The organism is Bacteroides sp. OF03-11BH (genome assembly GCF_003604005.1).
Taxonomy (GTDB): domain Bacteria; phylum Bacteroidota; class Bacteroidia; order Bacteroidales; family Bacteroidaceae; genus Bacteroides; species Bacteroides ovatus.
Map to the genome: position 1 here is coordinate 1,145 of NZ_QTMW01000021.1, position 57,671 is coordinate 58,815.

The window sequence follows — 57,671 nt, forward strand, 5'->3', positions numbered from 1 at the left end:
GAACTGCGGACGCACTATGACAATATCAAGCGGATGGTCAAGGAAAAGACCGGACGTGCCATGCAGGAAAAGGAAAGGGAACGCAAGGGAAAGAATGGAAAGATTATCAAGGTGGCGGGATGTTCACCCATCCGTGAAGGAGTATTGCTTATCAGACCGGACACCACACTGGCTGATGTACGCAAATTCGGTGAAGAGTGTCAAAGACGCTGGGGCATCACTCCGCTACAGATTTTCCTGCACAAAGACGAAGGGCATTGGCTGAACGGTCAGCCGGAAGCGGAAGACAAAGAGTGCTTCCAAGTCGGTAACAGATGGTTCAAGCCGAACTATCATGCCCATATCGTTTTCGACTGGATGAACCACGAAACCGGGAAGAGCCGAAAGCTCAATGACGAGGATATGGCAACTATGCAGACCCTTGCTTCCGATATTCTCCTGATGGAACGTGGGCAGGCAAAAGCTGTTACAGGTAAAGAGCATTTGGAACGGAACGATTTTATCATTGAGAAACAGAAAGCCGAACTGCAACGTATAGAGGAAACCAAGCGACACAAGGAGCAACAGGTAAGCCTCGCCGAGCAGGAACTCAAACAGGTAAAAGCAGAGATACGTACGGACAAACTCAAAAGTGCAGCTACCGATGTAGCCACAGCCATAACCAGCAGTGTAGGTTCTCTTTTCGGAAGCGGTAAATTAAAAGATTTGGAACAATCTAACGAGAATTTACGTCATGAAATTGCCAAACGTGACAAGAGCATTGATGAATTAAAAGCCAAGATGCAGCAAATGCAGGAACAGCACGGCAAACAGATTCGTAATATACAGGGAATACATAATCAAGAGCTTGAAGCTAAAGACAAGGAAATATCACGATTGAATACCATTCTCGAAAAAGCATTATGCTGGTTCCCATTGCTCAAAGAAATGCTGAGAATGGAAAAATTATGCTATGTCACTGGTTTTACCAAGGGGATGGTTGATTCTCTTTTATACAAAAAGGAAGCTCTCAGATGTAGTGGAAAAATCTATTCCGAAGAATATAGACAGAGATTTGAAACAAAAAATGTAATTTTCAAAATTGAACGAAGCCCGATCAATAAGAATAAATTGATGCTGACTATAAACCAACAGCCAATCAGCGAATGGTTCAAGGAACAATGGGAGAAGTTACAGCAGCATCTGCGTAACTCAGTGCAGAAAGAACAAAAATCCAAAGGATTCAGAATGTAATCTGATAGTATTTGATTGGATTTCAATAAAATTGACTATCTTTGCAAGCGGATGGAGGTAACTCTGTCCAGACATATTAGAATTTTGAAGAAGCGTTATGCTTATCTTGTAAGTTAGAAACCTGAGAAACTTCGAACGTAGTACAAGGATAGCATAGTGGTTCTCACGCTATAGCGTGGGCTGCTATCACCATATCTGTACTACAAGGTTTTCTCAGGACCTCTAACTTAGGACGTGGGCATTTGCAGTTCCACGCTTCGTGGTTTAAACTAAAGGGTACTCAAGGAAGCTGCAAGACCCAATTCTCTTTTATTATGGAAATTATTTTTATTGGAATTGCCGTTATCTTAGGAATTTGGCTTCTATTTCATGCGGCTATATATTTATGGGTTTTATTCGAGGAATATGTTCTTCCTATACTCATATTTTGTGGAGTTGGCTCATTTTTCTTTTGGTTGATATTTTGGATATTTGGCATAAAAGAAATCTTTGGCATTTCTACCATGATTATAGGTGCTGTTATCGGTTTTATTCTATGGATATGGATAACTTTTTTTGGCGACAATGGGGGACATAGCGATTATGAACATGAAGATATGGATCATGACATGCCGATTCATGTAAAAATAGACAATTAATAACCCAATAAAAAAGAGTAAATATGAAAAAGTTTTGCTATTCGATTATCGGCTTATTTGTAATAGTTTTAGTAAGCAGTTGTAGTAATGGAAGTAAAGTGTTACAATCGCCTGAAGATGCCGTACGCGAAAGGTATGGGCTGCCGTGGCAAACAGAAGAAGAATATGAAGCCGCTTGCAAGTCTAACAGAAAGTTCCAAGGGCTTACACCCTTTACAGAGCTTCAAGAATGGTCGAAATATTATTATGAAGAAGATGCCGTATTCGAAGAAAAAGTCAAACAGTACGACATGATAAACAATACGCTTCAAAAACTGGCATTCGGGGTGATGTATAACAAGGGCAATGATGAAAACGCAATGAAAAAACTACTCATAGAATCAGGCTATGGCGATAATGAAGAACAATGCAAAGCCCTTATCGAAGGATTGAAAAAAGACGGATTCCTAATGAAAGAGCTGAATGAAATGCGCTTAGCGCACAGAAAGCGTATCATGGCAGAGATAACCCCTCTGTGCGAGTCTCTAAATGATGAAGGGATTGCGTTTCAGGCAGAAAACAGAGAAGGGATAGAAAACAATGTCATCAAAGAAGCGTATGTTACTGCGAAACCAAAGGACTATGAAATACAACCGGGACAATGTCCCTTTAATTTCTATATCAAGGCATCAATGCTGAAAGACGTCTATGTGAGTAGTTGTTCGATATATAATAAGACATTTCTAATGCATGAAGACGGAGAAGATTTTATATCGGGCATAATAGGCTTTGAAGACTTGAGATTGTTTCCATTTATCACAGGAAAGTTAGTTACATTTAGGTATTTCTAATATTAAAACCAAGAAACAATGAATATTAAGACATTTACTATTATCGCTATAGCATCATTTGCCGTTTTGTCAGTTACCGCATGCGGTGGGAAACAAAAAGCATCAATCGAAACCGAACAAACAGAAGAAACTTCAAAGACAGAAGTTATAGTGAGTGACAATAAACTTTTTATTAACTCTGATTTGTATAACATGTCGGAAGAAAAAGTGATATTCAATGCGCACGGCAGACTAGATCCTGACAACCCATCCTTTGGTACAGACCACATAGACCATTATCGCACTTTATTCGTTAAAGAAAATGGCGGATTGACCGTTGGCTATGTAGTTAAGACAACGAGAGGAATCACCCTGCAAACCGGGAAGACTTTCTATTTTTACAATGACTTATGTTTGAAGGAAAGAACAAGGGATCTTTACAATATTGTTGGGATGGTGAAAAACAATGGAGTCTTGATACCAATGAAAATCACAATTGACGGAGAGGACAACCGCATCATGCTGGAATGTAAAGGAGATGAGACGCTTACATTCGTTCCGCTTCGTGGTGATGATTCCGAAATTGAATATACGGTTCAAGCACTAAAAGATTATTGCTACAAGAACAAACTTACTATCCATGCTGTACCTTATCTGGAATTTACAAATTAAACAACCCTAATATAGCGAAATTCACTCTTTTAGTGAAATTGGGTAGTATAATTCCACAATGGTAAAAACAAAAGAGTCGTATCATTACTCATAAACGAGCTTGATACGACTCTTCTATTTAATTAGGTAACTACAATTCAAGAAGGTTGTTCTATTGGTTTATCAAAAATAACTAATTCGTCAAATAGAAGACATAATCATAAATAGCCCAATCTTTATATTTATAAATACCTTCTATCGGGAACTGTAATTTGCATTTCTTTTGGGCAGTTGAAAGTATAAGAGAAACATCGTCATCCGTAACTGTTAAGCCTTCAGGAAAAGCTAATGTAATATCAGTTATACAGCCATTTAAATCCGAATACAAAAAAATATTCATCCAACCTTTTACACCTTGAGACTTATATTTATTACAAATTTCATCTAAAAAAACTGATCCTTGCAAAATTACCGGAGGTGCATATAAACTTTCTTCTGCAAATGAGAAATTTCGGATAGACTCAGCTTTTTTCTCACTTGTATTTGTAGATACATACACATTGTTACCGATACTTTTTCTTTCAAATATTGACTGCGCAACAGTATATTGAAATGCAAGAAAAGCAAATAAAAAAAACAATATCTTTTTCATAACAGTAAATTTAATAAAGTTTGAGTAATGAATTAATGCATGATGTACCATAGTCGTAATTGCCAAACTTATATCCTTTTCCACTATATCCTCTACTATATTCTCCAAAAATATTGCTCCACTTTACGAATTCATTAATATCTATAGATGTAGGCTTCCCATTTGCACATATAGAAGCAACATACGTTTGAAATTCTCTTTCATATTGAGGTATTAAAGAAGGGTCAGTCAAGCCCGAAGTCCATAACGATTGATATGAAGGGTCACCATCTTCACCTTTAAAAGTCCAAGAATACCCAGCATGAATATATCTAATAATACCTTGATAAAAGGCTAATTCAAATTCCATCATACCTGTATCTCTTTTTTCCTTATCAGTATCTACTTTTTTACCCTGAACATCTCTTTGATACATGTGAATAAACTCATGTTCCATGCTGCTGGCTAAGATACCATAAGGAGGAAAAGCTAAACTTCCTTTTCTAAAATATGCCGACGCATATGTGTCATCCAAAAAGATAGTTCCAGCATAAGAAGTCTTATTGCGTACTGCTTCATCTATATTTCTATAGCAATTTATACTGGTCATTTTTGCATAAGCATCATTAACTTCTTTAATTTCAGCAGAAGTTAATGTCGGAGCTCCTCCTGTAAATAACGATGCCAAATTAGCGTTTAAGGCAGTTGAAACTGAACGGGTGCTTGGTTCAACATTACCTATAAATTCATCAACCTCATTAGTACAAGAAGACCAACATAGCCCAACGCATGTAAGTAAATACAAAATTTTCTTTTCCATAAGAGATCTGATTTTTAAGGTTATTACAAAACAGGAAGACTGTCACTATTTATAAGCAACTAATCATCCATGTTAATATATTTTTAAATAACAATTTTAGAAAAACAACTTAAATCGCTTACAGAAAGGATTAGATTATTTAATACTTTAAAATTTCAAAGGGGATGGAATGGAGTAACAAAATCGGGGTATTCACAAAAACTCAAGGTACAAAACAACAAGCAATACAGAAAACACCATTAGTTTTCATGATATACTTACCGCTCATCAAAAGTGGACCTGGGGAGAATCGAACTCCCGTCCAAACGAGGAAACCATATGCTTTCTACATGCTTATCTTTGCCTTCGGTTTTCGAGCATAAGCAAGACCAAAGCCACCAACCTATGCCTTATCTCCTAATATTTCGTAAGAGCTATGGAGAAGAACTCAAACTATCCCCGATTTTGCTGTGCCGCTTTATCAAACGCTTCGGAGCAAGAGCTTTTGAGCGACATCTCGTTTCCACCACTTTGGCAGAAATAAAGCTAATCTACTATACTTCGATTAAGCAGCGAGAGCATAATTTTCGTTGCCAGATAAAATTTTGATAACTGAGATTTAAGTGGCAATTACCGACCCACTGCATGCTTACATACCATTCCAACTCGCTGTCAATTCCAGTCAAGCCCAAAATGATATTTCAAAGTTACGTATTTATTTGATAAGAACAAACAAAACAGCAAAAAATATAATAGAATACCACAAGGCATCATAATAGTTAAATTATTTAAGACTTGTAGGTAGTGCTTGATATAAAGAATGATAATCAGACTATCACTTTTTATTTTAGGGTGTATTTCGGGGTGTAAATCCTGTAACAATCTGATTATCAATCTTATTTGTGGAGCTGGAGGGAATCGAACCCTCGTCCAAACGAGGAAATCATAAGCTTTCTACATGCTTATCTTTGCCTAAATTTTCGTGCAGGAACAGAACCAAAGCCATCAATTTCTGCCTTATCCTCTAAAGTTTCATCAAAAGTGCGAGGCCGCCTTTGACTATCCCCGATGTAACTGCACCACTGAACCGGAATGCTTCGGAGCAACAGCTTCCGAGTGATGTCTCGTCCTGGCACCTAGTGCCTGGATTAAGCTAATCTACTGTGATTCGATTAAGCAGCAAGAGCGTAATTAGTTTCGCCAGATAAAATTTTGATAACTGATATTTAAGTGGAAATTACCGACCCACTGCATGCTTACCTACCATTTCTGCCCGCTGTCAAATCCAGTCAACCCCAAATTTTTATTCGTACAGAATAGCGATTGTTTAGAACGCTTTCCAAGGGTACAAAGATAGGAAATGTTTTCTAATTTACGAGAAGACGTTAGCAAATATTATATCAAAGCACTATCTTTACGGAGCTATTTTATATTTAAGGTGAAAAAGCATCATGAAAAATCAACCAATAATAAGCTACTTATGATTAAGACATATCTATCTAAAACATCTATATTCAAAGCATTTGCCGCTGTTTGCATATTCGGAATCAGTATCAGTGGCTGTACTTCTAAAAAAAAGACTCCTATGGAAACAACCGATACAACGAAAAACGAACTAACCATGTTGGTGGGTACTTACACATCAGGAACCAGTAAAGGGATATATAGCTACCGCTTCAACGAAGAAGACGGGACTGCTACTCCGTTAAGTGAAACGGAAATTGAAAATCCTTCTTATTTTGTTCCGTCTGCCGACGGAAAATTCGTCTATGCAGTCAGTGAATTCAATAATGAACAAGCTGCTGCCAATGCATTTGCTTTCAATAAAGAAAAAGGTACTTTGGAATTATTAAATTCACAGCAAACGGGAGGTGAAGATCCTTGCTATATCATTGCCAGTGAAAATAATGTGATAACTGCCAACTACAGTGGTGGCAGCATTTCTGTATTCCCTATCGCAAAAGATGGTTCACTCCTACCCACTTCCGATATTATACAATTCAAAGGCGCGGGAGTAGACAAGGAAAGACAAGAGAAACCGCATCTGCATTGTGTCCGTATCACTCCAGATGGTAAATACTTGTTTGCCGATGACTTGGGTACAGACCAAATACATAAGTTTATCATTAACCCCACTGCAAATACAGAGAATAAAGAAGCATTTCTGAAAGAAGGATCGCCTGCTGCCTTTAAAGTGAAAGCCGGTTCGGGTCCCCGTCATCTGACTTTCTCGCCAAACGGCCATTATGCTTATCTGATTAATGAGTTATCGGGCACAGTAATCGCCTTTGAATACAAAGACGGAGATTTAAAAGAGATGCAAACAATCGCTGCCGACACGGTAAACGCACAAGGAAGTGCTGACATTCATATCAGCCCGGATGGAAAATTCCTGTATGCCAGCAATCGTTTGAAAGCAGACGGTATTGCTATATTCAATATCCACCCGGATAGCGGAATGTTGTCAAAAGCAGGCTACCAACTGACAGGAATTCATCCACGCAATTTCATCATTACACCTAATGGCAAATACTTATTGGTTGCTTGCAGAGACAGCAATGTGATACAAGTCTATGAAAGAGATGCAGATACAGGACTATTAACAGACGTACAGCAGGATATTAAAGTAGACAAGCCGGTCTGTATACGGTTTGTGCGATAAGTTATTTCTTACTCTGGGCAATCCGGCTATCAGGAGTATGCGTCTTCACAACGATTTTACTCCCGTTCTTGGTACACTTGATACGTTCTTTCCGCAATGTCCTCTCTTTTAAATCAAAAATGAGATTCGGATTAAAATGTTGCCCGTTAATACGGGTTTCGAAGTGTACATGTTCGGTAGTGGCACGACCGGTACGTCCTGTCAGCCCGATAGCTTGTCCGGCTTTTACGACATCACCAGCTTTAACCAAATTCTTGAAATTGTGGCTATAAAGCGTTTCCAATCCGTTAGCATGGCGGATTACAACAATATTTCCATAAGCATAATAGGGTTTCGACATACGCACCACTCCATCAAAAGCAGCACGAATCGTATCTTTTGCACAGGTCTTAATGTCTGTTCCCGAATGTCCTCCGCGAGTTCCATAGGCAGAGATTACTTTTCCTCCGGGTAATGGGAAAGCATATTCGTGGTCTTTCAGAGAATCCAAATGCAGATAGATATGATTGCTTTTAGCAAATAATCCGGGAGTAGCCACCCGCACATCAGCCATTTCGCGGGCAGAGAAGGAAGGTTTATCCTGCCCGTCGGCAGTCAGTGGCAATAATAAAACTGTCAGTAAGATAAGTATGTTTTTCATGTCTTTTTTCTTAGAGCACTCATTCTAATTATTCGAAGAATATGATTTCGCCTCCATCCGATTCTGTATAGTTTCTTAATAAGGTTTGTATCATTTCAACAGCTTCTTGCAAACCATCTTTCCCATTATAACCGTTGACTATCGCCAGGATATGAGTAGTTCCGAGATCCATCTTCGTACGTTCGTGATCGCTTGTCGGTGTTCCGATTCCTCCGAATGAATCGCGATATACGGGTAATCCTTCAATATTCAACACACCGCGACCGATACCTTCAAACGGTTCTCCAGCTTTGCCGATACCGAGTTCAAGGTGTGTACCTTGTATTTTATCCGCATCGAAACCACCAATAGAATGTCCCGTACGAAGAGACACGAGGTTAATCAGGTCTACCAGTGTATCAATCTGATATAAAGGGATTCCGCGCATCAGGCGGCGACGCAAAGCTTCGGCTGACGGACGATAACGTCCGGGGTCTTTGCCACAACGTTTATAAGCCTCACGGGTAGCAAAGATAACGGGTTGATGTTTGATGTCTTCCATCCGTGTTGTGGAAGTCAGTTGTCCGGTAAAAGCGTTGATTTCCTGCCAAAGACCTTCGCTGTAAGCAGTATTCTTCACTGCAGCATACACGGCGGCTCCGGCGAAAACCGGGCATGCGTCTTTTATTTCTTTAGATACTTTTATTTCAAACATAACTTATCATAAACCAATCATCAGCGTCCTGCAATTACGGACACCAATTATTACTTTCTAATCATTATTCCCGACAAGATACGACCGGAATCTATTCCCAGTCTACGTGCGGAGAAGAATTCATCATGATGAATATAGGTACAGATGCCAGCTACTTCTATCTGTTCTGCAGGCACTCCGGCATTCAGTAATTCAATCCGGTTGGCTTCCCACAAATCAATATGATATTTGCCCGTCTCCTTCTTCTTCATAGAAATAAGAGACATATCGAAACCGCTTTCTTTAAAAGCATCATACACCTCATCACCTACTTCAAATGATTCGAGCGAAATGCTCGGCCCGATGCAAGCTACCACATCTTCGCCTTGCGTCCCGAATTTCTGATTCAAGTGATCCATCACATGACTGACAATATGCTTCACAGTTCCTTTCCATCCGGCATGAACGGCAGCCACAACGTGTTGTTTTTTGTCGTACAGCAATACAGGAACACAATCCGCCGTCGTGACGCAAACGCAATACCCCGGCACATTAGTTATCAAGGCATCCATTCCTCGCAAAAGTAGCCGTCTCATTTCTAATGACTCTTTAAAAAATGATTCATTGATAATCAGACTGGCACAACCATGGCTCTGTTCAGGAATAAACAACTCCTTTATCTGATGATTCATGCACTGAAACAACCAGCTCTGATTGCGATTGACGTTCATGCATGAGTCGTTGGTATAAGGCGAACAGTTGAAAGAGCCGTAAGCTCCGGTGCTTATACCTTCGTGACGCGTTGTTACGAAATGAGCTACCTCGGGATATACATCCAGTGACTTATATCCCTTCAACTCATTATTTTTTGTAAGTGAAATCATTTTTCTTCCCAATCTTCTTCCTCGTATTCATAGTCGATATCATCGTCATCATCATCAACATTGTCATCATATTCATAAACGATGTCTTCATCTTCGCCCATGTCTTTGAGCTCCTGTTGCAGACGGGTTACGTCCTTCGGACGGTGAACGATGTCCTCTATCTTATTGCTTTCCTTATTCAGTTCTTCCCAAAGAATGTCTTTCAACACCGAGATACCCAAACCGGAAACAGAAGATATGAATACGTGGGGAATGCCTTCCGGCAATGTAGGTTCTATTTCGTCCATCAATTCCTGATCGAGCATATCGCTCTTGGTGACAGCCAACACACGTTGCTTGTCCAACATTTCAGGATTGAAAGTACGCAGTTCGTTCAGCAAGACTTCGTATTCCTTACGAATGTCGTCACTGTCTGCCGGAACCATAAACAGCAGTAATGAATTGCGCTCGATATGACGCAGGAAACGCAGTCCCAAGCCTTTACCCTGACTGGCTCCCTCGATAATACCCGGTATGTCCGCCATCACGAAAGACTTTCCACCGTGATAGGAAACGATACCCAAATTGGGTTCGAGCGTGGTAAACGGATAATCAGCAATTTTCGGTTTGGCAGCCGAAATAGAAGAAAGCAAAGTTGACTTACCCGCATTCGGGAAACCTACCAGACCAACATCGGCAAGCAGTTTCAGCTCCATGATAACGGTCATTTCCTGCATCGGTTCTCCCGGCTGTGCAAAACGCGGAGCCTGACGGGTTGCCGTCTTGAAATGCCAGTTACCCTGACCACCGCGACCGCCTTTGAGCAAGATCACTTCCTGTCCGTCTTCTGTTACGTCACAAAGATATTCCCCTGTCTCGGCATTATAAACGACCGTTCCGCAGGGCACTTCTATTACTTTATCCGCACCGTCTTTTCCGAAACTACGTCCTTTACTCCCCGATTCACCATGACCGGCCATTGCGTGACGGTCATACTTCAAGTGCAACAATGTCCAGTAATTACGGTTACCGCGCAAGATGATATGACCTCCTCTTCCACCATCGCCCCCATCGGGACCTCCGTTAGGACAATATTTCTCGCGCCTCATGTGCGTAGAGCCTCTTCCGCCCTTACCCGAGCGACAGTATATCTTTACGTAATCAACAAAATTCGATTCAGCCATATTCTTTTTAAGTAGTTAAAGTAGTCAGTAGTTAGAGTAGTTAAGTAAAATACTCCGGCTACTGACTGACTTATTCATTTATAATAGTGTATTGATAATTAGTAAGATTACTAAATTACAATTTATCTACTGCTTCGCAGATTTCAGCAAAGATACCTTCCATAGTACCCAAGCCGTTGATGTGTTGGTATTTCTTTTCGTTCTTGTACCAGTCGATCAGTGGGGCAGTCTGTGAATGATATACGTGCAGACGTTTTTTGATTGTCTCTTCGTTATCATCAGCACGACCGGAATCCTTACCACGTTTAATCAGACGTACCATCAGTTCTTCTTCCGGAACATCCAGGTCAACCATTACAGAAACATCCTGTCCTCTTTCTGCCAACATTTTCTTTAATGCTTCAGCTTGTGCAATCGTTCTTGGGAAACCGTCGAAAATTACACCTTTGCTATCTTTGAAGCTGTCGAATACGCTTGCCAGAATATCAATCATTAATTCATCAGGAATCAATTGACCTTGGTCGATGTAACCTTTAGCAGTTTTACCCAATTCTGTGCCATTCTTGATTTCAGCACGCAATACATCTCCTGTTGAGATGTGATTGATTCCATACTTTTCTACAATACGTTCGCTCTGTGTTCCTTTTCCTGAACCCGGAGCACCGAAAATTACGATGTTCAACATTTTGTTATTTACAATTTAACGATTTACTATTTACCATTTAAACTGGTACCTATTTAATATTAACTGTTTAATCTACTACTGTATAAATATCGGGATAGTTGCGTCCGAAACCATCATAATCCAGTCCGTAACCTACGATAAAGTCGTTCGGGATTTCCATTGCTACGTATTCGATGTTCAGATTGACCTTGAGTTTTTCAGGCTTCACTAGCAGAGAAGCAATATGGATTGCTTCAGGGTTGCGTGTACCCAATGTATCCAACAGGCGTTGCATGGTTAGCCCGGTATCCACAATATCTTCTACAATAACTACTGTACGTCCGGCAATGTCTTCATTCAGTCCGATCACTTCCTTAATCACTCCGGTGGAAGTCACTCCCTGATAAGAAGCCAGTTTCACAAACGAAATCTCGCAAGGGATGGTGATGTGCTTCAACAAGTCGGCAGTAAACATAAATGAACCGTTCAACACACTAAGGAAGAGCGGATTCTTACCTGCCAAGTCGTGGTTGATTTCGTTCGCTACGCGAATCACTTCTTTCTGAATATCCTGTTCCTTAATAGAAACAGTGAACTGTTTGTCTTTTATCTGAATGGTATCCATAACCGGTAATTTTAAAAATAACCTTGCAAAAATACGATTTTTTATTCTACCCCGTGCATCATCTTCTGTAATTTCTTCGAGAGAAGGAACAGAATCAATGAAGCAACACCGGACATGACAACGAATACCATAAAGAAATCGTACATGGTAGCAATCTGATAACCAAAGATTGATTTCACTTTTCCGGCTTCCGGATAAAGTCCACTCAACATGCCTGCAAATTTATTGGCTGTGGCAGTAGACAGATACCAGATTCCCATCATCAAAGAGGCGAAACGTAGCGGACTCAACTTATTTACCATTGAAAGTCCGATAGGTGACAAGGCTATTTCACCCATTGTATGAATAAAATAAAGTCCTGTCAGCCAAATCATACTTACCTTCACTCCGGGGATAGCATCTTTCACTCCGAAACAGATGAAAAGATAACCTAAAGAAAGAAGTAACAAGCCAATCGCTTGTTTGGTAGGAGAAGCAGGTTCCATCTTTCGTTTGTTGAGGAAGCTCCACACACCCGGCATTATATATGCCAGGACAACAACAAACAGAGGATTGAAGGATTGAAACCACGAAGCCGGCATTTCCCAACCTAAAATATCACGATTGGTTTGTTCGGAGGCAAAGAGAGTTAAAGAGGCTCCTGCCTGTTCGTAAGCCGCCCAGAAGAAAATGACAAAGAAAGCTACTATATAGATAACGAAAATACGACTACGTTCGATCTTGGTTAATGAACCATCCAATAGGATGAGAACAGGGAAAACAATGCAGGCGGTAAAAATACCGATGCTCACCCAGTCACCCTCAAAAGCGTAATTAAAGAAGGCTATTAAAGCAACTGTAAGAATAGTGATTACAAGGGTATTACGCAACTTGGTACGCTTATCCATCTTCGGGTGTGAGATATGCTCGGCTTTATCCTCTTTCTTTTCACGTTTGGCATCGGGGATAATACCGATTGGCTCTCCGGAAGGAGAGAAAAGATATTTATTCTTTTGAGTTTCAAAAAGTACAACAGTGAACAGTGTCATGATTCCGGCTGCAAGAAATCCCCATTTAAAATCGTGCGGGTCACCGGTATCACCCAGATAACCACAAATCAAAGGGGCGGCAAAAGAACCTACATTCACTCCCATATAGAAGATGGTATATGCAGCATCCAGCCGTCTGTCTCCCGGTTCGTAGAGTTGACCTACGAGAGAAGAAACGGTAGGTTTGAAACAACCATTTCCCAAGATCAGGAATCCGAGTCCGCCATACATCATCCAGTGAGCAAGTTCCGTATTATCTAAAGTAGAGGCACTCATAAACATCAGGAATTGTCCGACTGCCATCATCATTGCTCCCCAAAACACAGAGCGACGGATTCCCCAATATTTATCGGCAATGTATCCGCCAATCAAAGGAGTTAAATAGACTAACCCGGTATAACTACCGTAAATGGATGCTGCCGCTTCTTTGTCAAACAATAATGCCTGCGTCAGGAAAAGAATAAAGATCGCACGCATACCGTAGTAACTGAAACGTTCTGCCGTGCTTGTCGCGAAAATCAGATAAAGGCCTTTCGGATGCCCTTTCAATGCACTCATGAATTTATGTGTTTAGTAGTTTATGGGGTGCAAAGGTACGAAAAATAGATTAAATGCTTCAAAAAAAGAAAGTTCTTATCAAACGGGAATATAGGGGGAATAATAAAAATGGGCATAAAAAATCCTACTGATCCACTTCATTATTTTTTTAGCTGTGTAAATAACAAAGTGGAGATCCATCTTAAATATAGGTTAGCTACCACCTTAGCCAAAAGTAAATTCGACATTTTCGATACTGGCAAAAAGCATTCCTTCTCTTTTCCTCAAAAAGATTTTGTCTTCTCGGGCCAGCCAACCAATAGCAAGAGCTACGTCTTCAAACGTCAAACTTAATTCACGGCACAAATCGAACATTGAAAGTTCACCTTTTTCATTTAAGATGCGCCATACTTTCCCGGCATTCAAGCCAATTTTTGTCTTTTCCATCATGCAAACTTTAGAAGATTAAACAATCCGTTATTTAGATTCTAATTCATTGTGAGCACAGGAAATTAATGTGATGCACATTATCTATCTCCAAAGATAACATTTTTATCGGAAACGGCAAATAATCAAAGGCTTAATCAGGGGAACCGCATTAAAAATTTGTTTAAGAAGGTATGGAGATAAACTAAACACAATTTCCATCCGCCCCTCTACAGAAAAAGATTTCTTTTTCAGGGAGAAATAAAAGTAAGTTCATAATGGTGCAGCATTGAATTATTTTTTGGCGGAGTTATTCTAACACTTAATAGTTCAAAAGCAGATATTTCTTTGACCAAAAGATAGAACTAATGATGAATTAAAAGTTGCAATTATGGTTTTCTTCCCACAACAAACGGGAAAAGTCAGAAGAATCATGTACATTTGTAATCCGAAAACTAAAAGAACATCGCAATGAAAATATTTCCAAGCAGCAGTATCAAGAAATTGGACGCTTATACCATTGAGAACGAACCTATTGCATCAATCGATCTGATGGAACGTGCAGCAACCGTATTAACAAAAGCCATCACAGACAGATGGAATACGGAAACGCCGGTCACTATCTTTGCCGGACCGGGGAATAATGGCGGAGACGCTCTCGCCGTAGCCCGCATGATGGCTGAAAAAGGATATAAAATCAAGGTATTTCTCTTCAACACGAAAGGAGAACTTTCACCCGACTGCCAGACCAATAAAGAACTGGTAGAAATGATGGAAGAAGTAAAATTCCACGAAATCAGTACCCAATTCGTACCTCCCGTCCTGACGCCCGATCATCTGGTAATCGACGGATTATTCGGTTCAGGCCTGAACAAACCGTTGAGCGGTGGATTCGCTGCCGTAGTGAAATACATCAATTCCTCCCCTGCCATGGTAGTAGCCATCGACATTCCTTCCGGACTGATGGGAGAAGAAAATACATTCAACGTAAAAGCTAATATTATCCGTGCCGACGTAACTTTCAGTCTGCAACTGCCGAAGCTCGCCTTTCTTTTCGCAGAGAACACTGAATTTGTCGGAGAATGGGAAGTGCTGGATATCCAATTAAGCGAAGACGGTATTGAAGAGATGGAGACTAACTACGAAATGTTGGAAATAGAAGAAATCCGTTCACTCATCAAGCCACGTAAACAGTTTGCCCACAAGGGGAACTTCGGCCATGCACTATTGATTGCCGGTTCAAAAGGAATGGCAGGAGCCTCTGTTCTCGCTGCCCGCGCCTGCCTCCGTTCGGGAGTAGGGTTGCTGACTGTTCATGCACCAATGTGCAACAACGACATCTTGCAGACCTCCATACCCGAAGCAATCGTAGAAACCGACATCAACGAAACCTGTTTTGCCGTACCTACCGATACGGACGACTACCAAGCAGTCGGCATCGGCCCGGGACTGGGACGAAACGAGGAAACGGAAGCTGCCTTGTTGGAGCAACTGGAACACTGCCAGACTCCTGTTGTAGTGGATGCCGACGCTCTTAATATCCTCGCCAACCACCGCCATACCCTTACCCACCTGCCGAAGGGTTCCATCCTCACCCCGCATCCGAAAGAACTGGAACGTCTGACCGGCAAATGCCAGGACTCTTACGAACGTCTGATGAAGGCTTGCGAACTGGCCCGTGCCGCCCATGTCCACATTATTTTAAAAGGAGCCTACTCCGCCATCATCACCCCCGAAGGTAAATGTTTCTTCAACCCAACCGGAAATCCGGGAATGGCAACCGGAGGTAGCGGTGACGTACTGACCGGAGTAATCCTGGCGCTGCTTGCCCAAGGTTATCCCACCGAAGAAGCCGCTAAAATCGGCACTTACATTCACGGATTGGCGGGCGATGTCGCTCAAAAGAAGCAAGGAATGATCGGAATGATCGCAAGCGATATTATCACCTGTCTGCCGACAGCATGGCGACTTGTAAGCGAATAAAAGTTAAGAACTTACAGTTTTTTCAATAACTTCATTAACTTTGTTTTCAAAACCAGTTAAAAAGAACCGAATATGAAAAAGTTGATTATAGCAGCAGGACTACTTATGACAACGTCCGCCTATGCACAAACCGAAGTACTGACAGGGGTTACCCGAGGAAAAGACTATGGAGTGGTTTACAGTCTTCCCAAAACCCAAATAGAACTTGAAATAAAAGCCAACAAAGTCAACTATACTCCGGGAGAATTCAGCAAATATGCTGATCGTTACCTGCGACTGACCAATGTCTCCGCCGACCCTGAAGAGTACTGGGAACTGACTAGCGTAAAAGTGAAATCCGTAGGTGTGCCCAACAGCGAAACGACGTATTTCGTAAAATTGAAGGATAAGACAGTAGCACCGCTCATGGAACTGACAGAGGATGGCATTGTGAAAACGATCAATGTTCCTTACAGCAACAGCAGTGTAGGCAAAAAAGCCGCTCCCGCTCCCACAGTCCTCCAAAAGAAAGCAAATCCTCGTGAATTCCTGACCGAAGAGATTCTGATGGCTAGCTCTACCGCCAAGATGGCCGAACTGGTGGCTAAAGAAATCTATAACATCCGCGAAAGCAAAAATGCCTTATTGCGCGGACAGGCTGACAATATGCCTTCAGACGGAGCACAGCTTAAGATTATGCTCGACAATCTGAATGCACAGGAAGAAGCCATGACGCAAATGTTCTCCGGCACCTGCAACAAGGAAGAGAGAACATTCACTGTCCGCCTTACCCCTGACAAGGAATTTAACAATGAAGTTGCTTTCCGCTTCTCGAAGAAGTTAGGTGTAGTTGCCAACAATGATTTGGCAGGAACTCCGTTTTATATCAGTCTGAAAGACCTGAAATCGGTCAAGATACCACAGGAAGATGGTAAGAAGAAGAAAGATTTGGATGGAATCGCCTACAACGTACCCGGACAAGCTATGGTTACATTGACCGACGGCAAAAAGAAACTTTACGAAGGTGAACTTCCTATTACTCAATTTGGTGTGATAGAATATCTGGCTCCGGTTTTGTTCAACAAGAATTCTACCATCAAAGTTTATTTTGATCCGAATACGGGAGGATTGCTCAAAGTGGACAGAGAAGAAGGGAAATAGAAAAACGAGAAAGTGAACTTCTAAAAAACAAAGAATATGGTTGGTGAAGGACATGCATTCGACATGATACGCCGAATAAAAGAGGGACGGGAAGCTTCCCGCCTACGTCGTGAACGTGCTAACGACAAGTTGAAGCATTTAAACCGTGCAAACGAACCTTATCCACTACCCAATACCACTCCCGAAGAAATGGAACGTATCATCCACGACTCGGAGAAAAAGAAAGAGAAAGACAGCAATTATTTTGTTTGGGGAACGCTTATTATCATGGGAGTCCTGATAGCAATTGCCGTCATACTTTGGGCTGTATTTATCAAATAAATAATAATAAATTCACCACAGAGGACACGGAGGACACAGAGGTTTAATCTTTTTTATTCACTATAGAGTAACACAGAGTCTCACGTATTGAGAATCGTATTTATCGCTCTGTTTTACTTGCGGAAAGAGAGAGAAGAACTCTGTGTCCTCCGTGTCCTCTGTGGTGAAATATAAATTCCTATTTATGCGACTGGTATCACCAGTTTTATAAATCCATCTTTCTGCATTTGAGAAAGATAAGCCGATACACGCGACTCGTAGCCCTCTTCATTTTGAAAATGGTCTGCGAGTTTTTCTATAATCTCACGAACATTGCGTTTTCCATCTATCAGTTCCCATACAGCCGTACCGTGTTCTTCCAATTTCACATGAAGTTCTTTCGACATTCCTTTCGGCACAAGGAAGCGTTGCATCCACGGATATTTAAAACGGGGAAAGGAGAGCACAATTGTCTCCCCTTCCCTTTCTGCTGTAATATGTTCACTGCGACAGGGAATGACCTCTAACAGGTTGATTTTCTCTTTGGCAGCCATACTTCTTATTTTTTATTTCAGAGTATTCATACTGATACCCTTTTGTTTACACCTTGATACAAAATTCCTTTGTTACTTTAGGTATTGAATTTCCCAGTTACTTTTGGATATTCGCCTCTTCCAGACCGTATCCCTTCTTCTTGTTCTCTGCCTTCAACATCAAAGCCACAATCAGAGCAAGTACACCAAAGAGAGCAAAAATAGTCATCGGCAACGTGTAGTCATAAGTCTGTGCACCGTCTACTACCGGACCTTTGCAATAAGTATTCAACACCCATCCGATCAACAAAGGAACACCCATCAATCCCCAGTTCTGTACCCAGAAAATCAATGCGTATGCGGTACCCAACTGTTTTTCCGGAATAATCTTCGGAACAGACGGCCACATAGCTGAAGGCACCAACGAGAAGGCAAATCCCAATATAATCATGATAATAGTAGCAAACCACCATATATTCAGTATAGGCAGAGCAAACATCGTATGCACAAAAATAAGCATCACTGATCCGATTATCATCAATGTGGCTCCCTTACCAATACGGTCATAAAGCGAGCCGAACAACGGAGTCAGAATAATCGCACCAATCGGCAACAATCCGGGAATCGTTCCCGCCAACTTCGGATCTACGTTATATTTCTGCACCATCAAGTCGGCAGCATACTTGATAAAGGGGAATACAGCCGAGTAGAACAATACACATAGTAATGCAATCAGCCAGAATCCTTTATTGGTAATGATATACACAATATCTTTCATACGGAACGGCTCTTCCGGTTCCAATCCCTCTGCATCCAAAGAAGCATCCAACTTCTTATCATAGAAAGTATAAAGGAAGAAAGCAATCGTACCCACGCACAACATAATCAGACAAAACAGAATCGGAGCAGGAATATTGGTATGGAATGTGCCACTCTCATCCGTAGATCCGAAAAAGTCGGCCAAAGGAACCGTAAGCACCATTGCCAGAGTTGTTCCAATACGTGCCGTAGCCATTTCAAGTCCCATAGCCAATGCCATTTCCTTACCTTTGAACCATTTCACGATAATTTTGGAAACTGTGATACCGGCAATTTCCACACCTACACCGAAGATAGCATACCCCAATGCAGCCAGGGTTACCTGTGTTTTGAATCCGAAGAGCATGGCACCTTCCGGAAAAGTAGTAGAAATCGCATAGTATTTCAATCCACAACCAAACACCATCAATAAGCAAGCTCCCATTCCGGTGAAACGAACTCCCATTTTGTCCAAAATGATACCACCGAAGATCAGCATCAACAAGAATACGTTAAACCAACCGTAAGCGCTTGTGAAGAATCCATAATCAAGACTATCCCATAATAGTTCTTTCTCAAGCATGGGTTTTAGAGGAGACATTACGTCGGTGAGGAAATAGCCGCATAGCATAGTAAATGCGACCAATGCTAGAACACTCCATCGGAGTACGGCGGAGTCATTCAATTTCTGTTTCAAATGTTCTGTCATTGTTATATTTAAAAAAGTAGTTAATAATCTTATACAGCCAACAAAGGTAGTTAAATCTCGTTTGTTTCTATCACAAAGAGATTGTTTTTACAAGAAAAAGTTAAGTGCGGATTACACTGACCACTCGGAACATTGAAAATCCGTGTAATCTGCGTAATCCGCACTTAAATATCAAAGAAATGCAGCATCCGTCTGCACCTTCCCATTAATGGTTTTACCCCAAAGTCTTACCTGACGACGGAGTGAATTACTCTGCTGCAGGAGCAGGAGTTTCAGTAGCCGGTGCCGGAGTTTCTGTAGCAGGTGCATTGGTAGCAGGAGCTTCAGTTTGCGGCGCAGCCGTACCTGCGGGTAAGTTATACGGGTTAGTCTGTTGTTCTTTCTGTGCCTGTTCCAACACTGCGTCTTTAGCAACAGCAGAGCGAGGAACTACATAAGCAGTAGCAATACTCATTACAACCATAAAGATGGCCAGGCCCCATGTTGCTTTTTCCAGAAAGTCTGTAGTCTTGCGCACGCCCATGATGGCGTTAGATGAAGAGAAACCAGAAGCAAGTCCGCCTCCTTTTGAGTTCTGAATCAGCACGATGAAACACATCAACAAGGCTGCAATAACCATTAAGATAACGAATAATAAGTACATTTTTAGTTATTTTGAATTAGCGTTAATAATCAATTTCTCCAAAAATCTGATTTGGTCTGCAAAGTAAGCATTTTTTTTTGGATATTTCAAGCTTAATTTTTTAATTATTTCAAGAGCTTTTGAATATCGTTGCTGTTTAACATAGATTTTTGCCAAAGTTTCCGTAAAACAGCTGTCATCTTCCTCTTCTTCCTTCATCGTTTCTTCTTCGGTAAGTTCGTCCGAAGAGGTTGGCGAAGATGGCATTTCTTCTCTTAAAGGTTTCATGCAGAGGGGAGAGTCGCTCTCGCTCTTTTCTATAAAGTCGTCAATCAGTTCGAAGCCTTTGAGTTTGGGCGTTTCTTCAGCCGGCTGTTCCGTGGCCGGAGTCTCCTCCAAAAGGAAAGAGGTGTAATCCATCGAATAGTCGAAACTGGTCCGGGCAGTCACCTCTTCGGGTACTGTGGACAAGAAAGCGTCGATCAATGCTAATGTGCGGTCTACGGACGGTTCGTCTTTCAGCACCTCCGTGAGAGGTACTCCCTTTTTCCGTGCCTGCACATCATAGCGGTCACCTTCAATCAACCGGAACAACTGCCGTCTGTCTGCAATGTAAAGAACTGCTTTCCGCAGTTCTCCACCGAAACTAATATCATGGAGAATATACAGATTCTTCAGATACAGCAGACGAAGTGACTGAAAATACGGATACCTCGCAAGAAGATTGCGCAGTTCGTACAAAGTATCCCTATTCAGCGTCTCGGGATGCTGAATCCATTGTTGAAAGTTAACAGAAGTCATTTATATTACCAGTTTGCTACAGTTGCATTAAAAATTTGGTCGGTGATCTCTTTAGACATTTCAGCAATCAATCCGTCCTGTACGGCAGTCAACAACTGGGTAGAGTCGTAAGTACGGAACGCAGAAAACTGTTGTTCAAAGTCTTCGGCATGATTGGTGTTGTTGACAAAACGCACATTGACGGTGATAGTCAACTTCGTCTCCGAAGAATAACCGTCGGCAGATACTGCCTGGTTGTACTGATTGTACCCTGTGATTTCTCCGTCAATCTGCAAGTCGGCATTTTGACTCGGCTTGAGCAGTTGCAGACGGGTCTGCCGGATGAAGATATCTTTCAGGTCCTCATTGAATTTGGTTGCCAACGGAGCATATACATACTCCGACTTGATCGGGAAGTCGGCTATCGAAATGGTCTTTACCTTATCATAATTGATAGACGATCCGTTAAACTTATAGGAAACAGTGCACGCAATGACTACCAACGGCAAGCCGAACAGTAGCAAAGGGCGTATTATTTTCTTAATCCAATTCATATTCTTTTATTTTTCTATAAAGTGTACGCTCGGAAATATTCAAGTCCTTGGCCGCACTCTTCCGCTTTCCGTGATGCCTTTCAAGTGCTTTGCGTATCATTTCTTTTTCCACTTCGTCCAGTGACAAAGGAGGTTCTTCTACATATTCTTCCGTGTCTTGTATGTCATCGTCATCCTTGCAAACCGCAGGCTGCATGGTATGAATGATCGCAGGTACCGAAGGCTGGTGTGTCGTCACTACCGGAGTAGTAACCACCGTTCCCACTTGTCCTACCTGCCCCACCTGTCCGGCACGTTCCGCCATCAGGTTGTGCACCATCTTCTTCAGCTCCGCCACTTCCTGGCGCATATCGAACAGAACAGAATAAAGAATCTCCCGTTCGCTCTCAAAGCCTTTACTCTCACGCGTTCCCATCAGCGCGGGAAGACGTTGCGTATTTTGTGCAGGAAGATAATTCTGCAAGATAGCAGCAGAGATCTCCCTGTTGGTTTCAATGATAGATATTTGCTCGGTGATGTTCTTCAACTGACGAACGTTGCCGGGCCACGGGTAAGCCAATAACTCTTTCTTCGCATCCTCCGTCAACTGGATAGCAGGCATCCGGTATTTCTCTGCAAAGTCTGCGGAAAACTTACGGAACAACAAAAGTACATCGTCACCACGTTCACGCAAAGGCGGTATTTGGATAGGCACCGTATTCAACCGGTAATATAAATCTTCACGGAAACGTCCTTCTGCAATCGCTTGTGTCAGATTGACATTGGTAGCTGCCACAATACGAACATCCGTCTTTTGCACTTTGGACGAACCTACTTTTATAAACTCGCCACTCTCCAACACACGGAGCAAACGCGCCTGGGTAGGCATCGGCAACTCCCCTACTTCATCAAGGAAAATAGTACCACCGTCGGCTTCGCCAAAGTACCCTTTCCGTTCGCCAATCGCACCGGTAAACGCACCCTTCTCATGCCCGAACAGTTCGGAATCAATCGTGCCCTCCGGAATAGCACCACAGTTGACAGCAATATACTGTCCGTGCTTCCTCCGGCTATATTGATGAATAATCTGCGGAAAACTTTCTTTTCCGACTCCACTTTCTCCGGTAATCAGCACAGACAAATCGGTAGGAGCTACCTGAATGGCAACATCTATGGCGCGCGACAATGCTTCAGTATTTCCAATAATACCGAAACGCTGTTTCACTTGTTGTATCTCTGCTCTCGTCATCACTCGTTTTTAATCTTCGTCTACTGTATCCAGCTTCAGTTTATCACTATCGTCACGTTTCTCGTAATACTGTTTACGCAACGGATTGGCACGAGCCACTTTTTCCCGCTGACGATTACGGAACACATCGATGGCAACATAGATTGCCTGACGGAAAGAATCTTCACAAGCCAATCCCTTGCCTGCAATATCGTATGCCGTTCCATGAGCCGGAGAAGTACGTACTACCGGCAGGCCTGCCGTATAGTTCACCCCGTCTTCCATAGCCAAGGCCTTGAACGGAGCCAGCCCCTGATCGTGATACATCGCCAGGATACCGTCAAAATGAGTATAATTGCCCGAACCCATAAAGCCGTCGGCCGCATAAGGACCGTAGCAAAGGATTCCTTTCTCTTCCATTTCTTTCATGGCAGGGATAATCACTTCCTGCTCTTCCATTCCCAACAAACCACCGTCTCCGGCATGAGGATTGAGAGAAAGCACCGCAATACGCGGAGCGCCGATACCAAAATCCTGTTTCAGACAACGATGGAATATCATCAGTTTCTCCTGAATCAATTCTTTGGTAATCGTAGTCGCGATCTCTCTGACAGGGATATGTGTCGTAACCAAAGCCACCCGGAAGTCATTCTTCATCAAAATCATCAATGACTTATCACCATTACCCAGACGTTCTTCGATATATTCCGTATGTCCGGGGAAGGAGAACTCTTCCGACTGAATCGTATGTTTGTTGATCGGAGCTGTTACGATAACGTCTATCAACCCTTCGCGATATTCTTCGATGGCACGTTCCAAAGCCCCCAGCGCAGCTTTACCGGCTTCGGGGTCGGGTCTGGAAAATTCCACTTTCACCTCATCATCCGTACAGTTCACCACGCTCAAACGGTTGTACCCCGCTTCGGTAGCAGAGTTGACAATGCTGAAATTGGCCTGTATATCCAGCGCTTTGCGATGATAAGCCGCTACTTTCGGTGAGCCATAAATGATCGGAGTACATAGTTCCAACATCGTAGGGTCGGAAAATGTCTTAAGAATCACCTCATAGCCCACCCCGTTAATATCTCCTTGGGTGATACCTATCCTTATCTTGTTATCTTCCATGTTTTTATTTATTAGTTTGTTCCGCTTCCTTAGATGCCTCTCCCAATGGAATCTGATTCTGCTGAACTTCATTCGGAAGTTTCAGTGTATACAGAGATGCTTCCATCTGGCGTACCAGGTTGCGTTTCATTTTATCAGGTGAATAAACAAATATTTCTGCAGTAATAATTCGTTGGTTTTTCTCGTCCAGACGAGTATGAGATACATACGGACCACCCATAAAGTCGCCCTTCATACGCCACAGGCCACGTGCTTCCATTGTGTAGCTGTTTTGTACATTGATCGGACGGACATCGGTCAGCAAACTATCGGTCGACATATAAACGCCCTCCTTGAATCCGGGAATATTGGCTTTCATCACGGAGTCACGTTTGTGCACAAAATATTCTTTGGTAAACGTATCCTTGTCAGTGTACGGATAAGAGTACATCACAAAGTTACGGTCAGCACTACCTGTGTTGGTAGAAGCCCAGAAGAAATCATCCCCGGTCTTTGAATTAGCCAGTTCGGCATCCACCCAGATGTCGCATCCGAACAAACTGTCCACTTTCTGCGAAATGAAATTACTGTGTTTCCCTTCCAGGAACGTAATCTGACGGTTCATTTCCGCACGGGTAAAGAAGTCGACAATCGTCTTTTTGTTCTCTTCCACAAACTTCTCGAACTCTTCTTCGTTCGGAGCCTGGATAGTCAATATCATCTGCGGATTGGCATACACGTCCTTCGCATATTTGAACGAGGCTTTCGTATATATATCCTGTATATCTACAATAATAATGTTACGTATCAACTTCAGCGTAGAATCATAATCTTTCGGTGAAGTATACATAATCCGGAAAGAAGGTTCCGACTGCGGCAAACCGGGCATATCAGCATCGAGCGCATCATGCAACGCCCTTCCGGCAGCACGATCCCAAACACCGTGATCTACTACAACCAAAAGCTCGTAAGCACGACCACTAGAGGTGTGATTTCCTTTCAGACCACAAGATGCAACGACAAAGGCTACCAAAGCGATGCATAAAATAAAAGAGTACTTTTTCATGATGTTCGGTTTTATATATTAACTTTCATTATTTTTCTCCTGTTTCGCTGTCGACAGCATACCGCAAGCGGCAAAAATATCTTCGCCTCTGGATGAACGGATAGTGGTGAAAAGTCCGTGTGACGTCAGATAATCACGAAAACGGGTCATCGTATCCATGTCCGCCCCCTCGAGGTCTACCCCCGGTATGGCATGAAAACGAATCAGATTCACCCTGCAATCCAGCCCGCGAAGAAGTTTCAGCAACTCTTTGGCATAGACCTGCGAATCATTGAGCCCTTTAAAAACAATATATTCAAACGAAAGTCGACGTTGTTTACTAAAATCATAGTTTTTTAACAGTTCCACCATTTCGGTGATTGAAAACGCCTTTTCCGCCGGCATTAATTCAGCACGCTGAACGGTCAGCGGAGAGTGAAGGCTGATGGCAAGGTGGCAGTCATTTTCTTCGATAAAACGCTGCAATCCTTTCCGTAGCCCGACTGTAGAAAGCGTGATACGCTTCGGACTCCATGCGTAACCGTAGGTAGCGGTCAGTAGTTCCAATGCCTTCAATACCTCATCCAGGTTATCGAGCGGCTCGCCCATTCCCATCATTACGACATTAGTCAGTTTGTCCCGTTCCGGCAGCGAATGAATCTGATTCATGATCTGGCTGGCGGTCAGGTTAGCGGTATACCCCTGTTTACCGGTCATACAGAACTTACAGTTCATCTTACAACCTACTTGTGACGACACGCACAACGTTGCCCGGTCATCATCCGGTATATAAACCGACTCTACAAAATGGTTCTCACCCACTTTATAAAGATACTTCACCGTACCATCTACAGAGCGCATTTCATCTACCGGAGCTTCTGCTCCCACCTCATAGTTCTGCTTGAGCAACTCCCGGTGTTTCAATGACAAATTAGTCATATCATCAATCGAGGCTACCTTCTTTTCGTAAAGCCAGGATGCAATCTGCTTGGCAGCAAAGCCGGGCATACCCAGTCTTTTTGTCAATGATTGAAGCTCTACAAGAGTCATTCCTAAAAGGGGATATTTAGACATTCTTCTTTCTGTTGATAGTTTATATCTGCAAATGTAAGGAAATAAAGTCGATTTCCGTATAGCAGGAATGTAAAAGTTAACAAAAAAGGGAAGTATGCCTCCGTTATGATTCAACCACGCTGATATATTGAAGTAGCTTTTGCGCCATTTCAGAATCCTCGCTATTCTTTTTCACTTCATGACCGTACGCCTCACGGAAACAAGCCAGCGCCTCTTCCCGTTCATTACAAAAGCTGTGCAAAACCCCTAAGTTCTGACAAGCCAGAATCGTATCTTCTTCCTCCCATCCCAAATACTTCTTTCGCAGTTCGAACTCTCTGAAGAAAGCCTCTTTCGCCATTGGATAATTCTCCAACTTCACATAAGCCTGTGCTTTGTAATAATATACCTGACAGGAAGCATTAGGGTCAGCATCATCGTGAATATCCAAAGACGTCGCAATACGAATCACGTTATCATAGTCTTTATTCATGTAATACTGCTGCATAATATCACATCTCAATGCCTCATATCGGACAGTCAGTTCCGCCAGACGCGGTTTTTCGCTGAAATACATTTCATGCAGAAGAGACTCACGGAAGAATAAAGTAGACGCCTGCTCATCGCCACGTTCATTCATCACCCGTTTGAATTCCCTGCACAGATAATACAACTGTTTATGACAAGCGACGATCTGTTTTTTGCTATCTATCTGTATAGCAATGTCCAACGCCTGATTCATCAGCATCCATGCTTCATCGTATCGTTTGATATAATAAAGACATTTACCCTGCATACGCAAACATTTAGCCACTCCACCGGACAGTCTGCCATTCAATGACTCGTGCATTTCAGCTACTTTCCGGAATTTCTCGGCAGCACTCTCTTCCTCATCCTTATAGTAATCACAATAAGCCAGATATTCGGAAAGTTCAATGACTTCTGCCTGACTCTTCTCGTCAGCAGAAGCCGCATGATAATCAAGCGCCCTATTCAAATAGATCGCCGCTTCATTGTATTGCTCATTGTAGTAATATGCCAAAGCTAGATTTCGACAGGTGTTGGCAATCTCCAGTTCCGGAGTCGGTACAATGTTTTCCTGCATCACCAATGCTTTCAGGAAACAGTCGCATGCCGTTTCGTATTCTTCATTACGGGCATACCGGCATCCCTCATTCATCTTCAATACCGACTTGGCAATGAGTGGCATAGCAGCACCTTCCATACTCTTCTCACTCACAGCAGCTGCCGCCTTCGTCAGATGGAAAGAACTGCTCAAGAAAGTAGCCATATCATTAGCAATAACAGGAATTAAAAAAGAATCGATCTCATCAAAGTCCAATTCGGCATAGACTTCAGGCGTAACTTCAGGATTGTCGTTCATGATCGCTTTCCAGCTATCTTCCAACAAAGAACGATTCGTGCGATACAGAATCTCGAAAATCTCCACATCACAAATCCAATCCTTCAATATATCCCATTCTTGCATCTTATAGCATTGATAGGTAATCTCCACTTTATAGCGATACGAATCATGGTAGCAGAACTGTTTCATGCGATAGTTATAATCGGCAAAAGTCAACGGATGGGAAAGGATTTCTTCCTCATCCAGCAGAGCGGAAATAATTTCATGGCGACTATCATCTATACATTCGTCATCTTGAGCGAAATAGCGTTCGATCGCCTCTACCATTTGTGTGTCACCAATGCAATATCGTCCTCCTTTGTTGGTGAGCCAGCTGCTCATTTCCACTCTCAACTGCGACCAAAGTATCTGATTAATGTCTGCCATGCTCTTCACTTCATCTTCGGTAAATCCTTCTAAAGTAAGTGAAAGCATCAGAAGCGTTCTTCCAATCTCTTCGAGACCATAATCAGCCGACAAACGCCGTAGCACACTGTCATAGAATTGCCCAACCTCATTAAGCCGGCAATATCCACTCATATATTCATTGAGAGCATCGTACTGACCGAACGAAACCAGCTCGTTGAGCAATACACTTAAACAGCGCGGTTGTTTAGCCAGCACCCACGAAGCAAGAATATCTTCCTGTTGTGCGGACAAAGCCTTGGAGTAAGTAGACAAATATTGCTTTGAGAACGACTTGGCATCCGCCTGTGAAAAGCCATTCAACTGGAAATGAGCGTAGCCATTCTGAACAAAGGGCAGGTAAGCAGTGGATGACGCCGAAAAGCTCAACACGACTTTCACATTCGGGGGAATAGATGCAAATAAAGAAAACAGGGATGCTTCAGTCGGATTCAGATAACTGATGTCATCAATCAGCAAAATGATAGGATATCTTGATGCACCCAACGCACTCCACAACTGACTGAACTTTTGGATAGAATTCAAATCTTCTTCAATCTCCTTGAGGTTTCGAAGTGTGTTCCCTGAAAAAATGTTCAAGCCAGCATCTCCCATCAAAACCGAGTTTCTCACGGCGTCCATGATGGATTTGGCAGTGCTTTGGGTCGAGTCAAGTTCTTTTGATACTTCCGCCGCGAACAAATTTTCTTCACCCAAAGATTGATGCTTGAGTGCGTTCTGGCATTTGGAAGCTAACATTCTCGCCAACGTTTCCGGATAAGAAGACAATGTAGTACTATCCAAGCGATGATAGATAGGAATCATCGGCATATCATTGTTCACCAAATCGCTCCAATGAGCCAACAAAGCGCTCTTGCCAAGACCGCAACCGCCCGTTACCACCAGACACCGCTGTTCATCCGCCGCCAAAAAATCAGCAAACGCCTGATCTGCTTCAGGTATTGGGTGATAATTGAATAAGAGTTCATTGCGCGTCAGTTGTTCTTGCAATGCTTGATTATCTTCAACGGTCAGTACATCCGGAAACTCCCGTTCAAGCAATTCCGTGAAAGCAGCTTCCACAAGGTTACACAACTGATCGGGCGAATCATACTCCTGCACAGGATAACGTTCCTGTTGCAAAATACTCTCTTTCAGACATTTCAGTTTAAGAGACTCCTCTTTAGGGCAAGACAGATCATCATCTGCCGACTGTTTTATATAAAAATAGGCATGTAACGGATTGGGATTGCGCAGTACACCAAACTGCATTTCAATTTCCGTCACACTCAAATGGTGATTCAAGTCATCTTCTATCCAACGATATCCCAAGCTGTCATTGAGAGTTTGAGATAAATCTTCATAACTGGGACACCATCCATAGCGGTCGCCTACCATACCAATGAAGAAAGGCCGGGAGTTAACGATCTCTTTCAGGCATATTTCAACAACCTTGCCGCTTTTTGCATCTTCTTCTGTGATTCCCCAACGCAAATCAACCAATGAAATGGTGGCACCACGGCTGGCAGCCTTCACTTGCAAACCCTTAAAGAGTTTGACTAATGCAGAACGTTCCATCTCCATGTCTCTGAACGTTGACGAAAGGAATACACGGATAACACGTGAATTTTCAGCGGGAACTGAATACTGGGCTAGTTGTTTAGTCATAATATAGATTCGTATTAGTTAATGAAGTATTTCGCAAAGCCAATTGATAAAGATTAGCAAGATATGGAAATTTAATCAGATAACAAAGACCATAAACAAAAAAACGACCACAAAAAAGGCACGGATTACACGGGTTTCGCGGTTCCCTCAAAAGTTTAAACCGCGTAAATCCGTGTAATCCGTGCCTAATATCTATTACTTGCTACTTGTTTAGAAGAACAAGAAGCGTGTATCTTTTACGTTTGCTTTCAGATACAAATCATTCATCAGACGGCTGGCAAAACGTGCGTGCATGTTAGTCAGCGTAGCTTCTTCAGCTTTTGCGTCGAATGTTTCGTTCAACTTGTCTCTACCGTATACTTGCAATACAAATACTCCAGCGTTACCTTTAATAGGAGCACTCAACTGATTTTCTGGAGCAACAGAAGCATAAGCACCTACCAACGGTTCGCTGCTACGCAATGCTGATACATATGCAGGAGCTGCAAAAGTAACCATCTTCAAAGAGTCGCTGACTGCATTAGTCATCTCTTTGTACTGGTTGAATGAAGTTGCATTGGCAGCTTTCATGTCAGCCATAATCTTTTCAGCTTTCTTATCTTTTACGATTTCAGCTCTCAACTGATCCTGTACTGCTTTCAACGGACGATATCCTTCCGGCTTAATGCCTACCAGACCTACTACCATCATGTGATCGCTTTCGCCACATTCGTACAAGCCGGAAACATCACCCGGTTTTGCTTTATCAAACGCCCATCTCAACGCTTCTTTTGTGCCTCTTACACCACCGATATTGTGTTCAGAGCTACTCAAATCCATTCTGTCGAGCAGTCTGTAACCGGCTTCTTCAGCGTTAGCTACCATCTTTTCTACACTCGGATTAGCTGCGATAAACTGGCTGAAATCATTATAAGCACGGTTGTAAGTTTCTTTGCTGAACTCTACTTCACGTTTGATAACAGCTACTTTATATTTGTCTTTTACAGATTTCTTATTAGTCACCTGAAGAATTACGTTTGCTTGTCCCATCGGCAAGTTCACCAGTTCGTTCACACCTGCATTGTTGATAGCAGAGATGAATTTCAGGTTATCGCCGTCTATCTGTGCACCTTCGTACTGTGCAGAAGTTAGCCAGTTTGCATCACCAGTCTGACCATATTTCTTTGCCAGATCAGCAAAGTTAGCACCACCCTTGATCGCGTTGTAGATACTGTCAGCCAATGTCTTTGTCTTCACAGCATCTTCTGCGTATACCTGAATCTGACGGAATTCGACAGAGTCGGCAGCAGCAGCTTTAGCTACAATTTTGAAAGAGTTGATTGTATTGTCGGCACCATTATAGTAAGGACCATAAATAGTACCTACCGAAGCAGAGTCCAAACGGGCAACTACATCTGACGGGAAAGCTGTTTTGTTATAGAACAAGTCTACATAAGGAGCTTCCGAGCCAGTCGAGCGGATGAAAGAAGTATAATCTTCCGTAGTAGTAGCCAACTGTTCAGTAGCTTCGTCCACTTCTTTCTGGATAGCAGCTCTGTCTTCAGCACTTGCAGTCACTTGTACATCGATGTACTTGATGTCACGAGTTTCCTGATATTGCTTGAATTGTTCTTTCTTCTTGTTATACAAGTCTTTCAGTTCCGATTCTTTCACTACGATTGTAGAGTCCACTACAGAAGAGTAAGGAATACCAGCCATCAACACGTTGTACTGGTTCACTCTTGCATCGAAAGCGTCCTGTGCTTCCACCGGATTGGAAAGAAGAGCTTTAGACACCAATGCCTGATACTTTTCTGCCAGACGGCTCTCGATCAGTGTTTTCTGAATGAAAGACCAGTATTTATACATGTTATTGTATTGTTCAGCATACTGTGCCGGCATTTGTGATTCGCTCATCTTGGCATATTCCACGAGAAACTTGTTCAACATATCCTTGTCGAAGTTTCCTGTTTGCGGATTCTGGAAAGGAGTTTGTCTCAACAAAGGATGAACGCCTGCTTTCAGGATGTCCTGGATTTCAGCAGCAGAAACAGTCAGTCCCAGTGCTTTTGCTTCTTTTTCGATCAGTTTATTGTTTACGTAGGAACGCCATACTTCATCGCGCACCTGATTGGTTTGTTCGTCATTCAAGGCGGTCACCCCACGCATGAGTTTCACCACTTCGGTATATTCTTCTACCAAATTCTGATACTCTTGAGCGGAAAGAGCGTCTCCGTTCACCTCACCTACGTCATGTGCCTGATGCGGCTGCATCACCTTCCATGCGTCACCCGCAATGAAAGCAAACAGCGCCAAGCCGATAACAATCACCAATAGAGGTCCTTTCGACCTAATGTTTTGTAACGTTGCCATTTTGATTAATACGATTTATGTTTATTATTATTTCTTTCTTTTGTCGTTTTAGCGCACGAAGATACAAAAAATGCTAATATGCATCTATTTATTGGCTAAAAATTTCTTGATTATCGTCATTATTCCAAGACTTTTAATCGCACGAGTTCTATTTTTGTCGCTGTGACCTTAATTATCTTGAATTGATAACGTCCTACCCGGACCACTTCATGCAACTTCGGGAAGCTCTGATATTGGTTCAGGATCAACCCTCCTACTGTCAGATAATCATCCGACTCGGGCAAGTCGAGTCCGTACGTCTCATTGACTTTTTCTATCTCCAGGCGGGCGGACAACACATACTCGCGTTCGTCGATCTGCTTGCTGATATAGGAAGTGTTATCGTGTTCGTCTTCTATATCTCCAAAGATTTCTTCAACGAGGTCTTCCAGAGACACGATGCCGGACGTACCGCCAAATTCATCCACCACTACGGCAATCGTTTTCTTTTGCTGCATGAAGAGTTTCATCAGTTTATGAGCGGACATGGTTTCGGGCACAATCGGCACTTGTTTCACATTCTCATGCCAGTTTTTCGGGGCACGGAACATTTCCGACGAATGGATATAACCGACTACGTTGTCGATATTCCCGTCATACACGATTATCTTGGAGATTCCGGATTCTATGAAGCGGCTTTTCAACTCGTCCAGTGAAGTTGTCAGATCAACAGCCACCACTTCGGTACGCGGAACGATACAGTCGCGGATTTTTATGTTCGAAAAATCCAAAGCATTCTGAAAGATTTTCACTTCCGTATCCAGTTCCTCCTCATTCTCGGCATTATCAATACTGCTTTGCACGAAGTAGTCCAAGTCGACTTTTCCAAACGCTCTGTCGGATGCATCCTTGTTAATCTTCATTCCAAAGACACGAAGGAATAAACAAGACAAACCTGAAGCCAGTTTGGAAATAGGATATAGAATGACATAACAAATAATCAGTGGAATGGCAAAAACATTCAAGACCAGATTGGGATTGATTTTGAAGATTGTTTTCGGCAGAAACTCTCCGGTCACCAGAATAATAAGGGTAGAAATAACGGTCTGCGCCAACACCATCAGAAAATGATTATCAATGAATCCCGCCAGCAGATTGTCGCCGATAATCTGTGCCATCAGGATACCATAGATGACCAGGGCGATATTATTTCCCACCAACATGGTAGAGATAAATTCATTCGGGTTCTTGAAGAAGATGGAAAGGATACGGGATGTAATTCCCCCCTTGCGTTCCATCTCAAAACGCAGTTTGTCTACCGACACAAAGGCAATCTCCATTCCTGAAAAGAAGGCGGAGAAGACCATGGTGATAATTAGAGAGATATAAATATTCATAGTTTATTTCACAGAATCTTTTCGCACTGAATCCGGCAGCGCTTTTGTTTCCGGTTGGGGCGGACCACCTGCTTCCTCATCCACATAGAAAATACCTTCGATATTATGGATGGTATATATGGTCATTTGCTGGTTCGAGTCGAATCCATGCCCTGCAATAATTCTGTCCGGTTGTTGAATACGTATAAACTTGTCGGAATATACCTTTTGGGTAGCTTCGTTCCAGTACAGCAGTTCCGTATTAAAACGCTCTCCTTTCCGGTTCTGTATATCTACGTTCCCTATCAGCTTCCAAAGCCTTTCTTTGTCATAATAGTAGGCAGTATCCGCTTTGATACTGGCTTCTATATGAAAGATAGAGTCGAACTGTTCCAGATATACGCCCTTCTCAAAGGCCCAATAGGATGGTTTCTTACGGTCGTACACCGACCATTCTTCCGTATTCACTCTGTAGCGTGTCACTCCGGAATCGGAGATAAGGGTGGTGACTCCCAATGTTGTCATCATCGGAAGGGAATCACGTTCCGTGATAGCCTCACCCATAGCTTTCTTCTTTCCGCCACAGGAAGATAATAAAAGAAGCATAACAATCACCCCGGAGGTAATTGTTATGCTCATGCTTTTATGCAATAAACGGTTTCTTCGTTTTCGCAACATACATTTATCTAATCGTTGTAGTCTCTCCTATCCAACCGCCGATAGTGATGCGGTCGCCTTGCTTGTAACCTAACATAAATAGGTCTTTAGCTTGCGGAGTATGACCAGAATATCTACCGATCAATTTGTTAGCTTCTTCAGCTACGCTCGGATCCACTTGTTTTGCACGTTGCAGTTTGTCAATCACTGCAAAGTAAGTACATTTGTTCAAAGCAGGTTCGTCGCTCCAGTTGGGACTCATTGCATAAAGATTAGCAATCAGGATGTATGGAGCACCGTAGTTTTCGTTAAAACCAATTGCTTTCTGGCAATATGCTCTTGCTTGAGACAGCTTTTTGGCAGAAGCCAATACTGCTGCGGCAGCGTATGCTTTTTCAGCTTTCTTCACATTGTCTGTTTCCAGGTTCACTGCTTCGTCAAAGAATTTCACAGCACCGTCAATATCACCTTTCTTAAATGCCTGATAAGCACATCCGGTAGCAGCTTCTGCTGTCGGTTCCATCTTGTAAGCATAGTAAGATGCTTGCAAATAAGCTTCGCTTTCAGTACATTTCATCATTTTCATGATGTCGATAACTTTCTTCAAGTAAGCCAAGTCAGTCTGGTTAGCTTCTACTTTCGGTCCATAGATGTTTTGCAGTGATTCGCAATCAGCTGTTCCACTGTTTACAAACAAAGCCACTAAGTTATCCTTGATACCCAGCAAAGGTTTCTTCTTTGCTTCGCTGGCTTCAGCAGCAATAGCAGCGTCTACATATTCAGAAGCAGCCAGATAGTCCTGAATGAACTGTTCTTTATGATTCGGATCCGTTTTCAGTTTATCCAAAGACATTTGCAGGAAATAGAAGATAGTCGCACCTGCCGATTCGCCTTTCACTGCATTTACAGACTGACTCAACCATTGATAAGCCTGATTCACATCAATCTTCGGAGCAAAAGCGATATAATCTACTGCTTTGATACCCAGAGCTTCGTCGGCAGAAGACACTTTTGTACCTTTAGCTAGAAACTCATCTGTGTATTTAATACGCAAGTCATGCGTATTCATCAGTTCATTAAAATATTTCTGATAATCTGCATTATTCCGATCCTTGATTTGTCCCATCAAGCCTTTCAGAATCTTATATCCGTCAGTAAAGGTATAGAAACGAAGCGTCGGACAGTTTTCCAACACAGCTTTCCAAGGAGTATACGCATCTTTAAAATTACCAGCACGCACAGCTTCATGCGAGATACTACTGTTCGAGTTACAGTTAGACGCATCCTGTGCTACCACAGTGGTTGCTCCTGCCGAAAGGAACAACATAGCCACAAGCGTTTTAATTTTCATTGTATCTAAATTTTAGTTGTTATTATAAGTCGTCTATTCTTTCTTACATTCATCTCATTACTCCACTCTGCGTTTGAAGAACCAACGTTCGTTGAACGTCAATCCGATGCTCACGCGGAAGATGTTTTCATTTACAAAAGCCGATTCCTGTCCACTGATACGGACAAATTGTCCGCTGATGCTAAGAATGGAACGGGAACGAGGCACAGGCAGACCGAAACCGGCAGTTACGCCATATTCACGGGTAGCCTCTTTGCCGCCGATCTTATAATACGGAGTCGTATAATAAGCTCCCAGACGGTATTTAATATGGGATAAATAGGAACGTCCCATCAAATTAGGAATGTATTCCGCACCCACTGATATTTTATGACGATCGCAATACGTATATGTTTCATTAAAATCCTCACGTACAGCTTCATCTGATGTATTTACGTCAAATTTCGTTTTTGACCATTGTTGCAAACTATAATCCAGACCAACAGTCAGGCGTTTGTCATAGTTATATGTAAATCCGGCGCCAAATGTATTAGGAACTTCAAACGTTGCATCCGGTTTCAATGTTGTAGTAGAAACCGCTGTACCCGTAGAATTTGAAACCATTTGTGTCGTTACACTATAGTCATTACCCAGTTTCAACTTCGGAGAATATATAGCTCCAATTGTCACTGAATGTTTTTTATTAATATCGAATGTATATTGTGCTCCAAAATCAAGTTTATAGCTCGACACTGACGCAACCGACTGGTGATTATAATTATAAGCACCTGATACACTTGGGAAATAAAGGACACGTGTCCGATTAATATCTCCCCAGAAATAAGAAGCATTCACACCTACCGAAAGGTTTTTGAGCACTTTCACTCCCACTCCGGCATATAATTGATGCAAACCTCCATCTCCGGTATAGCTTCTGGCATAATCAGCCGTATTACCGGTAGTAGGATCTGTTGCAGCCTGTGTATCCGACACTGAATATCCCACATTGGAGAACGGCAATAATCCGATACTCATCGCTATCCTCGGATGCAAACGAAATTGCATAGCCAGATAGTCAAAACTGGAGTTTTTAGCGTTCAGTTTCACACCGCTACCGCTAATATTCATATTTTGCAGACTGACACCTCCTTCAAAGAGGAATGTCAATGAGTCAATGGCTGTATACGAAGCAGGATTCAGCGGATTGATCTGTGCTCCATCCCGAAGTCCAAAAGCAATTCCCCCCATCGCCCTGCTGTTACCGAAACTCTGATCGGACAAGTCGCCATAGCCATATCGTGTATAAGGAGAGTTTGTATTATTTTGAGCGATTGCCATTCCGGTAACCATCGTGAGCAAAAGCGCACAAAGTGTGTGTTTAAATCCTACCATTATTATAGTTTAAAATTCTATTTAATCCTTTCAACACTAAAAATCTATCTGCAAAGATGATACTTTTTACGCTGCTATCAAAAGAAAATTCATCTCCGCCCGTTAAAAAAACCAAAAGTTCAGGATATTTATGCTTCATAGACTCAATATAACCTGAAATTTCGTATTCCATCCCTTTCATCACTCCGGCACGTATAGCCGTTTCGGTGTCCCGTCCCATCGGGAGTTTGCGCCCGTTGGTGTCCACCAGAGGCAAACGCCCCGTAAACTGATGAAGTGCTTTAAAACGCATCTGCATACCGGGAGAAATATTACCACCATGATACTGACCTTTTGAGTCGATAAATTCATAAGTGATGCAAGTTCCGGCATCAATAACCAACACATCCCGATGAGGGAATTGCTCATTAGCACCAACTGCGGCAGCCATACGATCGTACCCCAATGTTTCAGGAGTTTCGTACAGATTGACAACCGGAAGCGGAGTCTGATGATTGAGCCAGAGCAAAGGAAACGGCAAAGCTGCCAAATCAGCTAATACCTTTTCGCTTAAATCAATGACAGTAGCCACAATCCCCTGTTCAACCGGATATTTGGAACAAAAAGCCTTCAAGCAACCCAGCGATTGATTGGATTCAGCTACTATATCCACGATTTCTCCGCCGTCGAAGAAAGCAATCTTTGCCTTTGTATTTCCTATGTCGATTATTAAATTCAAATCTTTTGGTTCTTTAGCGGGCGCAAAGGTAAAGTAAAAAAAGAAAAGTTGAAGCATAGAAGAGGAATTATCTTCTTTTTTTCATTTTAGAAATCCCCAAAAACAAAAAAATCGAACTATCTATTTTTAAATAGATCAATTATCTTTTATTGTTTATTATGTATTCCACTTTGCGTTCGGCAGTCTTTTTTTATTACATCATAAACAACTAACAAGCAACAGATTACAAGAGAAAAACAGCGTTCCAAAAAGTGTTCCACTATTTTGTAACCGATTTTCCGTTCAAGCAGAAACATTATTTCACCCAAACAGAGGCTCCATTTAAAGAAAACAGCGCCTCTGTTTAAGCCATATAGAGCCTTTATTCTGATAAAATAGAGGCTCCGTTTTCCCGAATCCAACTATTCTTTCTATATTTGCCACCGAAATAAAACGAACCAGCTAATGAAACGGTTTTTCTCATACACCATCCTCTCCTTCTTCCTGTTGCTTCTGCCCACCGGACAAGCATCTGCCAACAACAACGACTCCATCCGTTTGAGTCTGTTGACTTGTGCCCCCGGAGAGGAAATATATTCCCTATTCGGACATACTGCCATCCGTTACGAAAATTCTTCACAAGGGATTGACGTTGTATTCAACTACGGATTGTTCAGTTTCAACACTCCCAACTTCATTTTCCGCTTCTCGCTCGGAGAAACAGACTACCAACTGGGAGCAACGGATTATGAACGTTTTGCAGCTGAATACGCATTTTTCGGACGCAGCGTATGGCAGCAAACGCTCAATCTGACCGATGAAGAAAAGACAGAACTGATCCGGTTATTACAAGAAAACTATCGTCCGGAAAACCGGGTGTATCGTTATAATTTCTTTTACGATAATTGTGCTACCCGCCCCCGGGACAAGATAGAAGAAAGCATTGCAGGAAAAGTGATTTATCCCGCAGAACCGCAGGATGGCTCCCTCACTTTCCGCGACATTGTACATCAGTATTGCAAAGGACATCCGTGGGCACGTTTCGGCATTGATCTCTGTATCGGAAGTGAAGCCGACCAGCCCATCACACAACGTCAGATGATGTTTGCCCCTTTCTACCTGATGGATGCTTTCGACGGTGCACAAATTAAAGGCGATTCTATCCAGCGCCCACTCATAACGGCCAACGAGCTGGTTGTTGATGCCACTCCCGAACCGGATGAAAGCGACTGGATGCCTACTCCGCTTCAATGCTCCTTACTCTTATTCATACTGACAGCCGCCGCCACAATCTATGGAATCCGCCGGAGAACCGGATTATGGGGAATCGACCTCTTCCTTTTTGGTATAGCGGGTATTGTGGGATGTGTCCTTGCATTTCTCGCACTCTTCTCCCAACACCCGGCAGTCAGCTCTAATTTCCTATTATTGGTATTCCATCCGGGGCAACTTCTTTTCTTGCCATACATTATATATTGTGTCCGAAAAGGGAAGAAATGTTGGTATTTAACCCTGAATCTGGCGGTTTTAACACTTTTTATAGTGCTTTTTCCGGTAATTCCGCAAAGATTTGACTTTGCTGTTGTACCTTTGGCACTCGTTTTGCTGATACGTTCAGCGAGCAATCTGATTGTGACATCTAAAAAGAAATAATGAAAGGACTACTAACTTCCCTCATCACCGTACTGACTTTCACCGGGCTACAAGCCCAGTCACTACCTGCCGCCCCTAAATTAGTGGTAGGGCTGACGATTGACCAATTACGTACGGACTATCTGGAAGCTTTTTCGTCACTCTACGGTGAGAAAGGCTTCAAACGTCTTTGGAAAGAGGGAAGAGTGTTCCATAATGCCGAATATACCTTCTGCGGTATAGACCGCGCTTCTGCCATAGCGGCTATTTATAGCGGTACGACGCCTTCCATGAACGGAATTATTTCTCAACGCTGGATGGATGCCTCTACCCTTCGCCCCGTCAACAGCACAGACGACACGGCATTTATGGGGTATTACACCGACCAGACTGTCGCCCCCACCAAACTTCTGACTTCAACCATTGCCGACGAGCTGAAAATAGCGACACAAGGCAAAGGACTCGTATATGCCATTGCACCTGATTGCGATGCCGCACTTTTTGCAGCCGGACATGCCGGAAACGCTGCTTTTTGGCTCAATCCCAACACCGGAAAATGGAGTGGAACCACCTATTATGGAGAGTTTCCGTGGTGGGCAAGCCAATATAACGACCGTCAAGCGATCGATTTCCGTATTGCCGGTATGACATGGGAACCCATATTTCCCCGGGGCATGTACACTTTCCTGCCAGATTGGCGGGATATGCTCTTCAAATATAAATTCGATGATGACCGCAGTAATAAATACCGCCGCTTCATCGCCAGCCCTTTTGTGAATGATGAAGTGAATGCGCTTGCCGAAGAAGCATTGAACAAAAGCTCCATCGGCATGGATGACATTACTGACTTATTGGCACTCACTTATTATGCTGGAAACTATGCGCACAAATCCGTACAGGAATGTGCTATGGAAATACAAGACACCTACGTGCGTCTTGACCGCAGCATTGCCGACCTGCTCGAAGTTCTTGATAAGAAAGTAGGACTGCAAAATGTACTTATTTTCGTCACTTCCACCGGATATATAGACAGCGAATCGCCTGATTCGGGATTGTACAAAGTGCCCGGCGGAGAGTTTTACCTCAACCGTTGTGCGGCTCTATTGAATATGTACCTGATGGCTACGTATGGCGAAGGAAAGTATGTGGAAGCTCACCATAACCAGCAGATTTATCTGAATCATAAGTTATTGGAAAAGAAAGAACTGAATCTGGCAGAGATCCAACAAAAGTCAGCAGAATTCCTGATGCAGTTCAGCGGAGTGAACGAAGCCTATTCGGCTAACCGGCTATTGCTGGGTTCATGGACTCCGGAAATCTACAAAATACGTAACGGCTACCACCGCAAACGTTCGGGTGACCTCGTAATCGATGTCCTCCCCGGATGGACTATCGTCAACGAGAACGGCGGAGACAATAAAGTGGTACGTCATTCCTATATTCCCTCACCGCTGATTTTCATGGGACATTCCGTGAAACCGGCCATTATCCAGACACCTGTAACCATTGACCATATTGCGCCTACACTGGCACATTTTATGCGTATCCGGGCTCCCAACGCCTGTACTTCTGCTCCTATTACCGACCTGCGGTAAAAATTTACTCACAAAAACAGGGAGCAAAACATAAATAAATCAGCATTTTAATGTAACTTTGCGGAGATTATTCGTCACATAATCGATCGATTCACACAGATTTCTTTCTTGAATCTGTGTGCGGAATGAGAAAATCTATCCGGATGAATGTGGCCTGCAATAAGAAAAAGATAAATAATAAACTAAATAATATAACATGGGATTTAATGAATTTTTAAGCTCGGTTTTCGGAAACAAATCCACACGAGACATGAAAGAAATCAAGCCCTGGGTGGAAAAGATCAAAGCTGCTTACCCGGAGATTGAAAAACTAGACAACGACGCCCTCCGTGCCAAAACGGAAGAACTCAAAAAATATATCCATGAATCGGCTACTGCTGAACGTGCGAAGGTGGAAGAGTTGAAGGCAAGCATTGAAACTCTCGAACTGGAAGACCGCGAAGAAGTCTTCGTACAAATCGATAAGACAGAAAAAGAAATTCTGGAAAAATATGAAAAAGCACTGGACGAAGTACTGCCTGTTGCTTTTTCTATCGTAAAGGCTACTGCCAAACGTTTTACAGAAAATGAAGAAATCGTCGTAACGGCTACCGACTTCGACCGTCAACTGGCTGCTACAAAAGATTTCGTACGCATCGAAGGCGACAAGGCCATCTATCAGAATCACTGGGTAGCCGGTGGTAACGATACATTGTGGAACATGGTTCACTACGATGTACAGCTCTTTGGTGGTGTCGTTCTGCATAAAGGTAAGATTGCGGAAATGGCAACCGGTGAAGGTAAAACATTGGTAGCTACACTCCCGGTATTCCTCAACGCATTGACCGGAAACGGCGTACACGTGGTTACCGTGAATGATTACCTCGCCAAACGTGACTCCGAATGGATGGGTCCTCTTTATATGTTCCACGGTTTGAGCGTAGATTGTATCGACCGTCATCAGCCGAACTCCGACGCACGTCGTCAGGCATATCTGGCAGATATCACTTTTGGTACAAACAATGAATTCGGTTTCGACTACCTGCGTGACAACATGGCTATCAGCCCGAAAGACCTTGTACAACGTCAGCACAATTATGCCATCGTCGATGAGGTCGACTCGGTATTGATTGACGACGCACGTACTCCGTTGATTATCTCCGGTCCTGTACCCAAAGGCGATGACCAGTTGTTCGAGCAACTCCGTCCGTTAGTGGAACGTCTGGTAGAGGCACAAAAGGTACTGGCTACCAAATATCTTTCCGAAGCAAAAAAACTGATCGCATCCAACGATAAGAAAGAGGTGGAAGAAGGATTCCTCGCTTTATACCGCAGCCACAAGGCATTGCCGAAAAACAAGGCTTTGATTAAGTTCCTTAGTGAACAGGGTATCAAGGCAGGTATGCTCAAGACGGAAGAGATCTACATGGAACAGAACAACAAGCGTATGCATGAAGTGACTGATCCGCTGTACTTCGTAATTGACGAAAAACTGAATAGCGTAGACCTGACAGATAAGGGTGTAGACCTGATTACCGGTAACTCTGAAGACCCGACATTATTCGTGCTTCCGGACATCGCTGGACAACTTTCGGAATTGGAAAACCTGAATCTGACCAACGAACAACTGCTTGAAAAGAAAGATGAACTTCTGACAAACTATGCCATCAAATCGGAACGTGTACACACCATCAACCAGCTGTTGAAGGCTTACACCATGTTCGAGAAAGATGATGAATATGTAGTGATCGACGGACAGGTGAAGATCGTAGACGAGCAGACAGGCCGTATCATGGAAGGTCGCCGCTACTCTGACGGATTGCACCAGGCTATCGAAGCCAAGGAACGTGTGAAAGTGGAAGCTGCTACGCAGACCTTTGCAACAATTACTTTGCAAAACTACTTCCGTATGTATCACAAACTGTCCGGTATGACCGGTACTGCTGAAACGGAAGCAGGCGAACTTTGGGATATCTACAAATTGGACGTAGTCGTGATCCCGACCAACCGTCCGATTGCAAGAAAGGATATGAACGACCGCGTTTACAAGACGAAACGCGAAAAGTATAAAGCTGTTATCGAGGAAATCGAAAAATTGGTTCAAGCAGGACGTCCGGTATTGGTGGGTACTACTTCGGTAGAAATCTCCGAAATGTTGAGCAAGATGCTTACCATGCGTAAGATTGAGCACAAGGTATTGAACGCCAAACTGCACCAGAAAGAAGCGGACATCGTTGCTACCGCCGGTTTAAGCGGAACAGTAACCATTGCTACCAATATGGCTGGTCGTGGTACCGACATCAAGTTAAGTCCGGAAGTGAAGGCTGCGGGCGGTTTGGCAATTATCGGTACGGAACGTCACGAATCCCGTCGTGTAGACCGCCAGTTGCGTGGTCGTGCAGGACGTCAGGGTGACCCGGGTTCTTCTGTATTCTTCGTATCACTGGAAGACGATTTGATGCGTCTGTTCTCTTCCGACCGTATCGCCAGTGTAATGGACAAGCTCGGTTTCCAGGAAGGCGAAATGATCGAACACAAGATGATTTCCAACTCCATCGAACGTGCACAGAAGAAAGTGGAAGAAAACAACTTCGGTATTCGTAAACGTCTGTTGGAATATGACGACGTAATGAACAAGCAACGTACAGTGGTTTACACCAAACGTCGCCACGCTTTGATGGGTGAACGTATCGGTATGGACATCGTGAACATGATCTGGGACCGTTGTGCCAATGCTATCGAAAACAATGATTATGAAGGCTGCCAAATGGAACTGCTTCAGACATTAGCAATGGAAACTCCGTTCACTGAAGAAGAATTCCGTAACGAGAAAAAAGAAAAGTTGGCCGAAAAGACTTTCAACATTGCGATGGATAACTTCAAACGCAAAACTGAACGTCTGGCACAGATCGCTAACCCGGTTATCAAACAGGTATATGAAAACCAGGGACACATGTACGAAAACATCCTGATTCCTATTACAGACGGTAAACGGATGTATAATATCTCTTGTAACCTGAAAGCGGCTTACGAATCGGAATCTAAAGAAGTGGTGAAGTCGTTCGAGAAATCAATCTTGCTCCACGTAATCGACGAAGCATGGAAAGAAAACTTGCGCGAACTGGACGAACTGAAACATTCCGTACAGAATGCAAGCTACGAGCAGAAAGACCCGCTATTGATTTATAAACTGGAATCTGTGACTTTGTTTGACGCTATGGTGAACAAGATCAATAACCAGACTATATCTATTTTGATGCGTGGACAAATTCCTGTACAGGAAGCTCCGGATGAATCAGCTGCACGCCGTGTAGAAGTGCGTCAGGCTGCTCCTGAACAACGCCAGGATATGAGCAAGTATCGCGAAAACAAAGAAAATTTGAGTGATCCGAACCAGCAGGCTGCTGCAAGTCAGGATACTCGTGAACAGCAGAAACGTGAACCGATTCGTGCAGAGAAGACAGTAGGTCGTAACGATCCTTGTCCATGCGGAAGCGGGAAAAAGTATAAAAACTGCCACGGAAAGAACCTTTGATTAATTAATAATTAAAAATTAAAGGTTGGAAATTGTAGGGTAATGTGCTTTATGGCATAGTCTCTCTATATTCAACTTATAAAAGAAAGTCTCAAACGGTTAAAAACTGTTTGAGACTTTCTTTTATTCTTCCAAAGTTGTACTTTTGTTCAAATTACTAAATAGAACAAAACTATGGCAAAATCTTATTCACTGGTTTTCATCGTTTTATTCCTGCTGACTCTGGGTAGCTGTCAGAGTCTGGAACAGATCCCCATTGATTATCTGCAACCTGCCGACTTGAGCTTTCCTCCGCAACTCCGAAAAGTAGCTATTGTGAATAACACCAGCGACGCCCCGGATAATAAACTGATAACAGAGACTGAAAAAATTAAAGAAGGTACACCATTGATAAGTCGTGCAACAGCTTATGCCAATGGAGATCCTAAGACAGCCACTGAATCATTGGCAGAAGAAATAGCACAGCAGAACTACTTCGATGAGGTGGTTATCTGTGATTCTGCCTTACGCGCCAATGATAAACTGGCCCGCGAAAGTACATTGAGCCAGGAGGAAGTGCGTCAACTGGCTTCTAACTTGGGAGTGGACTTTATTATTGCGCTGGAAAACCTGCAACTCAAAGCAACAAAGACTGTCCGCTATCTGGATGAGTTCAACTGCTTTCAAGGAGCAGTAGACGTGAAAGTTTATCCCACGGTGAAAGTTTATCTTCCCGAACGCAGCAGACCGATGACTACGCTCCATCCTAATGATAGCATTTTTTGGGAAGAGTTTGGAGGTACAGCCATAGAAGCCGCCACTCGCATGATTCCCGACAAGCAGATGCTGGAAGAAGCGGCAGCATTCGCAGGAACGGTTCCGGTGAAAAATATTGTCCCTATTTGGAAAAAAGGAACACGGTATCTTTATACTGGTGGTTCGGTTCCTATGCGTGACGCTGCCATTTATGTACGCGAAAATTCATGGGACGACGCATACGAACTTTGGCGTCAGGCTTTCGAAGGTACCAAGAACCAAAAGAAAAAAATGCGGGCAGCTCTCAACATTGCTGTTTACTACGAAATGAAAGATAGTTTGGCTAAAGCAGAAGAATGGGCAGAAAAGGCCCAACAACTAGCTAAAAAAATAGATAAAAAGAACATCACAGATAGCCCTCAAGCTACCATTGATGATGTGCCGAATTATTATCTTACTACTTTGTATTTAGCTGAACTAAAGGAGAGAAATGCTCAATTACCCAAGTTAAAATTGCAAATGAGCCGATTTAATGATGATTTTTAAGGAAATTGTGTATCAAATCTTATTTTTTTTATACCTTTGAACTTATAAAAAGAAGGAACCCATGAAATTGAGCCAACAATCATTATCTATTATCGAATCGGCTATCCAAAAGGCAGTCGCTAAATATGTATGTAGCTGTGAACAAACAGTCGTAACCGATATCCATCTCCAACCGGATCAGGCATCGGGACAACTTAATATTTACAACGATGATGATGAAGAACTGGCAAACATCATGATTGAAGAATGGGCTACGTATGAAGGGGATGATTTCCTTGAAAACGTGGAACCTTCTCTTCGCAACATTCTTTGTAGAATGAAGGATGCCGGAGATTTCGACAAAGTGACTATTCTGAAACCTTATTCTTTCGTTTTGGTAGATGAAGAGAAAGAAACTGTAGCAGAATTGCTGTTGATTGACGACGATACCATACTGGTGAATGATGAATTGCTGAAAGGGTTGGATAAGGAGTTGGACGACTTCTTAAAGGATTTGTTGGAAAAATAAAGAAGAATTGTTGGAGAAATAAGATATCGTTCTTTTTGAATAGAGATCGTTCAAGATCCACATATAAAAAGATAATCGGAAGCAATCAGGATATGTCCTTTATTGCTTCCGATTATTTTATATATATTCCCTATTGATTATTTGTTGTATTTGATTGAGATATTAGCAAGTCTAAGCGGCATGAAGCTGGATACCCCTGCCGGGAGTCTGACCGGTCGCAATCTGATGCAAATATTATCACGGTTCAATAAGGCATCCGGCAACTTAAAGTCATAGACTTTATAACCAGGAATGTTCTTCTCCGTCTGTCCACCTGCAGCCGTTCTATCAAACTGTCCCAGAATGGTAAACTCTGAATTATCTACTTTAATCCATTCACCATTCATCGAATAAGCATATTCAACCACTGCAACAGGGCCACCTCCCCAACTTGCATTCATTTCAACCTGAAGAGACAAGGATGTAGAAATACCTACTGTCGATATTTTGTCTACGTAGAAATATGAACTTGTAGACCACGGTTTACTATTAAAAGCACCGCCTCGCATACGACCATAGTATCCATCGGTCGTGTTAAGGTTAACATCTCCTCTGAAATCATCCTGGAATCCCAGAATGTAGTCTGCATAGGTTTGCTGGAAATATTTATTTCCGTCTTTGCTAAGAAGAGCATTCGCCTGCGATGCCTCGCCACCCGTAGGATGGTAATCCGTAAAAGTAGAAGAGCCTATTTCTTTCCAATCGGGTACATTACAATCCCATTCTACAAGCACATCAGTGATCTCGTTTATATCACTGATGTTAATATCTTCTCTGTTAAGCGGAAGAATACATAACCGGCTTTCAGAGATGTCGAAATTTGTAAGTTTCACTTTCGCCACCATTCCTGTTATGCTTCCCGAACCTTTAGGAAGTGTTTCGTGAGCATAAGGAGCTTCAAACGCAGTAAGCATATATGTATTAGAACCGTTTTTATCTCTTATACAGGTCGGATAGTATCTGTAATATGCAGGGAACTTTTCTACCCAATAGTTTTTATTAATCTTACGATCGGCAGCTCCCGGGTCAGTAGTCTTGAAATTAGTGAATGCACCTACCGGAGATGCAATCTCGACATCTTTCAGGGTCACAAGACTAAATACCATATTATCCGTAAGTTCAGCAATCGTTCTTTCAGGAATTGTGAAGGTAGAAAGTTCCGAGCTGATTACGTGGGCAGCAGTGATACCGCTAATCAGTCTATAAGTAAAGCTACCCTCTGATTCTTCTCTTATCATTCCATCTTTCAGACACAATGACACTTTGGCAAATTGTGCAAACGTAATTAAAGATTCGGACTCAAACACAACTGTCTCTCCTGCCTCATTCTGAATGACATAGCGATTGCTCGGGAAGTTCTTCGAAGTGCCATTGGCTACGATGGTTCCTTCAACATATACATTGTTAGTAATTCCACCGACAGCATAACCATGTACGGTTGGATAACTGACAAGTTCCGCATTCGCATATTCAGAATATGCTTGCGAGAGATTAATGGTAGCCGTGACCTTACGCTGGTACTGATCGTCATAACTCAACACAATACTTCCTGTACGGGGTGATTGCGAATTTGTTTCCGTATTAAAATAAAGCTTTCCATCACTTATCCTATACTCCTGCACCCAGTTCACCGTTGGCGTAATAACGATATCCGTTTCGGGCACATTGGTAGAGATTTCCATTTCATATTCACCTCCTTTAGTAAACAGCTCCATCTTATCACTGGCAGGAACAATAAATGGATAACGGGATAATTGTTTTATCTTGATTACATCCGCAGTCTTACCATCTTTCGTAAACACACGAATATCACAGAAACGTTCGGAATCACTGATATTCTCATCATAAGTCACAGTGAAATAAGTTCTTGATGACTGGGCTCCACGTATATCCGTAGAGAACCAGGTTGATTCTACAAAATCAATTCGCCACTCGGTATTGGACTTCACCTCCACCTGAACCGGATCACCTTCCGCCTGAAGAATAATCTCATTATTTGTTATTTCCAATATACCGGCTTCATGTTCGTCAGAGCATGACGGAAACATTATGATTGCCATCACAGCCAGAAAAGCTGTCCAGACTATTGAATCTTTAATTTTCATGTTCATCAATTATTAGATTTAATCTCACCTGTTTTATATAGTATCTCATAAGCTTCATTCCGATCATTTAATACAAAGATCTGAAACTTCTCTCCACCCGGATAAACACGCGTAACAACATGTCCGGCAGGCTTTATCTTCAAGCCGTCTTCACCCAGTCTGCTCCTGTTACTGTCTACCATACCGGCAGCAAAAACCGACCGTTCACCAGGATAAAGAGTTTGAGACAGCATCCGGCTCAACGTTGCCGGTTGAGGGTGATAGTAATCCCATACGGGAATTACATAGACTTGTGGTTTCACTTGGGAAATGTAGGTATCGCACATAGCATCAGAATAAGCGTGATGATTGGCAACAACCACATCCGTCTCACCGAGCAATCTGGCTACCGGCGTTTCTATATCAAACCATTCCGGTGCTTTTTCTACGCCTAGAATATCTCCTGCGGAGAAATAATCAAAATTACCGTATGTGATACGAATTCCACAACTGCAACGGTTTTCGTTCAACTGTTCACTTGAAGAGGCTGTAGAAGGCACAAGCTCTTTGGCTGTTGTTCCGCTACCTGTCCAAATTTTACCATTACCCACGATATTACGTACTTCGAATGTAGGATAAGAGCCCGGATCTTTCAAGAGTTTGATCTGACTATTGCTTCCTATTACAAATCCCTCATTCTTTTTACCTTCCCTGTCACGAGCGGCAACATATAATTTATAGTTTGAGATATGAGCACCAGAGACTTTAGCTGCTGTCGGATAATCATAAGTAGGATAACCACGATCTATCAAAGTGGAAATATTGAGAAGATTACCAACATGAGTGATTCCGGTAAGTTTGTAATCCAGTCCTACTTTTTCGATTGCCAGTTTTCCATTCTGTCCGATATGGTCCGTATCAAAGTGAGTGAGCAAGGCATAATCAAGTGCTCCGTTATTTTTTAATGGCAATGAGAAATGTTTTATATATTGAGCAATCCATTCGGCAGGCCGCTTAGAATCATTAGGCACTGCTTTCATAATTTCCTGTGTGCCTGAATGTACTCCTAAATCTCCTGCATCCAATAACATGGTAGTCCCATCCGGAAAAATAAGATAGGCTGCATTACCTCTTCCGGTACTAATCTGATGAATATCCAAATAACCTGCCTGCCACTCCGGAAGGTATTCATACACTTTATCTACTGCATCATCAGGAAAAGGCTTTTCTTGTTGGCAACTTGCGAATGTAGGCAGCAACATGATGGCTCCTAAAAAAAATATCTTGCTATTCATTATATTATTCTTTAATAGTTGATTAATCGATTTGTTTCACACTATAGATACCGGCTTCTTCTTTAGTCATTTCATTGCCGCCTCCGTATCCCGGATTTTGCTTCAAGACATTGCTGACAGAAATTGACTTTTCCGGAATAGGAAAAAGCTCATAATGATCGTCGTTAGTAGGTTTATGATCCCACCAAGAACCTGTTGTATACAACCCCCAACGACGAAGATCGGTACGACGACGCTGTTCACCCAGAAACTCGACCATCCACTCATCAAGAATCCGGTACTTGTCGATATTCGTTTCGGTCACCGGATCAGGATCGGCTTTATTCTCGAAATTGCGTTTACGCACTTCATTGAAAAGATTGGCTGCTTCTTTTTTATAGCCGCTTCTATATTTACATTCAGCAAGCATATAATAGATTTCAGCAAAACGAATAACCGGATAATCCGGATTAAAAGCAATGGTTTTGTCGATATTGTCGGGAACCGGTAGTTTGCACAAACGTATTCCGGAATTCTCTTCCCCGGTACTTATATTGGAGGGAAGCTCATTCACTGAAGAATATTCTCCATCTTTCACTTTCTTGAATTGTGCCACCTGATCGACAAATTCAAGAACCTCACCCGGATATTCGTACAGTCCCGTACACTTCACCTCTGTACCACTTCTTGATGTACGCTGTAATTTTCCATAAAGGAACATTCCTTCGTATTTTCCATTCCCTTTATACAAGTACAATTTTTTACGAAGATCTTTATTGTTGAATTTGGCAAAAGGTCGCCCAAGCTTATCCGTATAGGGATCCCCATTGGGTTTAAGAGACGGCTGAAGATGCATACCATTAGTAGAAGAATAGCCGCTTAGATCAAAATAGTTCTTTGCATTATAATGATTATAGCGTTCGAACTGCCATTGAAACAAAGTGCCTTTTGCATATTGCGACTGAACAGACCACATTACTTCCTTAGATTTATTATTGTCGAAAGTGAAAGGACCGAACCAGTCTTCCTCCAATTCGTAATAACCGTATTTGCCATCTAATAGATCCTGGCAGACCTGCGCACATTCAGCAAAACGGTTCTCTCCCATGTAGACTTCCGCATTAAAATATAATTGAGCAAGAAGGGCGGCGGCAGTTCCTTGACGTAAATAGCCTTCTTCCAGCATATCTGCTCTTTTTTTCTCTAATTTGGGAATAGCGGCAAGCAACAGTTCTTCCACATAATTAAAGGTTTCGCGTGCAGTGGAACGTGGAACTTCCTCGGTAGTAGAGCGCCGGTAAATAGGCATACCCCCATAGAAATCAAGTCCCCGCAGATAAAAATAGGCAACCAATGTCTGAAGTTGCATCTGATGATCTGCTTTCAATTCTTCCGTCATGCCCAGTGATACATAATCCACACCGGATAAGTCTTCCTTACAAGCTAAAGCCATTGCCACTCCCATGCCTACCCCACGCCAGGTTTCTTCGTTGTTGGGGTGAAGAGGTGTCCAGTCGTGATGCTGCAGTTGGGAATATCTGACATCATTGTAATGTATTCCTTTTTGTGTGACACACATCTCATCTGTTGTACATTCTTGAAGAATGGCACGGTCGAATCCGTGAAACCAACGCCAATGTGTGAAAGAGCGTACCAAGAAAGAATAAACAGTTTCCTTAGACGTGAAATAAGTGTCCGGAGTGACTTCGGAATACCACTTCTCATCCAGATTTGTACAACCGGATGACACCAGAAGGGTGAGGAAGGAGATAATGATTAAAATATTTCGTCTCATATCATTTTATTAGTTTATAGGTACTTTAATATTAGAATTGGATTTTCATACCAACGGTATATCTACGAGTTTCAGGATAAATATTATTAAACCATTCATAACCAGGGTCCAGTCCGTTGACATTCACTTCCGGATTAAGTCCTGAATATTTCGTGAAACATGCCACATTCCGGACGGTCAGGTAAAGATCAATCTTATCTATATATTTCTGCCACTTTTTCATGTTAAGAGAATATCCCAGACTAATGGCGTCTATCTTTAAGAAAGTGCCGTCCTCAAGCCAGTAATCGCAAAGCTGCTTTACTTCTTTGATGTGCCGGTTGTCAATGTACGCATTGCGAAGAACGTTCTGGCCTGCTACTTCAGAAAGTCCATAGTACATATTTATGGTATTAAACACGTCGAAATCGATCCAGCTACGCAGGTTGATACCTAAAGAGAGGTTCTTGTAAGTGAAGGTATGATCCCATGATACCATCAATGCAGGAATAGCATTACCGATGTACCGCTTGTCATCATAGGTGGTCTTCTTATCGCTAAGAATCACATTGTCGTTCTTATCATACAGAAGCCATCTTCCATTATCCGTGATACCGGCATATTTCCAGATATAATAGCTTCCGATCTTTGTTCCTGCTTCAATTCTTCCGGCTGATCCGTTCGTTCCCGGTGACGGGAATCCTACACGATCCTGGTAAGTATTATTCCCCCACAAAGAGGTAATTTTGGAAGAAGAATGGGATAGACGCATGGTAGTTGTCCAGTTAAAGTCTTTCGTTTTAACAGGCACTCCGCCAATCTCAAACTCCCATCCGGTATTCTCAAGATTACCATAATTCATGGTCGTTTTCTCGTAAACGGCGGGAGGATTGGGTACACTGATATTGTATAACATTCCGGAAACTCTTCTTTTATATATATCGAACTTTCCAAAAAGCCGGTTATTCAGAAACGCATAATCCAAACCGATGTTAAGCTCTGCTTTCTTTTCCCAATGCAAGTCATTATTGACATTACGAGCCGGTCCATAAGAAGTGATCCATGTACCGTTATAAGGCCACATTGAATTGGAGGAGTACATGGCTGTGGATGCTCCTGCAGAGAAATTGTTATTTCCCGTCACACCATAACCGACACGTACTTTGAGGTCATCAAGAAAACTGACATCATGCAGAAAGGCTTCATTGGATATACGCCATCCACCTGATACAGCCCAGAATGTTCCCCAGCGATGATTCTTTCCAAATTTGGAAGATCCCTCATGACGAACACTTCCGGTAACCATATAGCGATCTTTATAGCTATAATTCGCCCGACCAAAGAAGGAGATAAGACGTTCACGAGGATATTTGTGAGAAGACATAGCTGCTTTTCCATCAGAAAGCCAGCTGCCTGTTCCCATATCCCAAGCTCCTACTCCATCCACAGGGAAATCGAAGTTAGACATATCAAAGTTTTCAGAAATGTTTTCCCAATAGCTATATCCGGCCACCGCACTAACCGTATGGTCATCTGCAAAAACACGCATGAAATTAATGGTAGGTTCAAAAGAAACATTTACTGTTTTACTATATCCGTGAAATCCCTTTCCTTTATAACTTCCATTCAAAGATGTTCTGTGTAATGCGGATACATAATGCGTCTGCTGATACTGGCAATCTTCCCATCCGAGAGTGGCTTGTGCCGAAAATCCGGCAGGCAGATTGAGCTTTACCGTAGCATCCGCCTTGAGCCATTTATCAACATTATCCGTCTGCTTGAGCATAACTTCCGCTAATGGATTGTAATATTCACTACCACCAACCAATACATTATAGCCTGTTTCACTAGTACTATCATAAACATGTTCCGTTGGATTCATCTTCAATGCCATGTCGAAACAGGAACTACTGCTCCGCTGATCCCGATGTGCTTCACGATATTCTGTATGTAAGCCTATTTCCAGCAAGTCATTGAGAAGATTAAAGTTTGCATTGATACGCCCCGAATAATCTTTACGATTATCGCCTATCGCAATACCTTTCTGATCCTGTGCCATAATAGTGGCATATATTCTGGCTGTATGTCCCCCTCCCGAAAGGGTGACAACATGGCGCTGGGAAAGTGCTCCCTCATTTAAAAGTTCACCGTACCAATCGGTAGACGCTCCCAAATCTGTTCCTACACCGAACCTCACGAAAGCATCGCGATCCAGGACCTGTGGTCTTCTGGAAACTTGTTCGGTGGACAGCTCGCCTGTATATGATAATGTGATAGGACCTTCTTTCGCTTTCTTGGTAGTCACGAGAATGACACCACCAGCTGCCCTTGTTCCGTAAATAGCACCTGCAGAGGCATCCTTCAAAACATCAATGGATTGAATATCTTCCTGACTGATAGAACGCAAATCACCACCAGGAATTCCGTCTATCACAATCAAAGGGGAAGAAGAAGCATTGATGGAAGCTACCCCACGAAGCTGGAAACTAGCAGAGGCATTCGGACTGGAAGTTTCGGAAACATTCATACCGGAGATTTTTCCTTTCAGAGCAGTCGCAATGGTAGAGCCTCCCAATCCAGTCACTAAATCTTTTGAAGATATGGAAGTAATGGAGCTGGTCACAGCACGTTTCTCCATTGTTCCATAACCGATAACGACTACTTCATCCAGCAACTGATGATCTTCTTTTAATACCAAAGACAAGCTTGTCCGATTTCCCACCTTTACTTCAAGAGACTGAAAACCGATATATGAAATCAGTAATACAGCATTTGACGCAACTGACAGGTTAAATTTTCCATCCAAATCAGAAACTGTACCTTTCCCGACCACTCCTTTCTCCTGAATACTGGCACCAATCACCGGATCTCCATTCGTATCTACAATCACTCCTTGTATCTTTTTCGAAGTTGCTTCCGTTTGCTCTTGTTTTACCGGTACGGGAACCAGAACGATATACCCTTTTTCTATCTTGTAAGTAAACCCCGTTCCCGCGAGCAACTTATCCAAAACAATAGAGAGTTTTTGTTTCTTAAAATCAACACTCAATGTCCGATTCACATCTATTTTAGTCCGACTATAAGTAATGCTTAATTGAGTCTGACTTTCAATAGCATCAAAAGCTTTCAACAAAGTTATGTTTTTTCCGGCAATAGTAATCAACTGATTCTGCCCATAGATAGTACCCAAAGGGACTATAAAGAATAAGGTTAACAATAAAATACGCAAATTACTGGTATGTTTTATAGTAAAATAAGAATTAAAATTCATACTTTTGTATATTAAATGAATACTACATTTAAGGTTCACTATTTCCTAAAATTTTAAATGATAACGGTATTTATTTCGGGTTGGACAAAAGGATCAGTTTTGTCCAACCTTTTTATGGATGGGTACCTCCTTTCTTACTCTTATTCGCCGGTGAAGCAGCTGTCAGTATCACAACCTTATTGTCTGTGACCTTGCTTTCCATACCTCCGACGGTCATTGTTACAATATGAATTGCTGCTTGAAGAGGTTCGCCCTTTCTAAGCTTAATGGTATATAAATCATTTGTGTATAAATGCGGTTCTGCCTTTATTTCTACATTATAATGTCGTCCCAATGTGTTCAGAATATCCTCCAGATGGCAATCGACAAAATTCAATTCACCACGTGTCCAACCGGAAGCCATCATCACATCTATTTTTCGTTTTTCATAATTCTTAGTCAGGTGATTGTATTCAAGTTGTTCACCGGGAGTAAGAATAAAACAGCTGTCTGGTGCCAGCAGGTTATTGATTTGCACTTTTCCATTTTCAAGAGTTGTAGTCGTTTTCCTGTCTTCCGAATATGCCTGTATATTAAACTTCGTACCTAAAGCACGAACTGATAACAAAGATGTCTTGACAATAAACGGATGTTTCTTATCCTTATGGACATCAAAATTCGCCTCTCCGGAAAGATAAACAGTACGTGTATCGCCTCGAAAGCTTTTCGGGTAAATGATACTGCTCTCTGAATTGACCTGTACCTTTGTCCCATCCGGCAAAATCAATTCTCCCCGTTCACCCATGGGAACAATATATTCTACCAATTTGCAAGAATCAGTATAATCATTTATATAATACCACGACAATAGCACTGAAAATAAGGGGATTAATATCATAGAAGCAACGCGAAGAAGCGGTTTGATTTCCCAACGCGGTTTTATTCTCGGATTTGCAAGTCCCGCTTTACGCCGAACCTCATACCATGAACGCCGGGTGGCCTCATCAGGTTCAGCGATGATATTCGTCCACTCTTCCTGTATAGCTTCTTCTTTATCTTCTGCATCAACAGGAGAAACCAGCCAACACCAAAACTTCATCTGCAAAGAGTTTTGCAGGGGATGGCGAACAAAAAAATGTATTAGTTCTGATATGCTTTTCTTTTTCATTATTCTATTCGTTTATTAATAAGATGCACGAGATAGAATACACGCACAGTCTAAAAGCTATTTTTTTCTACTTTTTTGAAAAAGGAGAATAAAAGAAGAGTTTTGTGGTCTTATTTAGAAAAGATAAAAGTGTTTCAGCATCTTGCGGATATCAGCCAATGCTTGTGTGAGATGGTTTTCTACAGTCCGTTTGTTTATTGCAAGCAGTTGCGCTATCTCATCATTGTTTTTGCCTTCTTTACGGCTCATCTCATAAATTCTTTTTCGTTGAGCGGGCATTTGCTCTACCGTATGCTGTATCAACAGCAGTAATTCTTCGGCAAACATATTTTCCTCAATGTTTTCCGCATCCTCATTCTGCTGACGGGAAAGATTCTCCTGTTGCTTTTCTCCATATTCATTCACCAAAAGTATATGTCGTAAATGCTGGTACACAGCATTCCGGGAAGTCCGATAAAGGTAGGCATTCAGATTTTCAATTTTTGCCATCTCCTCACGCTTCTGCCATAGTTTAAGGAGAATATCTTGTGCAAAGTCCTCTGCTGTTATATCATCCTGAAGTAAACCGGATATAAAACGTTTCACTCTCGGGAAATAACGCATAAACAAAACCTCAAAAGCTTTCTCATCTCCTCGTGACAAAGCTCTCAACAGTATTTGCTCTTCTGTAAATTCCATTTGCAACTATTGTGTTTAAGTATTAGTTGCAGCAAATATAAGAAATTTCCTATTAGCAATGAAATTAGAAACTCTTTATGAAAGGGGGCTAAGACAAATATAGCCGGGTAATGTTTCATACCCGGCTATATATTACGTGCATATTACTTATATATCACTTACTTTTATTTAGTTCTTCAATGTCTGTGCCTTACTCTTCTCTGCCCAGGCTTTCTCCATCCCATAGAAGTTTATTTCCTGTCCTGCAGGCTTCCCGTCCAGCTCCGCCTGTTTCTGCTCAAAGAAGGCTTTCCAACGCTGATAATACAAGTCTTTCAAGAGTCCGCTCCATTCCCGATGCGAATAATCATGTAGTCCGCCTTGATTGGCAGCAATGCTATCTCCCCAGACTGTGATTAATGCGGAAGCATTCCATTCGTACAATCGCTTTTCTTCTTCTGTAGTTCCCAAAGAACGAGCTGCATTCAACCAAGAGGAAACGGAAAATTCTTTCCGGGTAGATAACAAATGATCCTGTGCCAATATCAAGTCCAGGAATTGCTGTGTTTGTCTGCGGAAATTCTCTTTGTCCTTTCGGTCATAGCTATGTGATATTTCTTCAAGTAACACATTTCCTTTATCGGCATTACTCTGACGTACGATGTCTACCAAGTCATATTCAAAATTATTGTTTCCTTTATACTGGTCGGCAACGGAAGTAAATAGCAGGGCTGCCTTTGCTGTAGAATCCGGAGCATAAAATAGTTTGGAATATCCCCAAGTGGAAGTTCTATCCAGATGGAAACCCGGACGGGCACATAACAAAGACTCAATGGTTCCTTCACCCTGATAATCTTTCGGAGCATTGTAAACGGTGTGTCCCAATGCACGCCAAGCCTCCATTATTTCCGGTGAAACTTCTCTGCCATAACGAGCTTTCAAGTAAGTCTGCAACCATTCATCGGAAGAAAAGCGTTCTTCACGCCAAGGAAGTTCGTAAAGTAGTTCGAACATCACCGGATTATTCTCTATGCCCTCCGGGGTTGCTCCTACTCCATGCAACGTTTTCCCGTTAGTGTGTGCACAAGCATCATAATAACCGTTCACCAACTGATTCATCCGGCCGTGCAAACCGACATTACCTCCAAAATTCAACAACATACAATAAAGCCAGTCGTGTTTGCCAAAGCCCTTTTCCCGATACCACATGGAATCCGGATCTCCCCATTGGGGACGTTTCTCACTATATAAATCTAAAACGAGCAAATCTCCCTGATTAAGAGAAGCAATCATTTCTTCCCGAGGGTTCGCCTGCCAGGCCTGAATGATCCAAACAGCCTTCGGATTGGCTTTCTTCATGGCTGCCATAATGGAAGCACCCGTTTTCGCCAAGTCGACTCCTTCCGTGTTGCCTCCCTCATGGAATGGATCCATGCTGTAATAGTTGGCTTTTCCATAGAGTTTCTCCAATTCCTCATAATACATAGCGGCAAAAGAATCGAAGTGTTCATCTTCCGTAGAAAGGAAAGCCGGACGGGGGAAGCCACACCATTTACCGGGATCAGCAATCTGATAACCTAGCTTTTCACCAATGTTACGGGGAACCATTCCAGCATATCCGGGGAATACTGGTTCAATACCCAACTCCCGCATACGGGCTACGATCTTCTTCTGAAGCGCTTCTTGTTGCTGATACCAGCTATCGGGATTCGGTCCACCCCAACCCTCGAGATTATTCATTTG

At 42.5% G+C, this 57,671-nt stretch carries 46 protein-coding genes and 2 other RNA genes (1 of these 48 cut by a window edge); 13 read left to right on the top strand and 35 right to left on the bottom strand.

The genetic code is table 11. From position 1 onward, the window contains the following. The 4 genes from DXA54_RS15850 to DXA54_RS15870 all read left to right on the top strand — a co-directional run. A partial coding sequence (locus DXA54_RS15850) for a mobilization protein (protein WP_243647660.1) occupies window positions 1-1,233 on the top strand: 1,233 nt, incomplete at its 5' end. 314 nt (window positions 1,234-1,547) lie between these two features. After that, window positions 1,548-1,871: a hypothetical protein gene (locus tag DXA54_RS15860; RefSeq protein ID WP_005654503.1), complete on the top strand. Its 324-nt coding sequence runs from the start codon at window positions 1,548-1,550 to the stop codon at window positions 1,869-1,871. Window positions 1,872-1,894: 23 nt separating this feature from the next. Next, window positions 1,895-2,701 (top strand): hypothetical protein, encoded by an 807-nt coding sequence (locus tag DXA54_RS15865; protein ID WP_005654501.1) that lies wholly within the window; start codon window positions 1,895-1,897, stop codon window positions 2,699-2,701. Window positions 2,702-2,719: 18 nt separating this feature from the next. Beyond that, the gene (locus DXA54_RS15870; RefSeq protein WP_005654499.1) at window positions 2,720-3,352 is read left to right on the top strand and encodes a hypothetical protein; all 633 of its coding nucleotides are present in this window, start codon (window positions 2,720-2,722) and stop codon (window positions 3,350-3,352) included. A gap of 172 nt (window positions 3,353-3,524) precedes the next feature. On the opposite strand, the gene DXA54_RS15875 is transcribed toward DXA54_RS15870, so the two are convergent. The 4 genes from DXA54_RS15875 to ssrA (DXA54_RS15890) all read right to left on the bottom strand — a co-directional run bounded on the left by DXA54_RS15875 (window position 3,525) and on the right by ssrA (DXA54_RS15890) (window position 6,058). Beyond that, a complete protein-coding gene (locus DXA54_RS15875) occupies window positions 3,525-3,983 on the bottom strand; it encodes a hypothetical protein (protein ID WP_005654497.1) in 459 nt (152 codons plus the stop codon). 10 nt (window positions 3,984-3,993) lie between these two features. After that, window positions 3,994-4,782 (bottom strand): hypothetical protein, encoded by a 789-nt coding sequence (locus DXA54_RS15880; protein WP_005654492.1) that lies wholly within the window; start codon window positions 4,780-4,782, stop codon window positions 3,994-3,996. Between the two features lie 271 nt (window positions 4,783-5,053). Then, window positions 5,054-5,451: a transfer-messenger RNA gene (gene ssrA, locus DXA54_RS15885) on the bottom strand. 210 nt (window positions 5,452-5,661) lie between these two features. After that, window positions 5,662-6,058: a transfer-messenger RNA gene (ssrA, locus tag DXA54_RS15890) on the bottom strand. 183 nt (window positions 6,059-6,241) lie between these two features. Here ssrA (DXA54_RS15890) and DXA54_RS15895 point away from each other — a divergent pair. Next, entirely contained in the window at window positions 6,242-7,423 is a 1,182-nt protein-coding gene (locus DXA54_RS15895) for a lactonase family protein (RefSeq protein ID WP_120080017.1), read from the top strand. A gap of 1 nt (window position 7,424) precedes the next feature. On the opposite strand, the gene DXA54_RS15900 is transcribed toward DXA54_RS15895, so the two are convergent. The 8 genes from DXA54_RS15900 to DXA54_RS15935 form a co-directional block, all read right to left on the bottom strand. Further along, window positions 7,425-8,063: a M23 family metallopeptidase gene (locus DXA54_RS15900; RefSeq protein ID WP_004304684.1), complete on the bottom strand. Its 639-nt coding sequence runs from the start codon at window positions 8,061-8,063 to the stop codon at window positions 7,425-7,427. A 28-nt stretch (window positions 8,064-8,091) separates the two neighbouring features. Next, the gene (locus DXA54_RS15905) at window positions 8,092-8,757 is read right to left on the bottom strand and encodes a B3/4 domain-containing protein (RefSeq protein ID WP_120080019.1); all 666 of its coding nucleotides are present in this window, start codon (window positions 8,755-8,757) and stop codon (window positions 8,092-8,094) included. Window positions 8,758-8,807: 50 nt separating this feature from the next. Beyond that, window positions 8,808-9,620: a peptidoglycan editing factor PgeF gene (gene pgeF, locus DXA54_RS15910; RefSeq protein WP_004301904.1), complete on the bottom strand. Its 813-nt coding sequence runs from the start codon at window positions 9,618-9,620 to the stop codon at window positions 8,808-8,810. Next, entirely contained in the window at window positions 9,617-10,783 is a 1,167-nt protein-coding gene (gene obgE / locus DXA54_RS15915) for a GTPase ObgE (RefSeq protein ID WP_004304678.1), read from the bottom strand. The genes pgeF and obgE overlap by 4 nt, the downstream gene beginning before the upstream one ends. 115 nt (window positions 10,784-10,898) lie before the next feature. Beyond that, window positions 10,899-11,468, bottom strand: coding sequence for an adenylate kinase (locus DXA54_RS15920; RefSeq protein ID WP_004301902.1), 570 nt, complete (start codon window positions 11,466-11,468; stop codon window positions 10,899-10,901). A gap of 67 nt (window positions 11,469-11,535) precedes the next feature. Beyond that, window positions 11,536-12,072: a hypoxanthine phosphoribosyltransferase gene (hpt, locus tag DXA54_RS15925; RefSeq protein WP_008651092.1), complete on the bottom strand. Its 537-nt coding sequence runs from the start codon at window positions 12,070-12,072 to the stop codon at window positions 11,536-11,538. 41 nt (window positions 12,073-12,113) lie between these two features. Next, window positions 12,114-13,658 (bottom strand): peptide MFS transporter, encoded by a 1,545-nt coding sequence (locus tag DXA54_RS15930; protein WP_004304674.1) that lies wholly within the window; start codon window positions 13,656-13,658, stop codon window positions 12,114-12,116. 204 nt (window positions 13,659-13,862) lie between these two features. Beyond that, the gene (locus DXA54_RS15935) at window positions 13,863-14,087 is read right to left on the bottom strand and encodes a winged helix-turn-helix domain-containing protein (protein ID WP_004301899.1); all 225 of its coding nucleotides are present in this window, start codon (window positions 14,085-14,087) and stop codon (window positions 13,863-13,865) included. Window positions 14,088-14,534: 447 nt separating this feature from the next. Here DXA54_RS15935 and DXA54_RS15940 point away from each other — a divergent pair, with 447 nt between their 5' ends. The 3 genes from DXA54_RS15940 to DXA54_RS15950 all read left to right on the top strand — a co-directional run bounded on the left by DXA54_RS15940 (window position 14,535) and on the right by DXA54_RS15950 (window position 17,507). Then, the gene (locus DXA54_RS15940; protein ID WP_120080021.1) at window positions 14,535-16,046 is read left to right on the top strand and encodes an NAD(P)H-hydrate dehydratase; all 1,512 of its coding nucleotides are present in this window, start codon (window positions 14,535-14,537) and stop codon (window positions 16,044-16,046) included. Between the two features lie 72 nt (window positions 16,047-16,118). Next, on the top strand, window positions 16,119-17,186 hold the full coding sequence (locus DXA54_RS15945; protein ID WP_004301894.1) for a DUF4831 family protein: 1,068 nt from the start codon (window positions 16,119-16,121) through the stop codon (window positions 17,184-17,186). Window positions 17,187-17,222: 36 nt separating this feature from the next. Further along, complete coding sequence (locus DXA54_RS15950; RefSeq protein WP_004301893.1) at window positions 17,223-17,507, top strand: hypothetical protein; 285 nt, start codon at window positions 17,223-17,225, stop codon at window positions 17,505-17,507. Window positions 17,508-17,689: 182 nt separating this feature from the next. Here DXA54_RS15950 and DXA54_RS15955 read toward each other — a convergent pair whose 3' ends face one another. The 16 genes from DXA54_RS15955 to DXA54_RS16030 form a co-directional block, all read right to left on the bottom strand. Then, window positions 17,690-18,040 (bottom strand): PqqD family protein, encoded by a 351-nt coding sequence (locus tag DXA54_RS15955; protein ID WP_004301892.1) that lies wholly within the window; start codon window positions 18,038-18,040, stop codon window positions 17,690-17,692. 97 nt (window positions 18,041-18,137) lie between these two features. Continuing rightward, a complete protein-coding gene (locus tag DXA54_RS15960) occupies window positions 18,138-19,526 on the bottom strand; it encodes an MFS transporter (RefSeq protein WP_004301891.1) in 1,389 nt (462 codons plus the stop codon). Between the two features lie 247 nt (window positions 19,527-19,773). Beyond that, window positions 19,774-20,169, bottom strand: coding sequence for a preprotein translocase subunit SecG (gene secG / locus DXA54_RS15965; RefSeq protein WP_004301890.1), 396 nt, complete (start codon window positions 20,167-20,169; stop codon window positions 19,774-19,776). 6 nt (window positions 20,170-20,175) lie between these two features. Further along, entirely contained in the window at window positions 20,176-20,949 is a 774-nt protein-coding gene (locus DXA54_RS15970) for a hypothetical protein (RefSeq protein ID WP_008645322.1), read from the bottom strand. Between the two features lie 5 nt (window positions 20,950-20,954). Further along, complete coding sequence (lptE, locus tag DXA54_RS15975) at window positions 20,955-21,482, bottom strand: LptE family protein (RefSeq protein ID WP_004301888.1); 528 nt, start codon at window positions 21,480-21,482, stop codon at window positions 20,955-20,957. Continuing rightward, on the bottom strand, window positions 21,469-22,710 hold the full coding sequence (locus DXA54_RS15980; protein WP_004304664.1) for a sigma-54 interaction domain-containing protein: 1,242 nt from the start codon (window positions 22,708-22,710) through the stop codon (window positions 21,469-21,471). Before DXA54_RS15980 ends, lptE begins: the two co-directional genes overlap by 14 nt. A gap of 9 nt (window positions 22,711-22,719) precedes the next feature. Further along, window positions 22,720-23,814: a 4-hydroxythreonine-4-phosphate dehydrogenase PdxA gene (pdxA, locus tag DXA54_RS15985; protein ID WP_120080023.1), complete on the bottom strand. Its 1,095-nt coding sequence runs from the start codon at window positions 23,812-23,814 to the stop codon at window positions 22,720-22,722. 4 nt (window positions 23,815-23,818) lie between these two features. Next, complete coding sequence (locus DXA54_RS15990; protein WP_004301885.1) at window positions 23,819-24,859, bottom strand: DUF4837 family protein; 1,041 nt, start codon at window positions 24,857-24,859, stop codon at window positions 23,819-23,821. A gap of 18 nt (window positions 24,860-24,877) precedes the next feature. Next, window positions 24,878-25,912, bottom strand: a complete 1,035-nt coding sequence (gene rlmN / locus DXA54_RS15995; protein ID WP_008017001.1) for a 23S rRNA (adenine(2503)-C(2))-methyltransferase RlmN — start codon at window positions 25,910-25,912, stop codon at window positions 24,878-24,880. A 103-nt stretch (window positions 25,913-26,015) separates the two neighbouring features. Continuing rightward, a complete protein-coding gene (locus tag DXA54_RS16000; RefSeq protein ID WP_120080025.1) occupies window positions 26,016-29,369 on the bottom strand; it encodes a DUF4062 domain-containing protein in 3,354 nt (1,117 codons plus the stop codon). Window positions 29,370-29,579: 210 nt separating this feature from the next. Beyond that, window positions 29,580-31,721, bottom strand: a complete 2,142-nt coding sequence (locus DXA54_RS16005; protein WP_120080027.1) for a peptidylprolyl isomerase — start codon at window positions 31,719-31,721, stop codon at window positions 29,580-29,582. A 119-nt stretch (window positions 31,722-31,840) separates the two neighbouring features. Next, window positions 31,841-33,097 (bottom strand): hemolysin family protein, encoded by a 1,257-nt coding sequence (locus DXA54_RS16010; RefSeq protein ID WP_004309808.1) that lies wholly within the window; start codon window positions 33,095-33,097, stop codon window positions 31,841-31,843. A gap of 3 nt (window positions 33,098-33,100) precedes the next feature. Next, the gene (lptC, locus tag DXA54_RS16015) at window positions 33,101-33,715 is read right to left on the bottom strand and encodes an LPS export ABC transporter periplasmic protein LptC (RefSeq protein WP_207903507.1); all 615 of its coding nucleotides are present in this window, start codon (window positions 33,713-33,715) and stop codon (window positions 33,101-33,103) included. Window positions 33,716-33,758: 43 nt separating this feature from the next. Then, window positions 33,759-35,084 carry a hypothetical protein gene (locus DXA54_RS16020; protein ID WP_004325020.1) on the bottom strand — a complete coding sequence of 442 codons (1,326 nt, stop codon included), beginning with the start codon at window positions 35,082-35,084 and terminating at the stop codon, window positions 33,759-33,761. A 57-nt stretch (window positions 35,085-35,141) separates the two neighbouring features. Further along, window positions 35,142-36,455 (bottom strand): outer membrane protein transport protein, encoded by a 1,314-nt coding sequence (locus DXA54_RS16025; RefSeq protein WP_120080029.1) that lies wholly within the window; start codon window positions 36,453-36,455, stop codon window positions 35,142-35,144. Beyond that, entirely contained in the window at window positions 36,442-37,230 is a 789-nt protein-coding gene (locus tag DXA54_RS16030) for a type III pantothenate kinase (RefSeq protein ID WP_165863260.1), read from the bottom strand. The genes DXA54_RS16025 and DXA54_RS16030 overlap by 14 nt, the downstream gene beginning before the upstream one ends. Window positions 37,231-37,617: 387 nt before the next feature. Between DXA54_RS16030 and DXA54_RS16035 the strand changes: the two genes are divergently transcribed. The 5 genes from DXA54_RS16035 (at window position 37,618) to DXA54_RS16055 (ending at window position 45,682) form a co-directional block, all read left to right on the top strand. Then, window positions 37,618-38,805, top strand: a complete 1,188-nt coding sequence (locus tag DXA54_RS16035) for a DUF4105 domain-containing protein (protein ID WP_120080031.1) — start codon at window positions 37,618-37,620, stop codon at window positions 38,803-38,805. After that, entirely contained in the window at window positions 38,805-40,379 is a 1,575-nt protein-coding gene (locus tag DXA54_RS16040) for an alkaline phosphatase family protein (RefSeq protein ID WP_004301873.1), read from the top strand. The genes DXA54_RS16035 and DXA54_RS16040 overlap by 1 nt, the downstream gene beginning before the upstream one ends. Window positions 40,380-40,575: 196 nt before the next feature. Next, window positions 40,576-43,893, top strand: coding sequence for a preprotein translocase subunit SecA (gene secA / locus DXA54_RS16045; RefSeq protein ID WP_004304652.1), 3,318 nt, complete (start codon window positions 40,576-40,578; stop codon window positions 43,891-43,893). A 174-nt stretch (window positions 43,894-44,067) separates the two neighbouring features. Next, complete coding sequence (locus DXA54_RS16050) at window positions 44,068-45,174, top strand: DUF6340 family protein (RefSeq protein WP_004304650.1); 1,107 nt, start codon at window positions 44,068-44,070, stop codon at window positions 45,172-45,174. A 61-nt stretch (window positions 45,175-45,235) separates the two neighbouring features. After that, window positions 45,236-45,682 (top strand): hypothetical protein, encoded by a 447-nt coding sequence (locus DXA54_RS16055; protein WP_004301870.1) that lies wholly within the window; start codon window positions 45,236-45,238, stop codon window positions 45,680-45,682. Between the two features lie 137 nt (window positions 45,683-45,819). On the opposite strand, the gene DXA54_RS16060 is transcribed toward DXA54_RS16055, so the two are convergent. The 7 genes from DXA54_RS16060 to DXA54_RS16090 all read right to left on the bottom strand — a co-directional run. Then, complete coding sequence (locus DXA54_RS16060) at window positions 45,820-47,832, bottom strand: DUF5689 domain-containing protein (protein ID WP_004304649.1); 2,013 nt, start codon at window positions 47,830-47,832, stop codon at window positions 45,820-45,822. After that, on the bottom strand, window positions 47,832-49,100 hold the full coding sequence (locus DXA54_RS16065) for a ComEC/Rec2 family competence protein (protein ID WP_004304648.1): 1,269 nt from the start codon (window positions 49,098-49,100) through the stop codon (window positions 47,832-47,834). The genes DXA54_RS16060 and DXA54_RS16065 overlap by 1 nt, the downstream gene beginning before the upstream one ends. A 22-nt stretch (window positions 49,101-49,122) precedes the next feature. Beyond that, window positions 49,123-50,874, bottom strand: a complete 1,752-nt coding sequence (locus tag DXA54_RS16070) for a RagB/SusD family nutrient uptake outer membrane protein (protein WP_004301867.1) — start codon at window positions 50,872-50,874, stop codon at window positions 49,123-49,125. Between the two features lie 31 nt (window positions 50,875-50,905). Continuing rightward, entirely contained in the window at window positions 50,906-54,124 is a 3,219-nt protein-coding gene (locus DXA54_RS16075; RefSeq protein WP_120080033.1) for a SusC/RagA family TonB-linked outer membrane protein, read from the bottom strand. Between the two features lie 112 nt (window positions 54,125-54,236). Then, window positions 54,237-55,271 (bottom strand): FecR family protein, encoded by a 1,035-nt coding sequence (locus DXA54_RS16080; protein WP_120080035.1) that lies wholly within the window; start codon window positions 55,269-55,271, stop codon window positions 54,237-54,239. A gap of 114 nt (window positions 55,272-55,385) precedes the next feature. Further along, window positions 55,386-55,949 carry an RNA polymerase sigma-70 factor gene (locus DXA54_RS16085; protein WP_120080037.1) on the bottom strand — a complete coding sequence of 188 codons (564 nt, stop codon included), beginning with the start codon at window positions 55,947-55,949 and terminating at the stop codon, window positions 55,386-55,388. A gap of 168 nt (window positions 55,950-56,117) precedes the next feature. After that, on the bottom strand, window positions 56,118-57,671 hold the 3' portion of the coding sequence (locus tag DXA54_RS16090; protein ID WP_120080039.1) for an alpha-N-acetylglucosaminidase. It continues 582 nt past the right edge of the window; 1,554 of the gene's 2,136 nt are visible here — the last part of the coding sequence; its start codon lies off the right edge, out of view — the gene reads right to left on this strand; the stop codon is at window positions 56,118-56,120.

Bases quoted from the DNA above. Each gene is read 5' to 3' on its own strand.
- DXA54_RS16075 (WP_120080033.1), bottom strand. From the start codon at position 54,124: ATGAATTTTAATTCTTATTTTACTATAAAACATACCAGTAATTTGCGT.
- DXA54_RS15900 (WP_004304684.1), bottom strand. From the start codon at position 8,063: ATGAAAAACATACTTATCTTACTGACAGTTTTATTATTGCCACTGACT.
- secG (WP_004301890.1), bottom strand. From the start codon at position 20,169: ATGTACTTATTATTCGTTATCTTAATGGTTATTGCAGCCTTGTTGATG.
- DXA54_RS16070 (WP_004301867.1), bottom strand. From the start codon at position 50,874: ATGAGACGAAATATTTTAATCATTATCTCCTTCCTCACCCTTCTGGTG.
- DXA54_RS15990 (WP_004301885.1), bottom strand. From the start codon at position 24,859: ATGAAAAAGTACTCTTTTATTTTATGCATCGCTTTGGTAGCCTTTGTC.
- DXA54_RS16000 (WP_120080025.1), bottom strand. From the start codon at position 29,369: ATGACTAAACAACTAGCCCAGTATTCAGTTCCCGCTGAAAATTCACGT.
- obgE (WP_004304678.1), bottom strand. From the start codon at position 10,783: ATGGCTGAATCGAATTTTGTTGATTACGTAAAGATATACTGTCGCTCG.
- DXA54_RS16060 (WP_004304649.1), bottom strand. From the start codon at position 47,832: ATGAACATGAAAATTAAAGATTCAATAGTCTGGACAGCTTTTCTGGCT.
- lptC (WP_207903507.1), bottom strand. From the start codon at position 33,715: ATGAGCATAACAATTACCTCCGGGGTGATTGTTATGCTTCTTTTATTA.
- DXA54_RS15860 (WP_005654503.1), top strand. From the start codon at position 1,548: ATGGAAATTATTTTTATTGGAATTGCCGTTATCTTAGGAATTTGGCTT.
- DXA54_RS16025 (WP_120080029.1), bottom strand. From the start codon at position 36,455: ATGGTAGGATTTAAACACACACTTTGTGCGCTTTTGCTCACGATGGTT.
- DXA54_RS15935 (WP_004301899.1), bottom strand. From the start codon at position 14,087: ATGATGGAAAAGACAAAAATTGGCTTGAATGCCGGGAAAGTATGGCGC.
- DXA54_RS15875 (WP_005654497.1), bottom strand. From the start codon at position 3,983: ATGAAAAAGATATTGTTTTTTTTATTTGCTTTTCTTGCATTTCAATAT.
- DXA54_RS15865 (WP_005654501.1), top strand. From the start codon at position 1,895: ATGAAAAAGTTTTGCTATTCGATTATCGGCTTATTTGTAATAGTTTTA.
- DXA54_RS16010 (WP_004309808.1), bottom strand. From the start codon at position 33,097: ATGAATATTTATATCTCTCTAATTATCACCATGGTCTTCTCCGCCTTC.
- DXA54_RS15905 (WP_120080019.1), bottom strand. From the start codon at position 8,757: ATGTTTGAAATAAAAGTATCTAAAGAAATAAAAGACGCATGCCCGGTT.
- DXA54_RS15980 (WP_004304664.1), bottom strand. From the start codon at position 22,710: ATGACGAGAGCAGAGATACAACAAGTGAAACAGCGTTTCGGTATTATT.
- DXA54_RS15955 (WP_004301892.1), bottom strand. From the start codon at position 18,040: ATGGCTGCCAAAGAGAAAATCAACCTGTTAGAGGTCATTCCCTGTCGC.
- DXA54_RS16020 (WP_004325020.1), bottom strand. From the start codon at position 35,084: ATGAAAATTAAAACGCTTGTGGCTATGTTGTTCCTTTCGGCAGGAGCA.
- DXA54_RS16030 (WP_165863260.1), bottom strand. From the start codon at position 37,230: ATGCTTCAACTTTTCTTTTTTTACTTTACCTTTGCGCCCGCTAAAGAA.
- DXA54_RS15920 (WP_004301902.1), bottom strand. From the start codon at position 11,468: ATGTTGAACATCGTAATTTTCGGTGCTCCGGGTTCAGGAAAAGGAACA.
- DXA54_RS16050 (WP_004304650.1), top strand. From the start codon at position 44,068: ATGGCAAAATCTTATTCACTGGTTTTCATCGTTTTATTCCTGCTGACT.
- DXA54_RS16040 (WP_004301873.1), top strand. From the start codon at position 38,805: ATGAAAGGACTACTAACTTCCCTCATCACCGTACTGACTTTCACCGGG.
- DXA54_RS15950 (WP_004301893.1), top strand. From the start codon at position 17,223: ATGGTTGGTGAAGGACATGCATTCGACATGATACGCCGAATAAAAGAG.
- rlmN (WP_008017001.1), bottom strand. From the start codon at position 25,912: ATGTCTAAATATCCCCTTTTAGGAATGACTCTTGTAGAGCTTCAATCA.
- lptE (WP_004301888.1), bottom strand. From the start codon at position 21,482: ATGAATTGGATTAAGAAAATAATACGCCCTTTGCTACTGTTCGGCTTG.
- pdxA (WP_120080023.1), bottom strand. From the start codon at position 23,814: ATGGAAGATAACAAGATAAGGATAGGTATCACCCAAGGAGATATTAAC.
- DXA54_RS15945 (WP_004301894.1), top strand. From the start codon at position 16,119: ATGAAAAAGTTGATTATAGCAGCAGGACTACTTATGACAACGTCCGCC.
- DXA54_RS15940 (WP_120080021.1), top strand. From the start codon at position 14,535: ATGAAAATATTTCCAAGCAGCAGTATCAAGAAATTGGACGCTTATACC.
- DXA54_RS15930 (WP_004304674.1), bottom strand. From the start codon at position 13,658: ATGAGTGCATTGAAAGGGCATCCGAAAGGCCTTTATCTGATTTTCGCG.
- hpt (WP_008651092.1), bottom strand. From the start codon at position 12,072: ATGGATACCATTCAGATAAAAGACAAACAGTTCACTGTTTCTATTAAG.
- DXA54_RS15970 (WP_008645322.1), bottom strand. From the start codon at position 20,949: ATGACTTCTGTTAACTTTCAACAATGGATTCAGCATCCCGAGACGCTG.
- DXA54_RS16085 (WP_120080037.1), bottom strand. From the start codon at position 55,949: ATGGAATTTACAGAAGAGCAAATACTGTTGAGAGCTTTGTCACGAGGA.
- DXA54_RS15870 (WP_005654499.1), top strand. From the start codon at position 2,720: ATGAATATTAAGACATTTACTATTATCGCTATAGCATCATTTGCCGTT.
- DXA54_RS15960 (WP_004301891.1), bottom strand. From the start codon at position 19,526: ATGACAGAACATTTGAAACAGAAATTGAATGACTCCGCCGTACTCCGA.
- DXA54_RS16065 (WP_004304648.1), bottom strand. From the start codon at position 49,100: ATGAATAGCAAGATATTTTTTTTAGGAGCCATCATGTTGCTGCCTACA.
- DXA54_RS16035 (WP_120080031.1), top strand. From the start codon at position 37,618: ATGAAACGGTTTTTCTCATACACCATCCTCTCCTTCTTCCTGTTGCTT.
- DXA54_RS16080 (WP_120080035.1), bottom strand. From the start codon at position 55,271: ATGAAAAAGAAAAGCATATCAGAACTAATACATTTTTTTGTTCGCCAT.
- DXA54_RS15895 (WP_120080017.1), top strand. From the start codon at position 6,242: ATGATTAAGACATATCTATCTAAAACATCTATATTCAAAGCATTTGCC.
- secA (WP_004304652.1), top strand. From the start codon at position 40,576: ATGGGATTTAATGAATTTTTAAGCTCGGTTTTCGGAAACAAATCCACA.
- pgeF (WP_004301904.1), bottom strand. From the start codon at position 9,620: ATGATTTCACTTACAAAAAATAATGAGTTGAAGGGATATAAGTCACTG.
- DXA54_RS16055 (WP_004301870.1), top strand. From the start codon at position 45,236: ATGAAATTGAGCCAACAATCATTATCTATTATCGAATCGGCTATCCAA.
- DXA54_RS16005 (WP_120080027.1), bottom strand. From the start codon at position 31,721: ATGGCAACGTTACAAAACATTAGGTCGAAAGGACCTCTATTGGTGATT.
- DXA54_RS15880 (WP_005654492.1), bottom strand. From the start codon at position 4,782: ATGGAAAAGAAAATTTTGTATTTACTTACATGCGTTGGGCTATGTTGG.